At 69.6% G+C, this 56,448-nt stretch carries 54 protein-coding genes (2 of these 54 only partly in view); 30 read left to right on the forward strand and 24 right to left on the reverse strand.

Annotated features, from left to right (window positions below; genetic code table 11):
* The 5 genes from ACFXI3_RS09865 to ACFXI3_RS09885 form a co-directional block, all read right to left on the reverse strand.
* On the reverse strand, positions 1-1,305 hold the 5' portion of the coding sequence (locus ACFXI3_RS09865) for a hydantoinase/oxoprolinase family protein (protein ID WP_378399246.1). Its footprint begins 762 nt before the window's first position; only the first 1,305 of its 2,067 coding nucleotides appear in the window; its start codon is at positions 1,303-1,305; the stop codon falls past the left edge of the window.
* 92 nt (positions 1,306-1,397) lie between these two features.
* Complete coding sequence (locus ACFXI3_RS09870) at positions 1,398-2,477, reverse strand: LuxR C-terminal-related transcriptional regulator (RefSeq protein WP_378399247.1); 1,080 nt, start codon at positions 2,475-2,477, stop codon at positions 1,398-1,400.
* 180 nt (positions 2,478-2,657) lie between these two features.
* Positions 2,658-3,818: an acyl-CoA dehydrogenase family protein gene (locus tag ACFXI3_RS09875; protein WP_378399248.1), complete on the reverse strand. Its 1,161-nt coding sequence runs from the start codon at positions 3,816-3,818 to the stop codon at positions 2,658-2,660.
* Positions 3,815-5,764 (reverse strand): AMP-binding protein, encoded by a 1,950-nt coding sequence (locus ACFXI3_RS09880; protein ID WP_378399249.1) that lies wholly within the window; start codon positions 5,762-5,764, stop codon positions 3,815-3,817. Before ACFXI3_RS09880 ends, ACFXI3_RS09875 begins: the two co-directional genes overlap by 4 nt.
* Positions 5,765-5,790: 26 nt before the next feature.
* Entirely contained in the window at positions 5,791-6,264 is a 474-nt protein-coding gene (locus tag ACFXI3_RS09885) for a MaoC family dehydratase (protein WP_093574833.1), read from the reverse strand.
* A 202-nt stretch (positions 6,265-6,466) separates the two neighbouring features.
* Here ACFXI3_RS09885 and ACFXI3_RS09890 point away from each other — a divergent pair, with 202 nt between their 5' ends.
* A complete protein-coding gene (locus tag ACFXI3_RS09890; RefSeq protein WP_344273644.1) occupies positions 6,467-7,453 on the forward strand; it encodes an AraC family transcriptional regulator in 987 nt (328 codons plus the stop codon).
* 17 nt (positions 7,454-7,470) lie between these two features.
* Here ACFXI3_RS09890 and ACFXI3_RS09895 read toward each other — a convergent pair whose 3' ends face one another.
* Both ACFXI3_RS09895 and ACFXI3_RS09900 read right to left on the reverse strand, forming a co-directional pair.
* Positions 7,471-8,631 (reverse strand): CaiB/BaiF CoA transferase family protein, encoded by a 1,161-nt coding sequence (locus tag ACFXI3_RS09895; protein WP_378399250.1) that lies wholly within the window; start codon positions 8,629-8,631, stop codon positions 7,471-7,473.
* A 96-nt stretch (positions 8,632-8,727) separates the two neighbouring features.
* The gene (locus ACFXI3_RS09900; protein WP_378399251.1) at positions 8,728-9,405 is read right to left on the reverse strand and encodes a GntR family transcriptional regulator; all 678 of its coding nucleotides are present in this window, start codon (positions 9,403-9,405) and stop codon (positions 8,728-8,730) included.
* A gap of 244 nt (positions 9,406-9,649) precedes the next feature.
* Here ACFXI3_RS09900 and ACFXI3_RS09905 point away from each other — a divergent pair, with 244 nt between their 5' ends.
* From ACFXI3_RS09905 to ACFXI3_RS09960, 12 genes are all read left to right on the forward strand, one after another.
* Positions 9,650-10,819 carry an acyl-CoA dehydrogenase family protein gene (locus tag ACFXI3_RS09905; RefSeq protein ID WP_378399252.1) on the forward strand — a complete coding sequence of 390 codons (1,170 nt, stop codon included), beginning with the start codon at positions 9,650-9,652 and terminating at the stop codon, positions 10,817-10,819.
* A complete protein-coding gene (locus ACFXI3_RS09910; protein WP_378399253.1) occupies positions 10,816-11,643 on the forward strand; it encodes an HpcH/HpaI aldolase/citrate lyase family protein in 828 nt (275 codons plus the stop codon). Before ACFXI3_RS09905 ends, ACFXI3_RS09910 begins: the two co-directional genes overlap by 4 nt.
* Positions 11,640-12,788 (forward strand): acyl-CoA dehydrogenase family protein, encoded by a 1,149-nt coding sequence (locus tag ACFXI3_RS09915; RefSeq protein WP_378399254.1) that lies wholly within the window; start codon positions 11,640-11,642, stop codon positions 12,786-12,788. The genes ACFXI3_RS09910 and ACFXI3_RS09915 overlap by 4 nt, the downstream gene beginning before the upstream one ends.
* 9 nt (positions 12,789-12,797) lie before the next feature.
* Positions 12,798-13,517 carry a 3-oxoacyl-ACP reductase FabG gene (fabG, locus tag ACFXI3_RS09920; RefSeq protein WP_344273627.1) on the forward strand — a complete coding sequence of 240 codons (720 nt, stop codon included), beginning with the start codon at positions 12,798-12,800 and terminating at the stop codon, positions 13,515-13,517.
* Positions 13,514-14,377, forward strand: coding sequence for a MaoC family dehydratase N-terminal domain-containing protein (locus ACFXI3_RS09925; protein WP_378399255.1), 864 nt, complete (start codon positions 13,514-13,516; stop codon positions 14,375-14,377). The genes fabG and ACFXI3_RS09925 overlap by 4 nt, the downstream gene beginning before the upstream one ends.
* Positions 14,370-15,584: an acetyl-CoA C-acetyltransferase gene (locus ACFXI3_RS09930; RefSeq protein ID WP_378399256.1), complete on the forward strand. Its 1,215-nt coding sequence runs from the start codon at positions 14,370-14,372 to the stop codon at positions 15,582-15,584. Before ACFXI3_RS09925 ends, ACFXI3_RS09930 begins: the two co-directional genes overlap by 8 nt.
* Entirely contained in the window at positions 15,581-16,036 is a 456-nt protein-coding gene (locus ACFXI3_RS09935; protein ID WP_378399257.1) for a MaoC family dehydratase, read from the forward strand. Before ACFXI3_RS09930 ends, ACFXI3_RS09935 begins: the two co-directional genes overlap by 4 nt.
* Positions 16,033-17,721 carry a CoA-transferase gene (locus ACFXI3_RS09940; RefSeq protein WP_378399258.1) on the forward strand — a complete coding sequence of 563 codons (1,689 nt, stop codon included), beginning with the start codon at positions 16,033-16,035 and terminating at the stop codon, positions 17,719-17,721. Before ACFXI3_RS09935 ends, ACFXI3_RS09940 begins: the two co-directional genes overlap by 4 nt.
* Positions 17,718-18,530 (forward strand): enoyl-CoA hydratase/isomerase family protein, encoded by an 813-nt coding sequence (locus ACFXI3_RS09945; protein WP_344273614.1) that lies wholly within the window; start codon positions 17,718-17,720, stop codon positions 18,528-18,530. The genes ACFXI3_RS09940 and ACFXI3_RS09945 overlap by 4 nt, the downstream gene beginning before the upstream one ends.
* Entirely contained in the window at positions 18,527-19,678 is a 1,152-nt protein-coding gene (locus ACFXI3_RS09950; protein WP_378399259.1) for a CoA transferase, read from the forward strand. The genes ACFXI3_RS09945 and ACFXI3_RS09950 overlap by 4 nt, the downstream gene beginning before the upstream one ends.
* Positions 19,679-19,739: 61 nt before the next feature.
* Entirely contained in the window at positions 19,740-20,570 is an 831-nt protein-coding gene (locus ACFXI3_RS09955; RefSeq protein ID WP_378399299.1) for an acyl-CoA thioesterase domain-containing protein, read from the forward strand.
* 79 nt (positions 20,571-20,649) lie between these two features.
* Positions 20,650-21,345, forward strand: coding sequence for a GntR family transcriptional regulator (locus ACFXI3_RS09960; RefSeq protein ID WP_378399260.1), 696 nt, complete (start codon positions 20,650-20,652; stop codon positions 21,343-21,345).
* A 446-nt stretch (positions 21,346-21,791) separates the two neighbouring features.
* Here ACFXI3_RS09960 and ACFXI3_RS09965 read toward each other — a convergent pair whose 3' ends face one another.
* Positions 21,792-22,685 carry an HpcH/HpaI aldolase/citrate lyase family protein gene (locus ACFXI3_RS09965; RefSeq protein WP_378399261.1) on the reverse strand — a complete coding sequence of 298 codons (894 nt, stop codon included), beginning with the start codon at positions 22,683-22,685 and terminating at the stop codon, positions 21,792-21,794.
* Between the two features lie 20 nt (positions 22,686-22,705).
* Positions 22,706-23,875: a CaiB/BaiF CoA-transferase family protein gene (locus tag ACFXI3_RS09970; RefSeq protein WP_354741180.1), complete on the reverse strand. Its 1,170-nt coding sequence runs from the start codon at positions 23,873-23,875 to the stop codon at positions 22,706-22,708.
* A gap of 158 nt (positions 23,876-24,033) precedes the next feature.
* On the opposite strand from ACFXI3_RS09970, the gene ACFXI3_RS09975 reads away from it, so the two are divergent.
* The 9 genes from ACFXI3_RS09975 (at position 24,034) to ACFXI3_RS10015 (ending at position 33,732) form a co-directional block, all read left to right on the forward strand.
* Positions 24,034-25,497, forward strand: coding sequence for an aldehyde dehydrogenase (locus ACFXI3_RS09975; RefSeq protein ID WP_378399262.1), 1,464 nt, complete (start codon positions 24,034-24,036; stop codon positions 25,495-25,497).
* Between the two features lie 17 nt (positions 25,498-25,514).
* Positions 25,515-26,909, forward strand: coding sequence for an MmgE/PrpD family protein (locus ACFXI3_RS09980; RefSeq protein WP_378399263.1), 1,395 nt, complete (start codon positions 25,515-25,517; stop codon positions 26,907-26,909).
* Between the two features lie 196 nt (positions 26,910-27,105).
* Positions 27,106-27,780 carry a nitroreductase gene (locus ACFXI3_RS09985; protein WP_378399264.1) on the forward strand — a complete coding sequence of 225 codons (675 nt, stop codon included), beginning with the start codon at positions 27,106-27,108 and terminating at the stop codon, positions 27,778-27,780.
* Between the two features lie 55 nt (positions 27,781-27,835).
* Positions 27,836-28,648 (forward strand): IclR family transcriptional regulator, encoded by an 813-nt coding sequence (locus ACFXI3_RS09990; RefSeq protein WP_378399265.1) that lies wholly within the window; start codon positions 27,836-27,838, stop codon positions 28,646-28,648.
* Between the two features lie 109 nt (positions 28,649-28,757).
* Entirely contained in the window at positions 28,758-29,597 is an 840-nt protein-coding gene (locus ACFXI3_RS09995; RefSeq protein WP_378399266.1) for a mycofactocin-coupled SDR family oxidoreductase, read from the forward strand.
* Positions 29,594-30,979 carry an MmgE/PrpD family protein gene (locus ACFXI3_RS10000; RefSeq protein ID WP_378399267.1) on the forward strand — a complete coding sequence of 462 codons (1,386 nt, stop codon included), beginning with the start codon at positions 29,594-29,596 and terminating at the stop codon, positions 30,977-30,979. Before ACFXI3_RS09995 ends, ACFXI3_RS10000 begins: the two co-directional genes overlap by 4 nt.
* Positions 30,980-30,986: 7 nt before the next feature.
* Entirely contained in the window at positions 30,987-31,718 is a 732-nt protein-coding gene (locus ACFXI3_RS10005) for an SDR family NAD(P)-dependent oxidoreductase (RefSeq protein ID WP_378399268.1), read from the forward strand.
* Positions 31,719-31,843: 125 nt separating this feature from the next.
* On the forward strand, positions 31,844-32,776 hold the full coding sequence (locus ACFXI3_RS10010; RefSeq protein WP_378399269.1) for an alpha/beta hydrolase: 933 nt from the start codon (positions 31,844-31,846) through the stop codon (positions 32,774-32,776).
* Positions 32,777-32,850: 74 nt separating this feature from the next.
* Complete coding sequence (locus tag ACFXI3_RS10015) at positions 32,851-33,732, forward strand: helix-turn-helix domain-containing protein (RefSeq protein WP_378399270.1); 882 nt, start codon at positions 32,851-32,853, stop codon at positions 33,730-33,732.
* On the opposite strand, the gene ACFXI3_RS10020 is transcribed toward ACFXI3_RS10015, so the two are convergent.
* The 15 genes from ACFXI3_RS10020 to ACFXI3_RS10090 form a co-directional block, all read right to left on the reverse strand.
* Positions 33,710-34,384 carry a cysteine hydrolase family protein gene (locus ACFXI3_RS10020; RefSeq protein WP_378399300.1) on the reverse strand — a complete coding sequence of 225 codons (675 nt, stop codon included), beginning with the start codon at positions 34,382-34,384 and terminating at the stop codon, positions 33,710-33,712. The genes ACFXI3_RS10015 and ACFXI3_RS10020 overlap by 23 nt on opposite strands.
* Positions 34,385-34,396: 12 nt before the next feature.
* A complete protein-coding gene (locus ACFXI3_RS10025; RefSeq protein WP_378399271.1) occupies positions 34,397-35,188 on the reverse strand; it encodes an SDR family NAD(P)-dependent oxidoreductase in 792 nt (263 codons plus the stop codon).
* Positions 35,188-36,318 (reverse strand): NDMA-dependent alcohol dehydrogenase, encoded by a 1,131-nt coding sequence (locus ACFXI3_RS10030; protein WP_378399272.1) that lies wholly within the window; start codon positions 36,316-36,318, stop codon positions 35,188-35,190. Before ACFXI3_RS10030 ends, ACFXI3_RS10025 begins: the two co-directional genes overlap by 1 nt.
* On the reverse strand, positions 36,315-37,181 hold the full coding sequence (locus ACFXI3_RS10035; protein ID WP_378399273.1) for an alpha/beta hydrolase: 867 nt from the start codon (positions 37,179-37,181) through the stop codon (positions 36,315-36,317). Before ACFXI3_RS10035 ends, ACFXI3_RS10030 begins: the two co-directional genes overlap by 4 nt.
* Entirely contained in the window at positions 37,178-38,047 is an 870-nt protein-coding gene (locus tag ACFXI3_RS10040) for an MBL fold metallo-hydrolase (protein ID WP_378399274.1), read from the reverse strand. Before ACFXI3_RS10040 ends, ACFXI3_RS10035 begins: the two co-directional genes overlap by 4 nt.
* A 17-nt stretch (positions 38,048-38,064) precedes the next feature.
* Complete coding sequence (locus ACFXI3_RS10045; protein ID WP_378399275.1) at positions 38,065-39,186, reverse strand: NDMA-dependent alcohol dehydrogenase; 1,122 nt, start codon at positions 39,184-39,186, stop codon at positions 38,065-38,067.
* Between the two features lie 321 nt (positions 39,187-39,507).
* On the reverse strand, positions 39,508-40,440 hold the full coding sequence (locus ACFXI3_RS10050; protein ID WP_378399276.1) for a LysR family transcriptional regulator: 933 nt from the start codon (positions 40,438-40,440) through the stop codon (positions 39,508-39,510).
* Positions 40,441-40,452: 12 nt separating this feature from the next.
* On the reverse strand, positions 40,453-41,805 hold the full coding sequence (locus tag ACFXI3_RS10055; protein WP_378399277.1) for a phenylacetate--CoA ligase family protein: 1,353 nt from the start codon (positions 41,803-41,805) through the stop codon (positions 40,453-40,455).
* A 29-nt stretch (positions 41,806-41,834) separates the two neighbouring features.
* Positions 41,835-42,983, reverse strand: a complete 1,149-nt coding sequence (locus tag ACFXI3_RS10060) for a CaiB/BaiF CoA transferase family protein (protein WP_378399278.1) — start codon at positions 42,981-42,983, stop codon at positions 41,835-41,837.
* Positions 42,973-44,181, reverse strand: coding sequence for a CaiB/BaiF CoA transferase family protein (locus ACFXI3_RS10065; protein ID WP_378399279.1), 1,209 nt, complete (start codon positions 44,179-44,181; stop codon positions 42,973-42,975). Before ACFXI3_RS10065 ends, ACFXI3_RS10060 begins: the two co-directional genes overlap by 11 nt.
* Position 44,182: 1 nt before the next feature.
* Positions 44,183-44,590 carry a Zn-ribbon domain-containing OB-fold protein gene (locus ACFXI3_RS10070; RefSeq protein WP_378399280.1) on the reverse strand — a complete coding sequence of 136 codons (408 nt, stop codon included), beginning with the start codon at positions 44,588-44,590 and terminating at the stop codon, positions 44,183-44,185.
* Positions 44,590-45,816 (reverse strand): thiolase family protein, encoded by a 1,227-nt coding sequence (locus ACFXI3_RS10075; protein WP_378399281.1) that lies wholly within the window; start codon positions 45,814-45,816, stop codon positions 44,590-44,592. Before ACFXI3_RS10075 ends, ACFXI3_RS10070 begins: the two co-directional genes overlap by 1 nt.
* Positions 45,813-46,319 (reverse strand): MaoC/PaaZ C-terminal domain-containing protein, encoded by a 507-nt coding sequence (locus tag ACFXI3_RS10080; protein ID WP_378399282.1) that lies wholly within the window; start codon positions 46,317-46,319, stop codon positions 45,813-45,815. Before ACFXI3_RS10080 ends, ACFXI3_RS10075 begins: the two co-directional genes overlap by 4 nt.
* A gap of 27 nt (positions 46,320-46,346) precedes the next feature.
* Positions 46,347-47,498: an acyl-CoA dehydrogenase family protein gene (locus ACFXI3_RS10085; protein WP_378399283.1), complete on the reverse strand. Its 1,152-nt coding sequence runs from the start codon at positions 47,496-47,498 to the stop codon at positions 46,347-46,349.
* A 32-nt stretch (positions 47,499-47,530) separates the two neighbouring features.
* Positions 47,531-48,736 carry a CaiB/BaiF CoA transferase family protein gene (locus tag ACFXI3_RS10090; RefSeq protein ID WP_378399284.1) on the reverse strand — a complete coding sequence of 402 codons (1,206 nt, stop codon included), beginning with the start codon at positions 48,734-48,736 and terminating at the stop codon, positions 47,531-47,533.
* Between the two features lie 177 nt (positions 48,737-48,913).
* On the opposite strand from ACFXI3_RS10090, the gene ACFXI3_RS10095 reads away from it, so the two are divergent.
* From ACFXI3_RS10095 to ACFXI3_RS10130, 8 genes are all read left to right on the forward strand, one after another.
* Complete coding sequence (locus tag ACFXI3_RS10095) at positions 48,914-50,260, forward strand: MFS transporter (RefSeq protein WP_378399285.1); 1,347 nt, start codon at positions 48,914-48,916, stop codon at positions 50,258-50,260.
* A gap of 189 nt (positions 50,261-50,449) precedes the next feature.
* Positions 50,450-50,572: a hypothetical protein gene (locus ACFXI3_RS10100; RefSeq protein ID WP_378399286.1), complete on the forward strand. Its 123-nt coding sequence runs from the start codon at positions 50,450-50,452 to the stop codon at positions 50,570-50,572.
* A 133-nt stretch (positions 50,573-50,705) separates the two neighbouring features.
* Positions 50,706-51,344 (forward strand): enoyl-CoA hydratase/isomerase family protein, encoded by a 639-nt coding sequence (locus ACFXI3_RS10105; protein WP_378399287.1) that lies wholly within the window; start codon positions 50,706-50,708, stop codon positions 51,342-51,344.
* Between the two features lie 33 nt (positions 51,345-51,377).
* Complete coding sequence (locus tag ACFXI3_RS10110) at positions 51,378-52,007, forward strand: SDR family oxidoreductase (protein ID WP_378399288.1); 630 nt, start codon at positions 51,378-51,380, stop codon at positions 52,005-52,007.
* 77 nt (positions 52,008-52,084) lie between these two features.
* On the forward strand, positions 52,085-52,570 hold the full coding sequence (locus ACFXI3_RS10115) for a MarR family winged helix-turn-helix transcriptional regulator (protein ID WP_378399289.1): 486 nt from the start codon (positions 52,085-52,087) through the stop codon (positions 52,568-52,570).
* A 41-nt stretch (positions 52,571-52,611) separates the two neighbouring features.
* Complete coding sequence (locus ACFXI3_RS10120; RefSeq protein WP_378399290.1) at positions 52,612-54,543, forward strand: FUSC family protein; 1,932 nt, start codon at positions 52,612-52,614, stop codon at positions 54,541-54,543.
* A gap of 53 nt (positions 54,544-54,596) precedes the next feature.
* Positions 54,597-56,060 carry an aldehyde dehydrogenase gene (locus tag ACFXI3_RS10125; protein WP_378399291.1) on the forward strand — a complete coding sequence of 488 codons (1,464 nt, stop codon included), beginning with the start codon at positions 54,597-54,599 and terminating at the stop codon, positions 56,058-56,060.
* Between the two features lie 32 nt (positions 56,061-56,092).
* Positions 56,093-56,448 carry the beginning of a Zn-dependent alcohol dehydrogenase gene (locus ACFXI3_RS10130; protein ID WP_378399292.1) on the forward strand. 739 nt of this gene lie beyond the right edge of the window, so 356 of the gene's 1,095 nt are visible here — the first part of the coding sequence; the start codon lies at positions 56,093-56,095; its stop codon lies off the right edge, out of view.

The following is a 56,448-nucleotide window of genomic DNA, read 5'->3' on the forward strand; positions in this document are numbered from 1 at the left end:
CTTCGCCGCGATGTCCTCGCACGCGATCTGGTAGGCGGCCTCGGCCAGCTCCAGCGCGGAAAGCCCCCACTGCTCGCCGGTCCGGGCCAGCGCGGTGCGGGCGGCCTCGACGTCCAGCGAGATCCGGCCGTTCGCGAACAGATCGGGTTGGAGCACTCCGAGCAGCAGGCAGGCGTCGGTGAGCGTTGCCTCGGTGCCGCCGCGCCCGTAACACGCTGGGCCGGGGTTGGAGCCCGCCGATTTCGGTCCGACCGCGACCTGCCCGAGCGCGTTGGGGCCGATGATGCTGCCCGCGCCCGAGCCGACGCTCTCCACGTCGACCAGTGGCAACGTCAGCGTCAGGCCGGTTTCCAGGGTCCACAGGTCGGTGAGCGGGGTCTGCGCGTCGACGATCGCCGCGACGTCGGTGCTGGTGCCGCCGACGTCCATGGTCAGCAGGTTGCGCTTGCCCGATTCGCGCGCCAGCTGAAGGCTGCCGGTCACGCCGCCGACCGGCCCGGACACGAGCTGGAAGACCGGAGCCTTTCCCGCGTCCTGCACGGTCGCGACGCCGCCGTTCGTCGTCATGATCCAGAGCGTGCCGCCGAACCGCCGCTCCTCCAGCGCGACGGTGAGCCGCTGTAGGTACCCGACCACGGCCGGGCCGACGTACGCGTCCAGCGCGACGGTCGTGGTCCGTTCGTGCTCCTTCGTGACCGGGTACAGGTCCGAGGTCTGCACGTAGGCGTGCGGAATCTCCTCGGCGAGGATCTCCGCCGCGCGCCGCTCGTGGCCGCGTTCCCGGTAGGAATTCATGAAGCACACAGCGACCGCCTGCACACCCTGCGCGGCGAAATCGCGAGCAGCGGCGCGGACGGCGTCCTCGTCCAGCGCCAGCAGCTCCGTGCCGTCGTAGCCGATCCGCTCCGGGATGCCGATCCGGTCGCGCCGGTGCACGATCGGCCGCTCCTGGTGCGGACGCAGCCAGGTCGGGTCGTAGAACCGGTCGCCGAACTCGCGGTGCATCCGGCCGATGTCGAGCAGGTCCCGGTGCCCGCGCGTGGCCAGCAGCCCAGTCTTCGCGCCCGCGCGGCTCAGCAGCGCGTTGATGCCGACGGTGTGCCCGTGCACGATCTCCGCGACCTCGGCCGGCTCGACACCGATCGCGGCGAGCGCCTCGAGGACGCCGTGTTCCTGCTCCTTCGTGGACAGCACCTTGCCGTCCCGGATTTCCCCGGTGGCGCGGTCAAGCCCGATGATGTCGGTGAAGGTCCCGCCGACGTCGATGCCGACCAGCCAGCCTGCCGAGCCTCGTTGCTCAGTCACCTCATGCCTCCACGGGTCGTGGTGTGTGAGGTGATTCTGTGGCCGGTGCGACCGCGGTCACATCGGACAAGGGTGCGAGAGGGAGTGGGACCTTAGGACAGTCCGCCGCCGCGCAGCCAGAGCGCGACCGCCTCCGTGCGGCTGGCGACGCCCAGCTTGCGCAGGATCTGCGTGACGTGGGATTTCGCGGTGCGTTCGGTGATCGCCAGCTCGCGCGCGATGTGCCGGTTGGACCGGCCTGCCGCGAGCAGCTCCATCACCTCGTTTTCCCGTGCGGTCAACGGGATTTGCGGACTCGCCGCGGGTGGCGCGACCAGCGCGGGGAGAGCCGCCGGGCGCGTCATCAGGCCATCGGCGGTGTCGCGCAGGAACGCCAGGCCCTCCAGCATCGTGAGGCGGCCGAGGGAATGGCTCAGCGCCTCGGCCATCAGCGTGAGCAGCGCACGGTCGGTTTCGTCGACGTCGCGGCCTTGGTGGTAGCGATCGCCGTGCAACAACCCGACAACCTGGCCGTGCACCGTCAGCGGAGCGATTCCGTACGAAGTGGACTTCGTGACGCGGATCAGATCGCGGTCCACGCGCCGGCTGTGCTGGGTGTCGAAGATGAGCCGGGTTTCGGCCCGGTCGACCACGTCGGCCTCGATCAACCCGCCGCGCAAGGCGGGCGGCGACGCTTTCCCGACGGCGACGATCTCGTCCGCCCACCGCGGCTCGCGCACGACGCACATCGTGTGCAGCCGCCACACCGAATCCACCACGCGGGAGACCAGGACCCGGTCGAACCCGAGCCGGCAGCCCGCTTCCGGGACCCGGCCGAGGAATTCGTCCACGGACTGCGCGTCCCGGACCGACGCGAGCGACGCGGCCACCTGGCGCAGCAGCACATGCCGGTCAGCGAGCCGCGCTTCCGCCAGTTCGGCCTCGATCGCGCGGATCCGGGCCAGCAACTCGGCCAGCTCACGCCGCCGTGTTCCGGACGCTCCCGCTTCCTCGGCAGTGTGCAGCGTTTCGGCCAGCACCGCGTTCCACAGCCGCCCGAGCACGCTGACCGCCTCGTCGGCCCAAGGACCGTCGAGCCGCGGCACCGGCACGTCGAGCCCCAGCGCGGCCCCGACGTCCACGCACAAGTCCCGGTACCGCGCGGCCTCCGAGACCGTGTTCTCCACGTCCATCGGCCACCTCTGGTACTTCCGAGGCACGGCATCGCCGCCGTGTTATGCACAATATATGCGCAGGAGGGCGAGGGTTCAAACGCCGCCTTCCCAGCGGCCCGGCACAGAGAGCAGCGGGAAACGGCGAGGCCCTCGGCTGAGCGCCGAAGGTACCGCCGTTTCCCGCCACAACACTCTGTCTCAGTACGAGCGCGGCAGCCCGAGCACCTGCTGCGAGATGTAATTCCGCACCATCTCCTGCGAGAACGGCGCATTGCGCAGCAACCGGACCTCGCGCCACAGCCGCTCGACGTGGTACTCCTTCGCATACGCGTAGCCGCCCAGCGTCGAGAACGCGCGGTCGCACGCCTCGAAACCGCCCTCGGCGCCCAGATACTTCGCCGCGGCCGCCTCCGGCCCGCACGGCTTGCCCTCGTCGAACAGCCGCGCGGCGCGCAGCACCATGCCCTCGGCCGCTTCCAGCCGGATCCACGAATCCGCCAGCGGGTGGGCGACCGCCTGGTTCTGCCCGATCGGACGGTCGAACACCACCCGGTTCTTGGCGTACTCCGACGCGATGTCCAGCGCCGCCCGGCCGAGGCCGATGCCTTCCATGCCGACCACGATGCGTTCCGGGTTCAGCCCGTCCAGCAGGTAGTAGAACCCCTTGTCCACCTCGCCGACCAGCCGGTCCTCCGGCACGAACAGGTCGTCGATGAACAGTTCGTTCGTGTCGATCGCCGCGCGGCCCAGCTTCTCGATCTCCCGGACCGTGATCGCGTCGCGGTCCATGTCCGCCAAGAACAGCGACATGCCGTAGAGCGGCTTGTCCTCCCGCCGCGGCGAGGTGCGGGCCAGCAGCAGGATCTTCTGCGCGTTCTGCGCGTTCGTGATGAAGACCTTCTTGCCGTTGACCTTCCAGCCGCCGTCGACCTTGGTCGCCTTGGTCTTGATCCGCGACGTGTCCACCCCGGCGTCCGGCTCGGTCACGCCGAACGCCATGAGCAGCTCGCCCGCCGCCAGCTTCGGCAGGTACTCCCGCTTCATCTCCTCGGAGCCGTACTTCACGACCGGGGCGGGCGGGAACACGTAGAAGTGGATCGCCGAACCACCGGCCATCCCGGCGCCCGACGCCGAGATCTCCCCCATCATCACCGCGGCCTCTTCCAGGCCGAGGCCGATGCCGCCGTACTCCTCCGGGATCATCGCGCCCAGCCAGCCGCCCGCGGCGAACGCCTTCACGAACTCCCACGGGTACTGGTGATTGCGGTCCTTGTCCAGCCAGTAGTCGTGGTCGAACTTCCGGGCCAGCTCCCGCGTCGCCTTCCGGACGATTTCGACGTTGCTTTCCGGGTCGGTCATTGCGCGTTCTCCTCCGCGAGTACCGGGATGTCTTCCAGCGGCGTGGCCGGGTCCAGCGACGACAGGTCGCCGACCGGCGTCCCGACGAACCGCGCCCGGATGGCGCGCCGCATGATCTTGCCGTTCTTGGTCTTGGGCAGCGTCGGCACGACGTACACCTCCGGAGCGAACGACTTCCCCGCGTTTTCGAGCGCGGTCGCCGCCAGGTCGCCGCGGTCGGCCCCCGGTGCGCGCAGCACCGCGAACGCCACCGCCCGCTGGCCGCGCAGTGCGTCCGGGGCGCCGATCACGGCCACCTCGGCGATCCGCTCGTCGCGCAGCAGCGCAGCCTCGATCTCGGCCGGACCGACGCGCCGCCCGGCCAGCTTGAGCGTGTCGTCGGAGCGGCCGTGGATCCGCCATTGGCCGTGCTCGTCCACACTGGACAGGTCGCCGTGCACCCAGATGCCGTCGAACCGCGCCCAGTAGGTCTCGAGGTAGCGCTCGCGGTCTTGCCAGAACGCGTGCGTCATGCCGGGGAAAGTGTTGCGCACCGCCAGTTCGCCGATCGCGCCGACGACCGGCTGCCCGGCGTCGTCGAGCACCACTGCGTCCACACCGGGCAGCGGACCGGTGAACGCCGCCGCTTCGCCCGGCAGGAACGGATAACCGACGATCAGCCCGCCGCCGACCTCGGTGCCGCCGCTGTAGTTGACGATCGGCACCCGGCGCTTGCCGACCTGGTCGAACAGCCACCACCAGGTCGGCTCGTCCCACGCCTCTCCGGTGGAGACGAACGACCGCAGCGTGGCCAGCGCGTGCTCCGGCTTCTCCTGCGCGGCGCGCAACGCACGGGCCGCGGTCGGCGCGATCCCTTGCACGGTAACGCCGTTGCGCTCGACGACGTCCCACATCCGGTCGGGGGCGGGATGCGTCGGCAGGCCTTCGATCATCACGATGGTCGCGCCGAGCTGCAGCGGTCCGGTCATCAGCATCGGGCCGACGAGCCAGCCGAGATCGGTGATCCAGCAGACGACGTCGTCGGCGTGCACGTCGAAGCCGTAGGCGAAATCGACGGCGGTCTTCACCGCGAATCCGCCGTGGGAGTGCACGATCCCCTTCGGCCGGCCGGTCGTGCCCGAGGTGTAGACGACGGTGAGCGGGTCGTTCGCCTCGGTCCACGCGGTTTCCACCGGAGCGGGCGACGGATCCAGTTCGTCGTAATAGACGTCGCGGCCAGGCCGCATCGCCACGTCGGTCCCGAGGTGGCGGACCACGACGACGGTGCGCACGGACGGCGCGTCCGCCAGCGCCGCGTCGGCGACCGGTTTCAGCGGGACTTCCTTGCCCCGCCGGGTGGTCCCGTCCGCGGTGATCAGCGCGACCGCTTCCGAATCCTGCAACCGGGTGGCGAGCGCGTCGGCCGCGTAGCCGCTGAACGTCGGGACCGCGATCGCGCCGAGCATCGCGATCGCGAGGAACGCCACGACCGCTTCGGGCACGACCGGCATGAACAACACGACCCGATCGCCTCGCGCGACGCCGGCGGCGGCCAGGTTCGCGGCGAACCGGCGCACCCGCTCGTCCAGTTCGCCGAAGGTCAGCGTGCGCCGCTGCCCGGAATCGCCCTCGTAGACCACCGCGGTCTTCCCGGCGAGTTCGCCGCGGGCGTGGCGGTGCGCGCACAGTTCGGCGACGTTGAGCCGGCCGCCGGGGAACCAGCGGGGGAACGGTTTGCCCTCCGATTCGTCCAGCACCCGGGCGAACGGTTCGGCGAAGGCGACGTCGAGGTCGTCGACGACGGCGCGCCAGAACCACTCCGGGTCGGCGATCGCCCGCCGGTTCACCTCCGCGACGCCCGCCGCGTCGGCGGACGCTCCCCACTTCCGCACGGCGGCGAGGTACCTGCTGCGGTCCCGCACCTCGCGCGGCGGCGTCCAGGCAGGGCCTGCTGCGTCCTCGGCCATGGCCACTTCCTTTCCCGAACCGCTGCTCAGGCCTGAGCGGCTGCCTGGTCGGCGGACCGCTTGAGCATCAGGCCGGCGCGCAGGGCGTCGCACACGATCTCGTCGCGCTGGTTGATCCCGAGGTGCCGGAACATGACGATGCCGGAATCGCCGCGGCTCTTGGACTCGCGCTTGCTGACGATCTCGGTGCGCACGTGGATGGTGTCGCCGTGGAACACCGGCTTGGGGAAGGTGATCTTCTCGAAACCGAGGTTGCCCAGCGTGGTGCCCTGCGTCGTCTCCGGCACGGTCACCCCGGACACGAGGCCGAGGATGAACAGGCTGTTCACCAGGCGCTGGCCGTAGATGCTGTTCTTGCTGTACTCGGCGTCGAGGTGCAGCGGAGCCAGGTTCAGCGTCATGACGCTGAACAGTGTGTTGTCGGCCTCGGTGACCGTGCGGCGGGTCGGGTGGTCGATGACCATCCCCGGTTCGAACTCCTCGAAGTACAGGCCTGCCATCCGGTGTCCTCTCCCCGCCGCGCTGGTCGCGGCGCCTGTAGTCACGGTTGATGTGCCGCCGGGCCTCGGACCGGTTGCTCGGCCGCGCCCCGCCTTCACTGAATATAAAATATATACTCTGCGAGTTGACCCGTCCAGCCGCGAGTCGAATATCATATATTCTGCGTACTCCCCCGACGGCGCGGGAGACGAGGAGGAGCCCATGTCCGAGGACCAGCAACTCGCCGCGCGGCCCGGCCCGGTCACCTTCCGCACCGCGGACCTCGACACGGCCCGCGAGCAGGTGACGCGGACCTTCGCGAGCCACGAGGTGCACGTGGCCGATCGCGCGGGAATGCGGTTCCGGCTCGATCTCGCGCCGTCCCCGCACCTCACGATCGGGCGGATGGCCTACGGGGCGGACACGACGATCGTCGGCCCGCCGATGCGGTTGTGCTACCACGTGAACCTGCCCGCCACCGGCACCAGCACGGTGGAGCAGCACGGCGTCCGCCGCACCTTCGCCGCGGGCGAGGCGGGCGTCGCTTTCGTGCCGCAGTCCCCGGTGCTGGTGCGGTGGAGCGCGGACTCCTGGCAGTACCACGTCAAGCTGCCCAAGGATCTGCTCGAGGCGCACGCGGCGAAGCTGATCGGGCAGCCGATCCGCGAAGAGATCGACTTCGACCTGACCTTTTCGCTCCGTTCGCCCGCCGCGCAGGCGTTTCTCGCGACCGTGAGCTTCCTGTACGCGGAACTGAACCGGGACGGAGGCCTGGCGACGGTTCCGGCCGCGTGCCACGAGTTCGAATCGGCGCTGATGACCCAGCTGCTGCTGACCCTGCCCAGCAGGCTCAGCGACCGGCTGCACAGCCGCCCCGCGCACACCCGGGGTTCCCGCATCCGCGAGATCGTCGACTACCTCGACCGGCACCCCGAGGAGACCGTCACCACCGCCGACCTGGCCGCCATGGCCTCGATCAGCCCGCGAGCCCTGCAAGCGGGTTTCCGCGAGGAGGTCGGAAAATCGCCGATGGCCTACCTGCGCGCCGTCCGGCTGGACCGAGTGCACCGGGAACTGCTGTCCGGCGGGCCGGACTCAGTCACCGACGTCGCGGCGCGCTGGGGCTTCTTCCATCCCGGACGATTCGCGCACCAGTACCGCGAACGGTTCGGGGTGCTGCCGTCGGCAACCGCTCGCCGGTGCGGCTGACCGACGGCTTCCGGGGCTCAGGCCGACTGTTCGCGAGGCTCGGCGGACGCGGTCCACGCCGTCAGCAGCCGGTCCAGGTCCACCACCCCCGCGTCGGGCGCGGACGGTTCGCGCGGCGGAGTACGGCTAAAGCGCGGGGCGGGCCGCGGGTGGAGCACACCGCCGACGCGCTCGAATACCTGCCGTTCGGCGTTGTGCGGATGGTCGGCCGCTTCGTCGAAAGTGAGCACCGGCGTAACGCAAGCATCGGTGCCCGCGTAGATCCGGGCCCATTCGTCGCGGTCCTTCCCGGCGAGCGCCGCCGCGATGAGCGTGCGGAGCCGGGGCCACCCCGCACGGTCGTCCTGGTCCGGCCAGCCGCTCGGATCGACGCCGAGCCGGGAGACGAACTCGCGGTAGAAATCAGGCTCCAGCGCGCCGACCGCGACGTACCGGCCGTCCGCGCAGCGGTAGGTGTCGTAGAACGGAGCACCGGAGTCGAGGTAGTTCGTGCCGGGTTCGTCGGAGTACCGGCCGGCGGCCCGCAAGCCTTGGAGCTTCGCGGTCAGCAACGCGACGCCGTCGATCATCGCCGCGTCGAGCACCTGGCCCCGGCCCGACGTGCGGGCTTCCAGCAGCGCGCTCACGATGCCGAAGGCCGCGACGAGGCCTCCGCCGGCGTAGTCGCCAAGCAGGTTGATCGGCGGCCGCGGCGCCTCCCCTGCCCGGGCCATCGCGTGCAGCGCACCGGTTTGCGCGACGTAGTTGATGTCGTGGCCGGCCTGCTGCGCGAGCGGACCCGACTGGCCGTATCCGGTGAGCCGCGCGTAGACCAGCGCGGGGTTCCCGGCCAGCAGGACCTCCGGCCCGAGCCCGAGCCGCTCCGCGACGCCCGGGCGATAACCCTCGACGAACACGTCGGCCGCTTCGGCGAGCCGCCGCACCGCGCGAACGCCCTCCGGAGACTTGAGATCGGCCTCGACCGTCCGGACGCCCCGGTTGGCGAGATCGTGGCGGGCGGCCATGCCCTCGGTCTGGCCGAGCGCCCGGCCCCGGCGGCGCGCCGGTCGCGTCACCCGCACGACTTCCGCGCCCAGGTCGGCCAGCAGCATGCTCGCGAACGGCGTCGGGCCCATCCCGGCGAGCACCGCCGCCCGTACTCCGGCCAGCGGTCCGGTCCGGGCCGTCTCGGTGGTCATCGGCGCTCCTCGACAGTCGCAAGAATCACGGCAGAGATAATTAAATATTATATACTCTGGGTCGGCCCAGGCAAGGGCGTCGCCCGTCGCGAGCGGTCAGTTCGCCCAGAACCCTTGCCGCTCCAGCAAAGCCACCGCGCGCTTGCTTCCGTCCGCGAAGTGCTTTTCCACGAGCGTCCGCGCCCGGGCGCCCGAACGGCTGCTCAGCGCGCGCAGGATCCGCCGGTGGTCGTCAGCCGCCTTGTCCGGCCAGTCCGGATGCGCCTCGTAGAACCCGTGCGACACGGTCTTCACCAGGATCGCCAGGATCAAGACCAGCCGGCGCGAGCCCGAGGCGTGGTTGATCCGGCGATGGAACTCGAAGTTCAGCCGTTCCAGCTCCGCCCGATCCGGCTCCTGTTCCATCCGGTCGGCGAGATCTTCCAGCGCCTGAAGGCTTGCCGGCGACAGATTCTTCGCCGCCCGTTCGGCGGCCAGTCCGGACACGAGGCCGAACACGCGGTAGTGGTCGCGGATGTCGTCGCGGGTCAACTGCGCGACGAACGCGCCGCGGCGGGCGATGTGCTCGACCACGCCCTCGTGGTCGAGGGTGATCAACGCTTCGCGGATCGGGAGTTTGCTGATGCCGAGTTCGTCGGCGAGGGCTTCCTGGTCGATCTTCGCCCCTGCGCGCAGTTGGCCGCAGAAGACCCGGCGGCGGATCTCCTGGGCGGCCATCGCCTTGAGGTTCGCCGGGCCGGTGCGGCGCGGCACGGCTTTCGCGGTTTCGGGCATCGCCACGACTCTCTCCGATCCGTGCGTCGGCGGCTGTATCGGATGAAGTATTACACGACCGGGGCAAGCCCAGGCGGGCTCTTCACCGCCTTACCGACGAGGGCGGCCAGGATCGAAAAAGCGCCTTGACCTGGGAAGCAATCCCGGCAAGAGATCGTCTCCGACTCACCCGGCGGTGTGAGCCATTCGATGATTTCTGATAAAGTATTTTCTCAACGGCCGGTTCTGGGTCATAGTGTGGGGCATGGCAGCAGCGGTTACCCCCGAGGACTTCCGGCCGATCCTGGAGCTGGTGCGCGACTTCGTCCGGGCGAAGGTCGTTCCGCGCGAGCAGGAGATCATGGACGGCGACGCCATCCCGGACGATCTGCGGACGCAGGCGGCGGAGATGGGCCTGTTCGGCTACGCGATCCCGCAGGAATGGGGCGGGCTCGGGCTCGACCTGACCCAGGACGTCGAGCTGGCGATGGAGTTCGGTTACACGTCGCTGGCGCTGCGGTCGATGTTCGGCACCAACAACGGCATCGCCGGGCAGGTGCTGGTCGGGTTCGGCACCGACGAGCAGAAGAGCGAGTGGCTGGAGCGGATCGCCTCGGGTGAGGTGGTCGCGTCCTTCGCGCTGACCGAGCCTGGCGCCGGGTCCAATCCGGCCGGGCTGCGCACCAAGGCGGTGCGCGACGGGGACGACTGGGTGATCGACGGGCAGAAACGCTTCATCACCAACGCTCCCCTGGCGGATCTGTTCGTCGTCTTCGCGCGCACCCGGCCCGCGGACGAGTCCGGGCCGGGCATCGCGGTGTTCCTCGTCCCGGCGGACACGCCGGGGCTGGAGGTCGGGCCCAAGGACAAGAAGATGGGCCAGGAAGGCGCCTGGACCGCCGACGTCACCTTCAACGGCGTCCGCGTGCCCGGGTCCGCGCTGGTCGGTGGCAACGAGGACGACGGGTACCGCGCCGCGATGACGTCGCTGGCTCGCGGCCGGGTCCACATCGCAGCGCTGGCAGTGGGTTCCGCACAGCGTGCGCTGGACGAGTCCGTCGCCTACGCGGCTTCGGCGACCCAGGGCGGTCAGGCGATCGGCGATTTCCAGCTGGTGCAAGCGATGCTGGCCGATCAGCAGACCGGGGTGATGGCGGGGCGCGCGCTGGTGCGCGAGACCGCGGCGCGGTACGTGTCCGGTGAGGACCGGCGGATCGGACCCTCGGCCGCGAAGCTGTACTGCACGGAGATGGCGGGCAAGGTCGCCGATCTCGCGGTGCAGATCCACGGCGGCACCGGCTACATGCGCGACGTGCCGGTCGAGCGGATCTACCGCGACATCCGGCTGCTGCGGCTTTACGAAGGCACCAGCGAAATCCAGCGCCTGATCATCGGCGGCGGCCTCGTCCGCCAAGCCAAGAAGGCGCAGAAATGACCAGCCGCGCGGCGACACGGGCACGGGAAGCGACCACCCTCCTGTTCGTGCCGGGCGACCGCCCCGAGCGCTTCGGCAAGGCCGTGGCCTCGGGGGCGAGTCTGGTCGTGCTCGATCTGGAGGACGCCGTCCCGCCGGACCGCAAGGAGTACGCGCGGGAACAAGTCGTCGCGTGGCTCGAGGAGAACCCCGAGTGCGCGGTGCGGGTCAACGCCGCCGGCACCGCCTGGCACGACGAAGACCTCGCCGTGCTCAGGCGGCGCCGGTGCACCGTGATGCTGCCGAAAGCCGAACCGGCCACGACGCGTGCCGCGGGCGAACAGCTCGGGGTCCTGCCGGTGGTGATCGCGCTGGTCGAAACCGCGCGCGGGGTGCTGGACGCGCGGGAGACCGCGACCGTCCCGAACGTGCAGCGCCTCGCGTTCGGCAGCTTCGACCTCGCCGCGGAACTCGGCGCCGATCCGGCCGACCGGGACGCGTTCGTCGCCGCACGGGGCGCGCTCGTCCTCGCCTCCGCCGCAGCGGGGCTGCCGGGGCCGATCGACGGCGTCACCGCGGACCTGGACAACGAGCTGCATCTCACTGACGAAGTCCACTACGCACGGCGGCTCGGGTTCGCCGGAAAGCTGTGCGTGCACCCGAAACAAGTCCCCGTCGCCGCCGCGGCGCTGCGGCCGACCCGCGAGGAAATCCGCTGGGCACAGTCGATCCTCGACGCCGGTGCGGACGGCACGGTCGCGGTGAACGGGCAGATGGTCGACAAGCCGGTGCTGGAACGCGCCCAGCGCGTCCTCCGGCAGGCACGAGAAGGGAACGGGCGATGACGCTCACCGACGACGAACAGCAGATGGTCGCCCTGGTCGCGGAATTCGTGGACGAACGGGTCCGGCCCCGCGTCCGCGAATTCGAGGCCGACGACATCTACCCGGCCGAGTTCATCGACGAGATGAAGAAACTCGGCTTCTTCGGCCTGCTCGTCCCGGCCGAGTACGGCGGGGTCGACGTCAGCACCGCCTGCTTCGCCCGCGTCACCGAGGAACTCGCGCGCGGCTGGATGAGCCTGGCGGGCGCGATCGGCGGGCACTCCGTCATCACTTATCTCATCAAAACCTTCGGCACCCCGGAGCAGCGCGAGAAGTACCTGCCCGCGATGGCCGAGGGACGTATCCGGGCGACGATGGCGCTGACCGAGCCCGGCGGCGGCAGCGACCTGCAGGCCATGCGCACCCAGGCTGTGCCGGGCGACGACGGCTACACGATCACCGGGTCGAAGACCTGGATCTCCAACGCCGCGCACTCCGGCCTGATCGGGCTGCTGTGCATCACCGACCGCGACGCCTCCCCCGCCCATCGCGGCATGAGCGTTCTCCTGGTGGAACCCGGCGACGGGCTCACCATCTCGAAGAAGCTGCCCAAACTCGGCTACCGCGGCGTCGAAGCCTGCGAACTCGTCTTCGACGGCCAGAAAGTGCCTGCCGAGGCGGTTCTCGGCGGCGAGCCGAACCAGGGCTGGTCGCACATGATGCGCGGGCTGGAAGTCGGCCGGATCCAGGTCGCCTCCCGTGCGCTGGGCGTCGGGCAGGCCGCGTTGAACGACGCCGTCCGCTATGCCCAGGAACGTGAATCGTTCGGCAAGCCGATCTGGAAACACCAGTCCGTGGGCAACCTTCTCGCCGACATGGCCACGAAGATGCGCGCGGCCCGGCTGCTCACCTTGGACGCTGCGGAGAAGCTCGACGCGGGCGAACGCGCGGACATGGAGGCCGGGATGGCCAAGCTGTTCGCCTCGGAAACCGCGATGCAGGTCGCGCTCGACGCCATCCGCGTCCACGGCGGCTACGGATACTCCCGCGAATACGACGTCGAACGCTACTTCCGCGACGCCCCGTTGATGATTGTCGGCGAGGGAACCAACGAAATCCAGCGCAACGTCATCGCCGCCCAACTCGTCGCCCGCAACAAGATCTGAGGAATCGCCATGACTCTGCTCACCGGCCGGACCGCCGTGATCACCGGCGGCGCGCAAGGCATCGGACTCGCCATCGCCCAGCTGTTCGTCGCCCAGGGCGCCCGCGTGGTGCTCGGCGACATCGACGGCGACGCGGCCGCGAAAGCCGCCGAGAGCTTGGACGGTGTCGGCGTCGCCTGCGACGTCACCAAAGCGTCCGATGTGGACGCTTTGCTCGCCGCGGCCCCGTCTCCGGTGGACGTGTTCGTCAACAACGCGGGCATCACCCGCGACGCGACCATGCGCACCATGACCGAGGACGACTTCGACCAGGTCATTTCCGTGCACCTCAAGGGAACCTGGAACGGCACCCGCAAAGCCGCCGCGCTCATGCGCGAACGCAAGAGCGGCGCGATCGTCAACCTGTCCTCGCTCTCGGGCAAGGTCGGCATGGTCGGGCAGACCAACTACTCCGCCGCCAAAGCCGGGATCGTCGGGCTGACCAAGGCCGCGGCCAAAGAAATGGCGCACCACGGCGTCCGGGTCAACGCGATCCAACCGGGCCTGATCCGCACCGCGATGACCGAGGCCATGCCGCAGAAAGCCTGGGACCAGAAAATGGCCGAGATCCCGATGCACCGCGCGGGCGAAGTCAGCGAAATCGCCTCGGTGGCCCTGTTCCTCGCCTCCGACCTGTCCTCCTACATGACCGGCACCGTGCTCGAAGTGACCGGCGGGCGATTCATGTGACCGGCTGGGAACCGCACGCCGTCACCACCGCGGAGCTGGTGGACCCGGCCCCGGTCGAGGCGCTGGCCGCACTGTTCGACAACGGGCTGCCTGCCCCGCAGCCGGGCGAGGACCTGCCGCCGTTGTGGCACTGGGTCGCACTCCCCCGCTGGCCGGTCTCCTCCGAACTCGGCCCCGACGGACACCCCGCCCGCGGCACGTTCCTTCCGCCGATCGACCTGCCGCGGCGGATGTTCGCCGGCGGCGAGGTGACCGTGCACCGGGCCCCGAAGATCGGCGAGACGGTCACCCGTTGGTCCATTGTGGACTCGGTGACGGAGAAATCCGGCCGTTCCGGACAGCTGGTGATCGTCGTGGTGCGGACCGTGCTGTCCGGTGTGGACGGTTCGCCGCTCGTCGAGGAACGGCAGGACCTCATCTACCGCGAAGCAGGCACGACCACCTCCGACGCAGCCCCGGCGCCAACCGACCTCGCCGGTGCCCCGTTCCGCCGCAGCGAAGACGGCTGGGACTTCACCACCGACCCCACCCTGCTGATGCGCTTCTCCGCCGCCACCGCGAACGCCCACCGCATCCACTACGACTGGCCCTACGCGACCCGGACCGAGGGCTATCCCGGCCTGGTCGTGCACGGGCCGTTGATGTCGCTCGCACTGGCCGAGGTGCTGCGCCTGGACTCCCCCGACGCGCGAGTGACCCGGCTGGCGCACCGCAACCTGGCACCGCTGTTCTGCGGCCAGCCCGCGCACCTGCGCACCGAACCGCGTCCCGGCGGCGCGACCGTGACTCTCGTCGGTCCTGCGGGACCGTGCACCAGCCTCGAAGCCGACTACCCCGAGGAAGGCACTCCCCATGCGTGACGCCGTCATCTGCGAACCTGTCCGCACCCCGATCGGCCGCTTCGGCGGTGCGCTCAAGAGCGTGCCCGCCGCCGACCTCGGCACTATCGCGCTCAAAGGCCTCCTGGAGCGCACCGGCCTGCCCGCCGACGCGATCGACGACGTCATCCTCGGCCACTGCTACCCCAGCGCCGAAGCCCCGGCGATCGGCCGGGTAGTCGCGCTCGACGCCGGGCTGCCGGTCACCGTGCCCGGCATGCAGGTCGACCGCCGCTGCGGATCCGGGCTGCAGTCGGTGCTGCTGGCCGCGCTCCAGGTGCAGGCGGGCGCGAGCGACCTGATCGTCGCCGGCGGCGCGGAAAGCATGTCCAACACCGTCTTCTACGCCAACGATCTCCGCTGGGGTGCCACCGGAGCAGGCGTCCACCTCCACGACTCCCTCACCCGCGGCCGCCAAACCCCCGGCGGCAAGCACTACCCCGTCCCCGGCGGCATGCTCGAAACCGCCGAAAACCTGCGACGCCAGTACAGCATCAGTCGCGAAGAACAAGACCGGCTCGCCGCCGAATCACACCGCCGGGCCGTCGCCGCACAGCAATCCGGAGTCTTCGCCGAGGAGATCATCCCGGTGCCGGTCGAGACCCGCAAAGGCACCACCGTCGTCGACACCGACGAACACCCCCGGCCCGACACCACCGTCGAGACCCTTGCGAAGCTGCGACCGGTGCTAGGCAAACAAGATCCCGAAGCGACGGTCACCGCAGGCAACGCCAGCGGCCAGAACGACGCCGCCGCCGTCTGCATCGTCACCACCCGCGAACGCGCCGACCAACTCGGCCTCCGCCCCCTCGTCCGGCTCGTGTCCCACGGCGTCGCCGGGGTCGAGCCGAAGGTGATGGGCATCGGACCGGTGCCCGCCTCCGCGCTCGCACTCGAACGCGCCGGGCTCAAGATCTCCGACATCGACCTCATCGAACTCAACGAAGCCTTCGCCGCACAAGCGCTGGCCTGCACCCGCGAATGGGGCTTCGGCGACAAGGATTTCGACCGGCTCAACGTCCACGGCTCCGGCATCTCCCTCGGCCACCCCGTCGGAGCCACCGGCACCCGCATCCTCGCCACCATGGCCCGCGAAATGCAGCGCCGCGAAGCCCGATACGGACTCGAAACCATGTGCATCGGCGGTGGGCAAGGCCTCGCCGCGGTCTTCGAGCGGGTGACCGCATGACCCGCGTATTCAGCTCAGCCGACGAAGTCCGGGCCGCGATCGGCGAGGAAATCGGGCCGACCGACTGGTTCGCCGTCGACCAGGCGCGGATCGACGCCTTCGCCGAAGCCACCGGCGACCGGCAGTGGATCCACACCGATCCCGAGCGGGCCGCGAACGGGCCGTTCGGGTCGACGATCGCGCACGGCTTCCTCACTCTGTCGCTGATCCCGTTCTTCAGCGCGCAACTGGTCCGGCTCGAGTGCGGGTCCGCGCGGATCAACTACGGGCTGGGCAAGGTCCGCTTCCCGGCCCCAGTTCCGGTCGGGTCCCGGCTGCGCGCCCGTGCGACGTTCGCCGAGGCGAAAGACAGCGCCGCCGGGGTCACCGTCACCACGCGGTACACCGTGGAACTCGAAGGCGCGGCGAAGCCGGCGTGTGTCGCCGAAACTTTGGTGGTCGTGGCCGGATGACCGATTTCTGCCGCCTCGACGAAGCCGTCTCCCGCCATGTCCGCGAGGGCGACGCGCTGCACGTCATCCTGGGACACAGCCGCTGGAGCGCGCTCGTGCGCGAGATCGCGCGGCAGCACTGGCACCGGCCGTCGCGGTTCACGCTGATCATGGCCAGCCTGTCCTCGCTCGGCGCGGCGCTGTTCCGCTCCGGGTGCCTGGAGAAGGTCGTGACTGTCTACTCGGGAGACTCGTTTCCCGTGTTCACGCCGAATCCGGTGTTCCAGCAGTCCTATTCGGACGGTTCGGTCGAGGTCGAGAACTGGTCGTTCCTGAGCTACATCCAGGGCTTGCGCGCCGCCGCTACCGGCGTGCCCGCAGTCGTCACGGGCTCGGTCCGCGATTCGTCAATGGCCGAAAACCCCGGCTACGCGGAGGTCGACACGCCGTTCGGCCGCGTCGGCCTGGTCGCGCCGCTCACCCCGGACGTCGCGATCGTGCACGCCGCGGTCGCCGACCGCCAGGGCAATCTGGCGATCGCGCCGCCGATGTTCGAGGGCTCGATCGGCGCGTTCGCCGCGCGTCGCGGAGTGCTGGCGACGGTGGAGAAAGTCGTTGACGATCTGCGTCCGTGGGCTTCGTTCGTCCGCATTCCGGCACACCGGGTGCTGGCCGTGGTCGAGGCTCCGTTCGGCGCCCATCCCGGCGGGGTCTTCCCCGGCACCGAGGGCGCGCGGCTGCCGGTCGACGGCTACGCCGAGGACGTCGAGTTCTGGATCGCGGCGCGGGAAGCGAGCCGTTCGGCGGACTTCGACGACTGGATCCGCGAATGGATCCTCATCGACCACGACACCTACCTGGCGAAACTCGGCGAAGCGCGACTCGCCGACCTGACCCGCACGCTCGGGCAGTCGACTCCGCCGACCGGCCGCGGCGAGCACACCGGGCCAGTGACCCGGCCGGAACGCGCGGCGACCTGGCTCGCCGCACTGGTCCGGTCCCGGATCGCCGAAACCCGCGCCGACGGCGTGCTCGCCGGAGCCGGTCTGGCGAACCTCGCCGCCTGGGTGGCCGTCGAACAAGCGAAAGCCGACGGGCACGAGGTCGCGCTGGCGGCCGAACTCGGGCTCTGGGACTACTCGCCGACGCCCGGCGACCCGTTCATCTTCAGCTTCGCCAACTTCCCGTCGTCCTCGATGCTGCTTGACACCGAACAGGCGCTGGGGAATCTCGTCAACGGCCCCGCGACGCGCTCGATCGCCTGCGTCGGCGCGGCGGAAATCGACCGGCAGGGCAACATCAACACCACCCGGATCGCGGGCGGCCCGTATCTCGTCGGTTCCGGCGGCGGGAACGACGTCGTGACCGGTGCGGACGAGACGTACGTCGTCGGGACGATGAGCCCGCGGCGGTTCATCGAAAACTGCAGCTACGTCACCAGCCCCGGCGCACGGGTCCGGGCCGTGGTCACCGATCTCGGCATCCTGACCCAGCGCGACGGCGAACTCGTGCTCACCGCGATCGCGCCCGGTCCGGAGCCGCTGGCCGAACGCGTCGAGCACGTCCGGTCGCGGTGCGGCTGGGACCTCACCGTCGCCGACGACCTGCGCGAACTGCCCGAGGTGACCGAAGAAGACGTACGACAGCTGCGAAAGTACGACCGCGAGGGCTTGTTCCTCCGCGACGGCAAGAAGGGAGCGGCATGAGCCGCTACGCACGATTCGAGAACCTGCGGATCGACGGACCGGACGAGGACGGCGTCCTCGAACTCGTCCTCGACGCCCCGAACCTCAACGCGGTGAGCGAAGCCGCGCACGCCGATCTAGCCGACGTCTGGCGCGAATTCGACCGCGACCCTTCGGTGAAAGCCGTTCTGCTGCGCGGCGAAGGCAAAGGCTTCTCCGCGGGCGGGTCGTTCGATCTGGTCGAGAAGCTGGCCACCGACTTCGAAGCGCGCTCCCGCACCATGCGGGAGGCGCGGGACCTGGTCTACAACGTGATCGACTGCTCCAAGCCGATTGTCTCGGCGATCCATGGCCCCGCTGTCGGCGCCGGGCTCGTCGCCGGAGTGCTCGCGGACGTCTCCGTGGTCACCGCCAACGCCAAGATCATCGACGGCCACACGCGCCTCGGCGTCGCCGCGGGCGACCACGCCGCGGTGTGCTGGCCGCTGCTGTGCGGGATGGCCAAAGCCAAGTACTACCTGATGACCTGCCGACCGCTCAACGGTGCCGAAGCCGAACGGATCGGCCTGGTGTCGCTGTGCGTGGACGAGGAAGCCGACCTGCTGCCCACCGCCCGAGAGATCGCGCACGAACTCGCGAACGGCGCGCCCACCGCGATCCGCTGGACCAAGCAGAGCCTCAACCTCTGGTACCGCCAGCTCGCCGGTGCCATTTTCGACTCCTCGCTCGCTTTGGAGTTCTACGGCTTCGGCGGGCCCGAGGTGCACGAAGGCCTCGCCTCGCACCGCGAACGCCGCAAGCCGGACTTCTCCCGGGTGCACGACGCATGAACCCCGCTCTGCTGAACGGGTTGCGAGTGGTCGAGCTGTCCGCCTATGTCGCGACGCCGCTGTGCGGGCTGACTCTGGCCCAGCTCGGCGCGGACGTCGTGCGAGTCGAGCCGCTCGGCGGCGCCGCGGATCGCACGCGTTGGCCACTGTCGGACGACGGGACCAGCCTCTACTGGTCCGGGCTCAACAAGGGAAAACGGGCGATCGCCGTCGACCTGGAGTCCGAAGTGGACCGCCGCCGGGTCGCCGACCTGATCGTCGACGGCGGCCCGTGCGTGGTCGTGACCAACACCGAACGACACGCCGACCTCGGCTACGAAGCGCTGAGCGAGCGGCGACCGGACCTCATCCACGTCCTGCTCACCGGCCGAGCCGACGGCGGTGCCGCGGTCGACTACACCGTCCAGGCCGCCACCGGCTTCCCGCTGCTCACCGGCACCGGATCCGAGCCGGTCAACCACGTGGTGCCCGCGTGGGACGTCTGCGCCGGACTGTATCTCGCGGTCGGGCTACTGGCCGCCGAACGGCACCGGCAGGTCACCGGCCGCGGCCGGTCGATCCGGGTCGCGCTGGAAGACGTCGCCCTCGCCACCGCCGGGAACCTCGGCTACCTCGCCGAAGCACAGCTCACCGGCCACGAGCGGACGAAGTCGGGCAACGACGTCTACGGCACCTACGGCCACGATTTCGAGACCGCCGACGGCGTCCGGGTGATGATCGTGCTGCTCACCGAACGGCACTGGGCGAAAATGCTCTCCGCGACCGGATTGTCGGCCGCCTTCGCCGGATTGGCCGAGGCGCTGGGAATCTCGTTCGCCACCGAGTCCGACCGCTACCGGCACCGCGACGTGATCACGCCGCTGCTCGCGAGGTGGTTCGGGCGGACGCCGTACGCCGAAGCGGCGGAAACGCTGACACGGCACCGGATTCTGTGGGAGCGCTACCGCAGTTTCGCCGAACTCGGCCGCGACAGCGGGGCCGCGCTGCGCGAACTGGCGCTGTTCGGAGAGGTCGACCAGCCCGGCGCGGGCCCGCATCAGGCGCCGAAGTCGCCGATCCAAGTGGACGGGGCCCGGCTCGCCCCCCGCCCCGCGCCGGAAGTCGGGCAGCACAACGACGAGGTGCTGCCGACGCCCGCCGAAAGCTGACGACGCTGTCCCGGCCGCCTCCTTCCTCTGACATATAAAATGTTATATTTGGGAGGTGACGATGGCCTTTTTCACCGCGGCGCCAGGCCCGGACGGCGAACTCCTGCACCCGCTGCCGGAAGCACGGGCGAGCTGGAGCGACGGCGCGCAGCTGCGCGGCATGGCGACCAGCGGAGCGCTCGCTCGCGCCGCGGAACGGGCGGCCGGGACGGGAGCGTTCCGCCCGGCCCGCTGGACTGTCGATCTGCTGCGCCCGGCGGCGTTCGCGCCCTCGGCCGTACGGACGGAGGTCGTGCGCCGCGGACGTCGCCTCTGCCTCGTCGAGGCGACGCTCTGGCAAGGGGAAACCCTCGTCGGCAAGGGCTCCGGGCTGTTCCTCGCGGCCGGCTCCCCCGCTGTCGGCAGCGTCTGGGCCCCGGCTGGGCACCCCGCGCCACCGCCGCCGGACGTGGCGCCCGCGACCGAGGAACCGCGCGTGTTCCACAGCGAGGGCGTCGGCTGGACCGGATCGCCCGAACCGCACCAGAACGCCTCGCGCAAGACGCTCTGGGTGTTCCCCCAGGACATCGTGCGCGGCGAGCGGCCCACGCCCTTCCAGCACGCCGCGACCGCCGCGGACCTGGTCAACCTCGTGACCAACTGGGGCGACGCCGGCCTGGAGTTCATCAACGCCGACCTCACGCTCACCCTCGGCCGCGTCCCCGCGAGCGACCTGCAGCTGGGCCTCGCCGCCGACCACCGCGTCGAGCACGACGGCGTCGCGGTCACGACCGCGACCGTGTTCGACCGCGAAGGGCCCCTCGGCACGGTCAGCGGAACCGCGCTGCTCGCCGCCGCGCCGGTGGATCCGCGGCGGGTCGGCGCGCCCGGGAGCCTGCCGGCCGTGCCATAATCTCCTGCCGTCGATATATCATGTTCTTTGCTGAACATCAGATCCTCGAAACCGCTTCGAGGCGTTGGGGAGGTGGCCCGTGGCCGACGAACTGGCCCGGCTGCGCGGCGGCGACCGCCGTCAGCAGCTGCCCGAGGAAGTCGCGACGTACGTCCGCGAGCTGATCATGTCCGGCGACGTCAAGCCGGGCGAATTCCTGCGCACCGAACCCATCGCCGAGGCGGTCGGGGTCAGCAACACGCCCGTGCGCGAAGGGCTGCTCTCGTTGCGCAGCGAGGGTTTCGTGGAACTCGTGCCGCGCCGCGGGTTCGTCGTGGCCCCGGTGTCGCGCCAGGACGTGCGGGACCTGTTCTGGGCGCAGGCCCAGTTCTCCGCCGAACTGGCCGCGCGCGCCGCCAAGAAGATCACGCCGGAGCAGGTCGCGCGCCTCGAAGCGATCAACGAGGATTTCGAGAAGGCCGCCGGAGCCGGGGACCAGGAAGCGATCACCCGGCTCGGCCACGAGTTCCACCGCCAGCTCAACCTGGCCGCCGACTCCCACCGGTTGACGCTGCTGCTCAGCTCCGTGGTCAAGCACCTGCCGAACCGCTTCTACGCGACGATCGAAGGCCACGTCGAGCACACTCTCGCCGACCACGCCGAACTGCTGCAGGCCTTGCGCGGCCGCCACGCCCGCAAGGCGCGCACGATCGCCGAACGGCACATCCTCGACGGAGCCGACAACGTCGTCCGGATGCTCGAGGAGCGCGGTCTCTGGTCGGAAGAGAGGGAATAGTCCACACCGGACAGCGGCTGAGCGGCCCGCCGATCGCCGCTGACAGAACGAAACCGGCTGGGTCACCTCGATCGAGGTGACCCAGCCGGTGCTTTTCGGCAATGCCAGGATCTTGAGCCGCGTGGTCTCAGTCTCGCTGACCGTCCACAAGAGACGCCACAGCCGCCGAAATGCCCGATTGCTCCCCGCCTGACCATGTCTTGCGGTCCGTGAGGGCCACCCTGAAGGAATCAGATTCCCTCAGGGTTCCCCTCACGGACCGCACACCGCGCATCCCAGGCCAGGCGACACCATCGACCTGGGCAGACGCGGCGCGAACGCACCCGCAGCGCCGCCTTAAGCTCCTGGCATTGGTGCTTTCCGGGCATTCGCCGCACTAGTCTCCGCCCGCGCGACAATCCTCGAACCGGCCGAGGCGGACCGCCCCGGAAACAGCCGGGAACAGATCAAGCGTTCGCCGCGATCGCGTCCGCCTGCGCGACGATCCCCTCCGCGGTCTTCACATGCGCGATGTCGACGTGCTGGCCCTCGAAGTCCACCGCCGCGCTGCCCGCCGCCTCCGCCGCGCGGAACGCCTCGATCAGCCGCCGGGAGTGATCGACCGCCTCCGGTGCCGGCGTGAACACCTCGTTGGCGATCGCCACGTGCGACGGGTGGATGCACACCATGCCGCGGTAGCCCAGCTGCTTGTTGTCCGCGCAGAACTGGCGCGCGCCGTCGAGATCGCGGATGTCCTGCCACACCCCGGCCACCGGGTGGTGCAGTCCGGCCGCGCGGGCGGCGAGCACGAGCCTGCTGCGCAGGTACAGCGTCTCCAGTCCGGCCGGGGTGAACTCGAAGCCCAGCTCGCGGCCGACGTCGGCGCTCGGGCCGGTCGCGCCGAGCAGGCTGGACACCCGAGTCGTCGCGGCGGCGATCTCCTCGCAGTGCGCCATCGACACCGCGGTCTCGAAGCTCACGATCAGCCCGACGCTGCCCGCTTCAAGTCCCTCGCGCGCCTCGATGTGCGACACGACCGCGTCGATGCGGATCAGTTCCTCGGCGTCGAACACTTTCGGCAGGAACAGTCCGGCCAGGCCGGGCCGGATGACCGCTTCGAGGTCCGCGCCCTGGATGCCGCTGACTGACGCGTTGGGCCGCACCCACACGTCGGGACGCACGCCCTGCGCGTGCAGCCGGTCGATCGTCTCCGCGACGACCGGGCGCGCGCTCTCCTTTTCCGCGACCGGGACCGAGTCTTCGAGGTCGAGGATCAGCGCGTCGGCACCGGACGCGAGACCCTTGTCCGCCCAGGAAGCCTTGTGGCCGGGGACGAAGAGCATGGAACGGTACGGCTTCATCGAAGTTCTCCAGTAATCGTTCAGGATTCGTACAGGACGCCGGTCGCGAACAGCTTTTCGACGTCTTCGGCCGCCAGCACCTCGCTCGCGACCGCACGGGAGTCAGCGCCCACCGTCGCCGCGACCGAAGACCGGTCCGGGCGCACGCCGTCGAACGTCCACGGCGGACGGAGCAGCGCGAGACCGTCTGGCTGATGGTCGGCGATGTCCAGGTGCCGCACCTGAGGGTGGTCGAGGTAGCCGGTCATGGACAGCACCGGCGCGAACGGCACGTCGTGTTCGGTGAGCACGCGCTCCCAATATTCCTTGGGTTTGCGCGCGAACTCCGCCTCGACGATCGGCACCAGCTCGAAGTAGTTCGCCTCGCGCGGGCGGTACTCGGCGAAGCGCGGGTCCTCGAGCAGATCGGTGCGCTCCAGCGCGCGGCACAGCGCCTGCCAGAACTTCTGCGACGACGACAGGTGCACCGCGAGGTACTCGCCCGTGGAGGTCGGCACGCAGAAGTTCTGCGCCTGCGGGTGCCTGCTGGTGCGGCTGGGATCGCGGCCGAGTTCGAAGGCCTGCGTGATGCCGTCGGCGGTGAGCACGCTGACCGCCTCCATGATCGAGGTCTCCATCCGCTGCGGCTGCCCGGTCTTCAGCTTGCCGACCAGCGCGGCGAGAACGCCCGCCGCCGTCGTCAGCCCGGTCACCAGGTCCGCGCTCAGCCCGCCCGCGAGCTGCGGCCGCCCGTCGTCGCTGAAGAGCGAGTACAGCCCGCCGAACGCGTGCCCGATCGTGTCGTAGGCGGGCCGGTCGGCCAGCGGGCCGGTGGAGCCGAACCCGGTGACCGAGCCGTAGACGACGTCCGGGCGCAGTTCCCGGCACTCGTCGGGACCGAGCCCCATGGCGGCGAGCTTGCCGGGGCGGAGATTCTCGAGCACCACGTCGAAGCGCGGCACCAGCGCCTTGATCAGGTCGATCCCCTCGGCGGTCTTGAGGTCGACCGAAAGGCTGCGCTTGCCGGCGTTGTACTGGCGGAAGTACGGGCTTTCGTTGTTCATCCGGCGCCGGAAGTCCTCGCCGACGACCGGCTTCTCCACCTTCACCACCTCGGCGCCGAGGCCGCACAGCATCGAGGTCCCGAACGGGAGCGAGATGTAGCCCCCGATCTCCAGGATCCGGATGCCGTCGAGTGGCTTGTGCTGCATGTCGCCCGCCTTCGGTGAGGGTGCACTGCGATAATATTTTATATTATCTGGCCCGTCACGAGTCAAGGCGCCCGCGTTCGCCGCTGCCTCTAGTTTAGATATTTTATATTCTGTATGCTGACCTCGGTCTCCCTCGGACGAGCAAGGAGCGTGCCCCGATGCCCGCACAGCCCCAGCTGTGGCAAGGCCACTACGACAAGCTTTTCCTCGGCGGGCGGTGGACGGCCCCGGCGTCCGGCCGGCGCTTCGACGTGGTTTCCCCCTCCACGGAGGAAGTCCTCGCCCGGGTGGCCGAGGGCGTCGAATCGGACATGGACGCGGCAGTCGCCGCCGCGCGCCATGCGTTCGACCACGGCCCGTGGCCTCGCCTGCCGCTCGAAGAGCGGATCGCCGTGCTGCGCAAGCTCAGCGCCGCTCTGGCCGAGCGCGAAACCGACATCGCGCAACTGGTCAGCGCCGAGATGGGCTGCCCGATCACGCTGTCGACGAAGATGCAGGCGATCGGCCCGCGGCTGCTGCTCGACGCGTTCCTCGATCTCGCGCCGGGCTATCAGTGGCAAGACACCCGCCGGTCCGCGACCGGGCACGCGCTCGTCACCCGGGAACCGGTCGGGGTGGTCGCCGCGATCGTGCCGTGGAACGCGCCGTTGCTGATCACCATGATCAAGCTCGCGCCCGCGCTGCTGGCCGGCTGCACCATGGTGCTCAAGCCCTCGCCGGAAACCCCGCTCGACGCGTACCTCCTCGGCCATCTGCTGGAAGAAATCGGGCTGCCCGAAGGAGTGGTCAACATCGTCCCGGCGGGGCGGGAAGTCAGCGAATATCTCGTCCGGCATCGCGGCGTGGACAAGGTGTCGTTCACCGGCTCCACCGCGGCCGGGCGGCGGATCGGCGCGTTGTGCGGCCAGGACCTGCGCCGCTGCACGCTCGAACTGGGCGGCAAGTCCGCGGCGGTACTGCTCGACGACGCCGACCTGGACGCCGCGATCGCCGCCGTCCGCGCCGTGTCGCTGCGCAACACCGGCCAGGTGTGCAGCAACAAGACCCGCATCGTGGTCTCCCGCTCGCGCCGCGACGAACTCCACGACCGGCTGGTGGACCTGATCGGGTCGATGCCGGTCGGCGATCCGTTCGACCCGGCGACCGAGATCGGCCCGCTCGCCAGCGCGGCGCAGCGCACCCGGGTCGAGGGCTATCTCGCCGACGGCAAAGCGTCCGGCGCGTCGCTGCTGATCGGCGGCGGACGGCCGGACGGGCTGGAGCGCGGCTGGTACGTCTCCCCCACCGTGTTCGCCGACGTCGAACCGGGCGCGAAGATCGCCCAGGAGGAGATCTTCGGCCCGGTCCTGACCGTGCACGCCTTCGACACCGAGGACGAGGCGGTCGCCATCGCCAACAACTCGGACTACGGCCTCAACGGTTCGGTGTTCTCCGCCGACCCGGAGCACGCGTTGGCGGTCGCCCGGCGGATCCGCACCGGCACCGTCGAGGTCAACGGCAACCCGGTCGGCTTCACCGCGCCGATCGGCGGATTCAAGAACAGCGGCATCGGCCGCGAAGCGGGCCCCGAGGGCTTCGACGCCTACGTCGAGCTCAAGTCCTACGGCCTCCCCCTCTCCTGATCGGAAAGGCAACCACTGTGGGTACCTTCTCTCCCGTCGAAGAAGCCGCGGCGCGGCTCGTCACCGACCTGACCTTCGACGCGATCCCGGCCGAAGCCGTCGCCGGGACCCGCCGGCTGCTGCAGGACCAGCTCGCCCTCCAGGTGGGCAGCGCGGCGCTGCCGTGGAGCCAAGCCGTGCTCGAAGCGACCAGGGCGGCACACGTCCCCGGAAACGCGCACGTCGTCGCGACCGGCGACGCGATGAGCGCGGCCGACGCGGCGTTCCTCAACGCCACCTTCGGCCACGGCTTCGAGTACGACGACGCGCACCGGTCCAGTTCCGCGCATCCGGGCAGCTGCGTGATCTCCGCGGCGCTGGCCGTCGGCGAAGAACTCGGCTCCGACCTGCGCGACGTGCTCACCGCCATCGTCGCGGGATACGAGGTCTACACCCGGATCGGCAAGCTGGCGAATCCCGATCTCCTCGTGCGCGGGTTCCACCCGCACGGCCTGCTGTCGACCTTCGGCGCCGCCGCGGTGGTCGCCAAACTGCGCGGATTCGACCTGGAGACCACCGGGCACGCGCTCTCGATCGCGCTCAGCCACGCCTCCGGCACCACCGAGTACACCTCCGGCGGCGGTTCGATCAAACGCGTGCACTCGGGCATCGGGACCCGCGGCGGCATCCGCGCGGCCGAACTCGCCGGAGCCGGGATCACCGGCCCGACCACCTTCCTGACCGGCTCGAAGGGCTTCTTCCGCACCTTCGCCGCGGTGGAGGTCGGCGACGAGGCCGCGGCCGCCTTCGGGCTCGGCGAGACCTTCGAGATCTCCCGCGTCTGGCTCAAGCCCTACTGCTGCTGCGGGATCAACCACGCCTACATCGACGGCGCGCGGCAGCTGACCGGAGACGCGGACCGGATCGAGTCGGTGCTGCTGGGCATCCAGACCGGCGGGGACGTGGTGATCGGCAACCAGAACCGCAACGCGTACGCGCCGAAGATCATCGAACACCTCCAGTACAGCCTCCCGTTCCAGTTCGCGCTGTCGGCGCTGGGGCGCGGAAACGGGTTCTCGACGCATCAGGCTTACCTGGCCGGGAAACTGGACCTCGGCGAAGACAGCGACGTCGCCGCGCTGGCCCGGAAGGTGAAAATCGAGGTGCGGCCGGACCTGGACGAGCAGTACCCCGGACGCTGGGTCGCGGACCTCACGGTGACCTATCAGGACGGCACGAGCGAGCAGGTGTTCGTGGACAACCCCGCCGGGACAGCGGAAAACCCGATGTCGCAGGCGGATCTGGACGCGAAGTTCCACGACGTGCTGTCCTCGGCGCTGAGCGAGGACCAGCGGGCCGCACTGCTGCACGCGATCAAGGACGGCGATCTCGACCAGCCGGCCGCCGAGTTCGCCAAGCTGCTGCGGGCCTGAATCGGCGAAAAGGCGCCAGCGAGTCTCAGGCTCGCTGGCACCTTTTCGCTTCCCTGCGCCAGAATTCGATGATCTTCTTGCCACCGGTCTGCCGGTCGAACGCGACCTACGCCTCCACCACGCCGTCCAGCCGATGAGCCGGGTCCACCAGAGCCGAGCTGGCAATATTTTTTATATTATTGCTAGACTGGCAAGCATGACCCCTGACGAGGCACTCGAAAATCTGCTGGTCACAAGGTGGAGCTGTCGCGCCTACCAGGACCGGCAGGTGCCCCGGCCGGTCGTCGAGCGGCTGCTGTCGCTCGCGCAGCGGACGGCGTCGTGGTGCAACACCCAGCCCTGGCAGGTGATCGTCACCAGCGGCGCGGCGACCGAACGGTTCCGGAAAGCGATGACCGAGTGGGCACGGGAGAACCCGGCCGAGTTCGACTTCGCCCCGCCCGCCGAATACCGCGGCGTGTACCGCGACCGGCGCCGCGCCAGCGGCTGGCAACTGTACGAAGCCGTCGGCATCGAACGCGGCGACCGGGAAGCATCCGCCCGGCAAGCGTTCGAGAACTTCCGATTCTTCGGCGCCCCGCACGTCGCCATCGTCACCACCGACGCCGTGCACGACCTCTACGGCGCCGTCGATAGCGGCCTGTACGTCGGAACCTTCCTGCTGGCGGCGCAAAGCCTCGGGCTGGGCGCGATCCCGCAGGCCGCACTCGCCGGGCACGCCACGCTGATCCGGCAGCACTTCGACATCCCGGAAGACCGGAAGATCCTGCTCGGCATCTCGTTCGGCTATCCCGACGAGGACCATCCGACGAACAGCTACCGCACCGCCCGTGCGCCGCTGGAGGAAGTGGTGACCTGGGCCGACGAATGACACCGGCCGCCGTACTTCAGGAGAATGCCCCCAGGCGCGGAAAGAGGCGGGGCGGATGTCGCCGCGCGGCGAGTCGATGATCGAGCGGGTCGTGCGCGTGCTCGAGGCGGTGAAAGACACGGGCAGCGCGCGCACCGCGTCCGAGATCGCCCGGTGCACCGGGATTCCGGTGCCTTCCGCGCACCGCATCGTGGCGGAACTGACCCGGCTGGGAATCCTCGAACGCGACGCCGGCCGCCGGATCCGGATTGGAGTGCGGCTGTGGGAGATCGCGGCCCGCTCGGCCGGGCTGCCGACCCTGCGCGAGAGCGCTCTCCCCTACCTGGAGGATCTGCGCGCCGTCGTCCAGGCGCCGACGCTGCTTTCGGTACTGGACCACAACGACGTGCTCAACGTCGACACCCTGTCCGCACGCCAGGCCGGGGCCACCAATGTCACCCAGCCCGGCGTCCGGCTGCCCGCGCTGTCCTCGTCGCCCGGCATCGTGCTCGTCGCGTTCGCCCCGCCGGGCGTGCGCGACGAGATCCTCTCCTCCGCCAAGATCGTCCGCTTCACCGAGCACAGCGTCGTCGACCGCTCCGAGGTGGCCCGGATCGTGCACGAGGCCCGCCGGGTCGGGCACGTCGTCGCGCGCCGCTGGATCTCCCTCGACTCCACCGGCATCGCCGTCCCGATCCTCGCCGACGACCGCACCGCGCTCGCCGCCCTGTCCGTCACCGTCCCGTTCGCCGCCGACGCGGCCGCCGAACTGCTGCCCGCGCTGCACACCACTGCCCGCGGCATCTCCCGCGCGTACCGGCTCCACTCGCCCGACCCGCGGATCGCTTTGCTCCTGCGCCAGATCCAGCGTGCCATCGAACCCGGTTGAGATTCATCGCACCGGGTGTTTCTCGACAGCCGAGAAACACCCTTCCCGCACCGGCCGAACCGGACGAATCTCGGGGCCGGACAACGGAGTCGAGAACGGAGCTGAGCGCATGCCAGGAAAACTCGCAGGCAAGGTCGCGTTCGTCACCGGAGCGGCACGCGGGCAAGGCCGCGCCGAAGCGCTGCGGTTGGCGCGGGACGGCGCGGACATCATCGCCGTCGACATCGCCGCACCGGTGGAGACCAACGTGGCGCCGCCAGCGACGCCCGCGGACCTCGAAGAAACCGCGCGTGGGGTGAAAAGTCTGGGACGCTCGGTGGTCACCGCGCAGGTCGACGTGCGCGACTACGCCGCGCTGAAGGCCGCGCTCGACGACGGGGTGCGCCAGCTCGGACGCCTCGACGTGGTGGTCGCGAACGCCGGGATCTGGTCGTACGGGCTGAGCGAAGAGATCTCCGACCTCGAATGGCAGACCACTCAGGACGTGGTCCTCAAAGGCGTGTGGCACACCGCGAAAGCGGCGATCCCGATCCTCAAGAACCAGGGCTCGGGAGGGTCGATGATCTTCACCAGCTCGACCATGGCGATCAAGGGAATGCAGAACCTTTCGCCGTACGTCGCGGCCAAACACGGCGTGGTCGGCCTAATGAAGACGCAAGCACTGGAGCTGGCCCCGTTCGGGATCCGGGTCAACTGCGTGGCGCCGACATCGGTCAACACGAAACTGATCCACAACGACGAAACGTACGCGCTGTTCGCACCGGACCTCCCGGAAGCGGAACGCACCGCCGACCGGGTCAAGGACCGGTTCGCGACTATCCCGGTGATGGACGTGCCATGGGTCGAGCCCGAGGACGTCGCGAACGCGGTGGCCTTCCTCGCTTCCGACGAAGCGCGTTACGTGACCGGGCTCGAACTGAAGATCGACGCGGGGCAGACGCTGAAATGACCGAGGACCCGATGCGCGCGCTGTGCCGGTTCGCAGCGCGGACGGCCTGCGCCGACCTTCCCGAAGACGTCGTCCGGCACGCGAAACACACCCTGCTCGACTGCATGGCGGTCCTGATCGGCGGGTCCGGAATGGACGGCATCCCGGCCATCGCGGACCTGGTGCGGGACAAGGGCGGCAAACCGGAAACGCCCCTGCCGTTCTACGGCGGACGTGTGCCCGCCGCCGAAGCCGCGCTGGCCATCGGCCCGATGCCGAGGGCGATGGACTGCGGCGATCTGCACGAGGAAGCCGGGCACGTCAGCGAGTACATCGTCGCGAGCCTGCTCGCCGCCACCGGGCTGCGGTCGGCCGTCACGGGCGCGGAGTTCTTGACCGCACTGGTGATCGGCCAGGAAACGTTGATCCGCATCGGATCGGCGTACCGGGTGATCAGCAAAGCGGTGAAGGACAACGACTGCGGCGGGCACTACATCTTCGGAGCTGTCGCCGCGGTCGGCAGTCTGCTCGGATTCTCCCAGGAGGAGCTGGAGAACGCCCAGGGCATCGCCCGCACGATGACTCAGCCGCACACTATGGGCATCTACGCACCGGCGACGCTGATGGTGCGTGTGCACCACGGGCTGGTGTGCCAATCCGCGATCACCGCGTGCCTGCTCGCTCGCCGCGGCATCACCGGGCCCCGGCAGGAAGTGCTGACCGGACCCAACGGTTTTCTGCGCACCGTACGCTGGGAAACCGATCCGGACGCGATCGCCCGCGGCCTCGGAAAGGACTGGACGGCGACTCAGATCACCACCAAGGGTTACAGCGCCTGCTATTTCTCGCACTCTTCGATCGACGGCATCATCGAGCAGATGCGCGCGCACGAGTTCGCCGCCGCCGACATCGCGAGCGTCCACATCGCAGTCTCGACCTCGGGCTGGCGGGCAGTGTGCGAGCCGACCGAAAAGAAGTGGGATCCGCAAACCGTCCCGGAATGCCAGTTCAGCCTTCCCTACGCCGTGGCCACTGCCGCCTTCGACCGACGGGTGTTCGTGCAGTCCTATTCGGACGAAGCGCGGCGGCGTCCGGAGGTGCGGGAGCTGATGACCCGGATCTCCGCCGTCGAGGATCCGTCCGTTTCCGACTGGGGCGCCCGGCTGACCACGACCCTGCGCGACGGGCGGGTGATCGCCACCGAACACGTCTACGTGAAGGGGCATCCGAAGAACCCCTTCAGCGAACAGGACTTCATCGCCAAGTTCCGGAGGTGCCTGCCGTTCTCGGTGCTGCCGCTCGAGGATTCGACGGCTGACCGGATGATCCAGGACGTTCTGGCGCTGGAAAAGGTCGACGACGTGACGGCGGCCTTGCTGCTGCCCCTGACACCGGAAGACTGACGGACTCATGACAGAAGAATTCGCGGGCAAAGTCGCCGTGATCACCGGAGCCGGCCGGGGCATGGGCGCGGAAATCTCGGCCCGGCTCGCCCAAGCGGGAGCATCCGTCTTCGCGGTCGACCTCGAACCGGCTTCCGAACCCGCGGCGGGCATCGTCCCGGTCCAGTGCGACGTCGCCGACCCCGGTGCCGTGCGCGCCTCGGCCGCCTCCGTCCTCGCGGACGCCGGACAGATCGATCTGCTCGTCAACGGCGCGGGATTGGTCAGCGTCACCCGGCCGGTCGAAACCATCACCGACGACGACTGGACACGGCTGATGGGGGTGAACGTCAACGGCGCGTTCCACTGGATGCGCGAGACACTGCCCGGAATGAAGGCACGGCGATCCGGCAAGATCGTCAACGTCTCCTCGCGAGCCGGGCGTACCCTCGCCAACTTCGCCGGCGCGCACTATTCCGCGTCCAAAGCCGCGTTGCTCGGCCTCACCCGCCAAGTCGCGCTAGAAGCCGCACCGGACAACGTGCACGTCAACGCGATCGCACCCGGGCTGGTGGAAACCCCGATGCTGAGCGGTTCCGTCGACGAGCGGAAACGGGAAGCAGCCCGTGCGGCCACCCCGCTGCGGCGCATCGGCACGACCTCCGACATCGCCGAACTGGTGCTGTTCCTGCTTTCCCCGAAGTCCGACTACATCACCGGGGCCACGGTGGACATCAACGGCGGCGATCTGATCCTGTAGCTCTGCCTCGGCGGCAGGCCGGCCGGCGGGCGCGCAAGGGGTGCTCTCAGCCCCTCCCTCACCGCCGCCGAGGTTCGTAGCGTGGGAAACACCGAAGGGAACCGACCAAGGAAGCGAGAAAGACTGTGCCGGGCAAAATCGAGCAGGTCAGTGTGAAAGCGCTCTACTGGGACATCGCGGCGGACGTGTACTTCCCGCCGGAGTTCGACGAAACCAAGAAGTACCCCGTCGTCATCACCGCGCATCCGATCGGCAGCTGCAAGGAGCAGACCTCCGGCAACGTCTACGGAACCGCGCTCGCCGACGCGGGTTTCGTCGCCGTCGCCTTCGACGCGAGCTTCCAGGGCGCCAGCGGCGGCGAACCGCGGTTCATCGAAGACCCGACGCTGCGCGTGCAGGACTTCAGCCACGTCATCGACTACCTGGTCACTCAGTCCTATGTGGACGAGGACCGGATCGGTGTGCTGGGGATCTGCGGCGCGGGCGGCTACTCGGTGAACGCGACCATGACCGAACGCCGGATCAAGGCGCTCGGCACCGTCGCCGGCGCGAACTACGGACGGCTGATGCACGAGTCGTTCACGAACTACGACCCGATCGCCGCGCTGGAGGCGATGGCCGCGCAGCGCACCGCCGAAGCCCGCGGCGCGGAACTGCGCGTGGACGACCTGCTGCCGCCGTCGCCGGAGAAGGCCCAGGAACTCGGCCTGACCGAGATCGACGTGTACGAGGCCACCGAGTACTACCGCAGCGACCGCGGCCGCAAGCCGCACGGGCTCAACCGGGCACTGTTCTCCCACCAGGCGACCGCGGTCGGCTGGGACGCGTTCAACCGCGCCGAGGTGCTGCTGACCCAGCCGCTGATGGTCGTCGTCGGCGACAAGCCGGGGGCGTTCGGGTCCTACCGGGACGGCCTGGAGATCGTCCGCCGCGCCCGGTCGGAGAAGAAGGAACTCGTCGTCGCCGAGGGCTGGTCGCACTACGACCTCTACGACAAGCCCGAACCGGTGAAGATCGCGCTCGAGCGGCTCGTGCCGTTCTACCGCGAGAACCTCTGACCCGCCGCCGGGGCGGGGGGGGGGGGTCTGTCGTCCCCTCCCCCGGACCGGCCGGACCGCCTACCGTGTGGAGGGTGAGCGTGGCGACGGATCTCAAGGAGTTCCTGGTCTCCCGCCGGGCGAAAGTGACGCCTGACCAGGTCGGGCTGCCCTCGTCCGGACGCCGCCGGGTGCCCGGGCTCCGGCGCGAGGAGGTCGCGACGCTGGCCGGGGTCAGCCCGGACTACTACGTCCAGATCGAACGCGGCCGCGCCGGCGACATCTCCGACGAGGTGCTCTCCGCGATCTCCCGGGCACTGCTGCTGAACGACGTCGAGACGGCGCACCTGTTCGGCCTCGCCCGCGCCCGGCCCCGCACCGGCGCCCGGCGCGCCCCCGACCGCGTCCCCGACGGCGTGCGCACGATGCTCGACAGCGTGCCCGACCTGCCCATGCTGGTGCAGAACGGCCGCCTCGACCTGGTCGCCGCCAACGACCTCGGCCGCGCGCTGTACTCCGACGTCTACGACCGTTCCCCCGGCACGCCCAACCTCGCCCGGTACGTGTTCTTCGACGACCGCTCAGCCGAGTTCTTCCCGGACTGGGGCCTGATCGCCGACTACGCGGTCTGCCTGCTGCGCGCCGAAGCCGGACGCGCGCCCTACCACCGGAAGCTCACCGAACTGATCGGCGAGCTGGCCACCCGCAGCGACGAGTTCAAGACCCGCTGGGCCCGCCACGACGTCCGGACCCACGACCGCGGCGAGAAGCAGTTCCGCCATCCGGTGGTCGGCGACCTGACCCTGCACTACGAAGGGCTCGCCATCCCGGGCACCGACGGGCTCAGCCTCTACAGCTACCTCGCCCCGCCCGGCGACCACACCGCCCGCGACGCCCTCCTTCTGCTCGCCAGCTGGGCCAAGACCCACGCGGAACCCGCCGCGGACCCGTCCGTCAGCCCGCCTCGAACGCCCTGACCGCCTCGGCCGCGGTGACCGGCCGCGCCAGGTACCCGCTGATCAGCCGCACCGCCGCGGCCTGGTCCCCGGCGGTCGAGGCGGCCGTGCAGTCGGTCAGCAGGTACTGCTGATAGCCCAGGTCGAACCCGGCCGCAGCGGTGAGCAGGACGCACCGGTCGGTCACCACGCCGGCGTAGAGCACCGTCCGCACGCCAAGGTTCCGCAGCACCTGGTCGAGATCTGAGCTGCCGAACGCACCCGAGCCGGACTTCGTGACCAGCAGGTCGCCCGGCGCGTGAAGGCCGTCGAGAGGTTCCGCGGCCCAGTTTCCTTCCCACGCCTCCGCCGCCCGCACATACGCCCGCAACGCCGGGACGATGTCCGCGCAGTCGGCCGCCCGGCTGGCCAGTCTCGAATGGACGATCGCCGCGCCCGCGTCCCGGGCCGCGGCCAGCACCCGCGACAGTGCCGGGACCACGACGTTCTCGCACCGTGCTGTCTTGTAGTCCCCGGAGGCCACCCGTGCGCTGAACCCGTCACGGTGCGCCTGCCAGTTGATCAGGTCGACCAGCACCACCGCCGTCGTGCGCGGGGCGAAATCGGCCCACGGATCGTCCGGATCGAACGTCCGCGAGTTGTACCAGCGCCCGCTCAGCGCGTCCGGCAGCATCACGGGACCTCCTCAGTGGACGGTGAGGCCGCCGGTCGGGCTGGCGACCAGGCCAGTGAGGTACCGGGACTCTTCGGAAGCCAGAAACGCGACGACGTCGCCAATGTCGTCGGGAGCCGCGACGCCGAGCGGGCTGCGTTCGATGATCCTCTCGTACTGCCTGCGGTGCCGGTCGCTCACCGCGCCTTCCGATTCGAACGCGGCAGTCCATGACGGAGAGTCGCGGACCACCGTGACGCAGACGCAGTTCACCCGGATCCGGTCGCGCGCAAGCTCTTTCGACAGCACCTTGCTCGCCATGATCAAGCCGCCGGAGAAGGTGGCGATGGCGGTCTGGCCGGGCGTCGGGACCCGGCCGCCCTCCGACGTCACGAAGACGACGCTGCCGCCGCCCCGCTCCCGCAGGTACGGCAGCGCCGCCTGCACGACATTGAGTTTCGCTGCGACAGCCGCACCGATGAACGCGGTGACGCGTTCCAGATCGATGTCCGCGAACGGCCCGCGCACCGCGGTGGTGCGGGCTTCGTCGTCGTTGCCGCCCGCGCTGGGCACGACGATGTCGATGCCGCCGAACCGCTCGGCCGTTTCGGCGGCCACCGCGGCCATGTCCTTGGCGGACCGGACATCGCCTGCCGCGAAACGGCCTTTGCCGTCCAACTCGGCCAGCACGGCCTCGGCTTTGCGTTCATCCCGGCCGTTCAGCACGACCGTCGCCCCGGCGGCGGCCAGCCGACGCGCCACGCCGCGGCCGATCCCGCCGGTGCCACCGGTGATCAGGGCGACTTTTCCGTCCAACGTGGTCATCAGGATCCTCCGTGCCGGTTCGCGAAACTCACCACTCCGCGCACGTTCCGCCCGTCGTGCAGGTCCGCGTACGCTTCATTGACCTGTTCGAGGTCGTAGGTCCGGGTGATCAGCTCCTCCAGTTTCAGCGAGCCGTTCCGGTACAGGTCCAGCATGAGCGGGATCTCCCGGGCCGGGCCGCCCATTCCGTAGAGCGCGCCCTGGATCCGCTTTTCCGACATGGTGAATTCGAGCAGCGGCACCGGAATCCCGGTGAGATCGTGCTTCGCCGCGCTGGTCACCACGAGCGTGCCGCCCTTGCGGATCGCCGCGTACGCCTGCGCGAGGTGCTCGGCGGCGAGCACGCCGACGCACACGATCGCCGAGTCCGCGCCCTGGCCGTTCGTCAGCGAACGGGCTCGTTCGGTCGCCTCGCCGATTTCCGCGAACGCCTCCGTGGCCCCGAGTTTCAGCGCCAATTCCCGTTTCATGGCAACCGGATCGACCGCGAGGACGTGCTCGGCCCCGACGTAGCGCGCACCCTGTACCGCGTTCATTCCGATACCGCCGGTGCCCATCACGATCACCACGTCGCCAGCGGCGATCCCGGCCGCGCGCACCGCGGATCCCCAGCCGGTCGGGACCGCGCAGCCGACGATCGCGGCGACCTCGAACGGGATGTCGCGGCGGATCGGCGTCGCGGACACCTCGGGGACGACGGTCCATTCGGAGAACGTGGAGATGCACGCGTTCTGTGCCACGCCGCGACCGTCGGCGTGCATCCGGAACGTGCCGTCGAGCTGGGTGCCGACGGTGATCAGCGCCCCGTTGTCGCAGAGGTTCTGCCGCCCGGCCACGCACATCCGGCAGTGCCCGCAGGCCGGGATGAACGACGTGACGATGTGGTCGCCCACCGCGACCCGGGTGACGCCTGGCCCAACTTCGCGAACGATGCCCGCGCCCTCGTGCCCGCCGCAGGCCGGATAGGAGTGGAAGGGGATGTCTCCCTGGGCGAAGTGGTCGTCGGAGTGGCACAGACCGGACGCCATCATCTGCACGAGGACTTCGCCCGCCTTCGGCGGATCCAGGTCGACCTCGCGCACGTCCCACGTGCCCGGCGCTTCCCACAGCAGTGCGGCGGTTGTCTTCATGAAGCACCTCCGGGGTAGCAGGCACGCAGGAAGCTCCGGTACGCGTCAGCCATTCCAGTGCTGTGCGATTCGCCCGAGATCAGCTCGGTGCTTACTCGCAGGCCCGGCAGCGGGCGCTCGGTCACCACGTCGAGGAAGCGCAGGAATTCGATGGCCAGGTGCCGGTAGAACTTGCTGGGGCCGAGCATTTCGTACGCGTTGACGGTCAGGTGCAGGAACGTTTCCCGGGGCAGCCGGTGCAGGTTTTCGTAGCGTTCGTAGATACGGCTGTCCGGCACGACCACTCCGGGGCTGCTGGCACCGAACCGGGTAAAGGGGGCGGAACCCGAAGTCAAGGCGAACAGGGTGAACAGGCCACCGTAGGAGTAGCCGAACAGCCCGACGTCGTCGGCACGGAACCGGTAGCGGGACTCGATTTCCGGATGCAGTTCAGTCTCCAGGAACGCGAGGAAGTTGTCCGCGCGAGCGTTCTTCTGCTGCGCGAAGAAGTCGTCGCACACCGATTCCGGCACCGCGCCCGAGTCGACACCGAGCCGACCTCGGATGTGCGCGCGCATGAAGTCCGGCACGCCCTCGCCCGGGGGAACCAGGTCGCGGTTGCGCAAGACCAGCTGATTCGGCGCATCCTCCGTGACATAGCCGACGTTCACCTGGACATACGGCTCGACCGGGCGCGCCTGTTGCCGGTCGGCGAGCGCGCCGTGCAGGCCTTCGGTGAGCGGCGCGATGATGTTGCCGTCCGTGGCGTACACCAGCGGCCAGTCCCCGCCGCGTTCGTAACCGCGCGGCAAGAAGACGCTCGCCGCGAACCGGGCGCCGACCGCGGCGGAGTCGATCTCGAAGTACTCGGCGGGCATCGTCACGAGACACCCTGGGCGTTCAGCGCGGTCCACGTACGGTGCGTTCGGCCCCGCAGCACCCGGCCGAACGCCGAGCCGGTGAGATGGCATTGCGCGGCGACCGCGTCGGGGTCGCCCTCCAGTTCGCCCATGATCCGGTCGCGGGTGCGGACGCCCAGTTCGGCGTCCACCTCGAAGACGAGGGAGACCTCGTTGTCGGTGAGCTGCACCGGGCAGTGCAACACGTCGCCGAGGATCATCGCGCGCTGGTGTCCCGACGACACCACCAGCGAGCAGTGGCCCGGGGTGTGGCCGGGCGTCGCGACGACCGAGACGCCCGGCGCGATGACGCTGCCGTCCGAAACCGCATCGATCCGGCCTTCGAGCGGAGCCAGCGCGCCACCCGGGCCGACGGCCGCCATCGGGTGGTCGCCAAGGGACTGCCAGTACTCGACTTCGCCCTCGCCGACGAGGTGGCGTGCGTTGCCGAAGGTGAGCGCGTCGTTCTGCGCGGTCCAGCCGACGTGGTCGATGTGCAGGTGCGTGTAGAAAACCGTGTCGATGTCTTCGGGAGCCAACCCCTCCTCGCGGAGGCTGGTGAGCAGCCGCCCGGACCGGAACACGCCGTCCGCGGCGGGGAAGTCGACGGTGTGGTCGCCGAACCCGAGGTCGACGAGGATCTTGCGATCGCCCGTGCGGATCAGGAAGGTGCCGAGGGACAGCAGGAGCTTGCCGTCGGCGTCGAAGAGTTCCCGGTGCGCGTTCCACAGCTCCGGGGTGCCGGCCGGGAACAGCGCGGTCTCCGAGACGCTGGCCTCTCCGTCGGGCAGGTAGGTGATGCTGATGTCGCCAACGGCGATCGTTTCCCGGGGCGAAACCTGTGCGGACATCGTTGTCCTTTCGTTCGTCAGGCGGAGTGGACGATGACGCCGCGGAGGTTCCGGCCCGCTTTCAGGTCGTCGAAACCGGCGGCGACGTCGTCGAGGGCGTAGCGGGTGGTGATCAGTTCTTCGAGCTTCAGCGCGCCCTGGCGGTACATCTCCAGCTGGGCCGGGATGTCCGCGGTGGGCGAACTCGCGCCGAACAGCGAACCTTGCAGGCGCTTTTGGTAGAGGACGAGCTCGTGCAGGTTGAAATCGCCGTCGCGGACGAAGCTCTCGCCCAGCCCGACCGCGACGCACGTGCCGGCCTTGCGGACCGCTTCGAGCCCCTGGCCGAGGTGCCTCCCGGTCACGACGCCGACGGTGACGATCGCCGAATCGGCGCCCTGTCCGTTGGTCATCGACCGGGCCAGTTCGGTGGCCTCGGCCATGTCCGCGACCGCGTGGGTCGCGCCGAGCTTCAGCGCGGATTCCCTTTTGAACGCAACGGGATCAACCGCGATCACGGCGGCGGCGCCGGCGTGCGCGGCGCCCTGGACGGCGTTGATCCCGATGCCGCCGATGCCCATCACGATCACGACGTGCCCGGGCCGGACAGCAGCGGAGTTGACCGCCGCTCCCCATCCGGTGCCGACGCCGCAGCCGGTCAGGCACGCGACCTCGAGCGGGATGTCCGGATCAATCTTGATCACCGACGCGGTGGAGACGGTGGTGTGCTCGCAGTAGGTCGACAGCCCGGCCATCTGGCCGACCGGCTGCCCGTCGAGCGAGAGCCGGAACGACGCCGGGTCCTCCGGCCGGGCGCCGGTGCCGAGCGAGGCGCCGAGGTCGCAGAGGTTCTGCAGGCCGCGGGCGCAGAACCGGCACCGGCCGCAGACCGGGAGGAACGAGAACACGACGTGGTCGCCTTCGGCGAAACCCGGGGTGCCGGGCCCGACCGCTTCGACGATTCCGGCCCCTTCGTGCCCGCCGGCGAACGGGAGGATCGGCGGAGTCTGGTCGCCGGTGGCGAAGTGGTCGTCGGAGTGGCACAGGCCGCTCGCGACCATCCGCACCCGCAGCTCGCCCTGTCGCGGGTCCTCGACCTCCAGCTCCGCGACCTCGTACCTGCCCGGCGTTTCCCGCAGCACCGCTCCGCGGGTCAGCACCCGACCACCGCACCCCGATGTGCGTTCATCGTTTCGGCCTCCTGTTTCCGGCAGCACAAAACAGCACTCGCGAGTGCCGTGAAATGCGAAGTCAACGGATTTCTTGCTGCGGTTTCGATGCTAGGCAGGCCACCCGGCGGGAATCAATTCGGAATCTCCGAAGCGGCAATTCGGCGAACGGAAACCCGTCCCGTTGGCGGCCCAGCCGACAGCCGGGCGCCAAGGTGCGTGAGGGGAACCCTGAGGGAATCAGATTCCCTCAGGGTTCCCCTCACGTACAACAGGAACCAGCCAGGGGCGCCGCGACTGGAAGGCGGGCTGTCACGAGACCGGAGGTTCGTCCGCGGGCCGGTCCACCAGCTGCTCGATCAGCGCCCGGCACGCCGGCCCCGGACGGCGGCCAGCGGCGGTCGCGAGGTGGATTTTCCGCTCCGCCCACGGTTCGGCGAGTTCGACCACCGCGACCCGGTCGAGGAACTCCCGCGGCACCATGCACTCCGGCTGCGCCGCGACCCCAAGCCCGGCCTGGACCAGGCTCAGCGCGACCTCGCCGCTGCGCACGGTGAACGCCGGTTCGAACTCCTCGCCCAGCCGGCGCGCCGCGGCCCGGAACGCGCCCGCCATCGGGCCCACCGCGATCAGGGGCTCCGGCAGCAGCTCCGCGAACGTCACGCTCAGCCGGTCGGCGAACCGGTGCCCGCGCGGCAGCGCCACCACGATCCGGTCTCGGCGGTACGGCGTGACGTCCACGCCGGTCAGGTCAAGTTCGTGCGCCGCGGCGAACACGCCGAGATCCGCTTCGCCGCGCGCGACCTCCTGCACGATTTCCCGGTTTTCGATTTCGTGGACGATCAACCGGACCTGCGGGTATTGCCGATAGAATTCACCGAGTTCCCGGGCGAGAAACGGCGCGAAGATCGACCTCGCCGAAGCGATGGTCAGATCTCCCTGCATTCCCTCGGTGAACGCCGCGATTTCCGACCGGATGTCCTCGAGACTGCCGAAGATCTTCCGCACGTGCCGCGCCAGCACCGCGCCCGCGGGCGTCGGCACCACGCCGCGCGGGCCGCGGTCCAGCAGTTCGATGCCGGCGATGGCCTCGAGATCGTGGATCCGTTTCGTCGCCGTCGACGCCGAGACGTTCTCCCGGATCGCGGCCAGCCCGATCTGCTTCTCCTCGACCGCGGACAGGAACAGCCGCAGGGTCAGGAGGTCGACCTGCCGGATCAGGTGCAGCCTGTTGAACGCGCTCACGCTCTACCTCTATCACGCGGTCTGCGCGGGCACCCGTTCGACGAGAGCGACTTTCACGTGGTCAGGGCGCTTCAAAGAGCCGTCCGGGACCAGCGTGACGGCGGTTTTCACGTTCAGCGCGGACCGGATCCGGCTTTCCAGCGACGTCCGGAGTTCAGCCTGTTTCTCCGCGGGCAACCCGGTCGCGTGTTCGACCACGAGCGGCAGCGGCTTCTGCGTGGAATGCCCCTCGAAGTCCGCGCGGATCCGCATCTCTCCGGTGGTGACCGGGGCCAGCTCCGCCACCAGTTGCTTGATCGCCGACGGGAACACGTTGATCCCCCGCACGATCAGCATGTCATCAGTCCGGCCGATGCAGCGCACTGTGTATCCGGTCCTCCCGCACGCGCAGTCTGTGCCGGTCACGATCACGTGGTCGCGGGTGCGGAACCGCACCAGCGGCGACGCCTGCCTGCGCAGCGCGGTGTACACCAGTTCGCCCTGCGCGCCCTCGACCGGAGCGATCTGCTCGCCGGTGTCGGGGTTGATCAACTCGGCGACCATCAGGTCCGGCGACAGGAAGTGCATGCCGTTCGCAGCCTCGCATTCGCCCCAGTAGGTACAGGCGATGTCGGTGCCGCCGAGCATCTCCCGCGAGGTCGCGCCCCACAGCGATTCCAGCTTCTCGCGCACCGCGGGCAGCCCGCCGCCGGGTTCGCCGCCGACGCTGATCGCGCGAACGCCCAGATCACGAGCGTCCATGCCCACGATCGCCGGTGCTTGTTCGGCGAGGTAGGCGAGGAAGTACGGGGTGCCGATCAGCGCGTTGGGCCGCTGGTCGGCCTGCACGCGCAGCAGGCGTTCGGCTCCGGCCTCGGCTCCGATGGGGATGTCGACGATGCCCATGTGCTGCAGAATCTGCACCACCGGCAATCCGCCGACGAACCCCTTGCTCATCCCGAACGCGTGCAGCAACCGGTCGCCCGGCCGGAACCCGTTCGCATACAGCGCCCGGGCGCCCAGCTCGCACCACGTTTCGATGTCGCCGCGGGTCAGCCCGACATACGACGGGCTGCCCGTGGTCCCCGAGGAGGCCTGGATCTGCACGATCTCGTCCGGGCTCGCCGCCGCGTGCGCCCCCAGCGGCGGTGCCGCGGCCAGGCTCTCGCGCAGCTCCTGCTTCTCCGTGAACGGCAACCCGGCGAGATCCTCGACGGTCCGCACCTTCGCCAGGTCGATTCCCGCGAATTTTTCCTGATAGAACACGCTGCGCGCAGCCACATACGCCAACTGCTCCCGCAACCGGTCTTCCTGTACCGCCCGAGCCTCGCTCGCAGGCGCGGACTCGATCGCGCTCCACTGCTTTTCCGAATACGGCGCAGCCATGACACTTTCCACTTCTGTCCGGGGACGGGTCAGGCCCGGGTCGGCAGCACCGAGCCGAGCAGGTCGTTGTCCGCGCCGATCGGGCGGACCGCGGGCAGCGGCGGCGGGCGCCTGCCGTCGAAGGACAACGGCAGCCCGACGACGCCGATCTCGCCCTCGTCGGCCGCGCCGATGATGCCGAGTTCCCGGGTCTGCTCGTGGCCGACCAGCTCCGGGGTCGTCTGCACCGGCGCGCACGGGATCCCGGCCGCCTGCAGCCGGTCCTGCCACTGCGCGCGCGTGCCGCTCGCGATCCGCTCGCCGATCAGCCGGTCGATTTCGGCACGGTTCTCCAGCCTGGCGGCGTTCGTGGCGAACCGCGGGTCGTCCGCCCATTCCGGGTGCCCGAGCGCCGCGGACAGCCGGGCGAACAGCGGGTCGTTGGCGCAGCTGATGATCAGCGCACCGTCCGAAGCCGCGAACGCGCGGTGCGGCACGATGAACGCTACGCCGGACCCGTGCCTGCTGCCGGGGTAGCCGTCGGCGGCGTAGCCGGCGATGCCGACGGAGTTCCACGCGATCGCCGTCTCCAGCAGCGACGCGTCCACCGCGGCCCCGGTGTGTTTGACGTGCCGCCGGTTGAGCGCCGCGAGGATGCCGATCACCGCCCACATGCCGGTCCCGAAGTCCACAATGGACACCCCGGCGCGCACCGGCCCTCCGTCGTGTTCCCCGGTGATGTCCATGATCCCGGAGAACGCCTGCATCAGCGGGTCGTAGCCGGGCAGTTCGCGCAGCGGCCCGGCCTTGCCGAACGCACCGATCTCGCAGTGCACCAGCTCCGGCTTCGTCACGCGCAGATTGTCCGCGTCGAGGCCGTACTTCGCCGCGTTGCCGGGCCGGAGGTTGTGCAGGAAGACATCGGCTCGCTCAGCGATGAGCCGATGCAGCGTGGCGAGCTGCTCGCGGTCCTTGATGTCGAGACTGAGGTAGCGACGGCCGCGGTTGAGCGCGTGGAACGCGGCCCCGTCGCCCTTCCACTCGCTCGGCCCCCAGCCGCGCGCGGAGTCGCCGGTCGGCCGCTCCACCTTCCACACCTCGGCGCCCAGCTCGGCCAGGATCTTGCCCGCGAACGGCGCGGACGCGCTGTCGCTCAGCTCCACCACGACGATCCCGCTCAGGGGAAGCTCACGCGTCATCGCGCACTCCGATCCCGGCAGCGCCCGAGGCGGCCAGCGCACCGATCTCGTCCTCGCCGAACCCGAACTCCCCCAGCAGCTCCGCCGAATGCTCGCCCAGCCGAGGCGCGGGGTACCGCAGCTCGGGAGCGCTTTCGCTCCACTGCTGCGGAATGCCGATGGTGCGCAGCCGTCCCTCCGAGGGATGGTCCTGCTCGGCGAAGAACCCGATGTCGCTCATGTGCGGATCGCTCAGCAGCGTCTCCGGCGTGTTCATCCGGATGACCGGGATGTCCGCCTCGGTGAGCACCTTCAGCCACTCGTCGGTGGACCGGGTGGCGAAGACCTCGGCCAGGAACGCGTACAGCTCGCCGATGTTCTCCGTCCGGCCGTGGATGTCGGCGAACCGCGGGTCCTCCGCCAGGTCCGACCGCCCGACCGCGGCGAAGAACCGCTGCCAGTGCCGGGTGGTGTAGATGTTGACGCCCAGGTAGCCGTCGAGAGTCCGGTACGGGCGGCGGTCCGCGTTCAGCATCCGCGCGTAGCCCCAGTCCCCGATCGGCGGCACGAAGGTGTGCCCGTAGAGGTGGTCTCCCATCGCGAAATGGGCGAACGTCTCGAACATCGGCACCTGCACCTCCTGCCCGTGCCCGGTGCGTTCCCGGTAGTACAACGCGGCGGTGACCGCCGACGAGGTCGCCATGCCGACCACCCGGTCCGCGATCGCCGTCGCGACGTACGCGGGTTCGCCCTGTCCGCGGCTCTGCACCACCGGCATGCCCACCGCCGCCTGGATCAGGTCGTCGTAAGCCGGTTTCGCCGCGTAGGGGCCGTTCTGGCCGAACCCGAAGCAGCCGCAGTACACCAGCCGCGGATTGATCTCGCGAGCGTCCGCATAGGACAGTCCGAGCCGTTCCATCGCCGCCGGGCGCAGGCTGTGCAGCAGGACGTCGGCCGAGCGCATCATGCGGACGAGCGCGGCGCGGCCGTCCGGATGCTTCAGATCGAGCACGAGGCTGCGCTTGTTCCGGTTCAGGTGCAGGAAAATCGCGGCCATCCCGGGATTTCGCCGCGGGCCGACGCCGCGGGTGGTGTCGCCTTCCGGGGACTCCACCTTCGCGACGTCGGCGCCGAGATCCGCGAGCAACAGGGACGCGTACGGCCCCATGAAGTTCGAGGTCAAGTCCAGGATCCGCACACCGTCGAGCGGGCCTGCCATGTCATTCCTCCGTTGCCGGGGCGAACACCGGGAGCGTCTGCTCCCCGCGCCGCACGAAGCGGACCTCGACCGGCATGCCGATCTCGATCGCGTCCGGTTCCGCTTCGATCTGGGTGAACAGCTGGTAACCCTCCGCCAGTTCGACGAACCCGACCGTGTAAGGCACGATCGCCGCCCACACCGGCGTCGGACCGCGCGTGATCGTGCTGTAGGACCACACCGTGCCGCGCCCCCGAGACTCTTCCCAGTCCAGCGAGCGGGCGGAGCAGTGCGGACAGTACGAATGCGCGGGCCACACGACCTCGCTGCACGAACCGCAGCGCTGGTAAGTGAGCCGTTCCTCGTCGAGCGCCGACCAGTACGGTTCGGCATCCGGCAGCCGGTACGGCTGCGGCCAGTCCTCGCTCATCACGGCCTCCCAGCGTCGTTGCCGGACAACACCATCACACCCGCCGCGGCGAGCATTCCGCCCGCGCCCTGCACCAGCACCGTGCGCGGTTTCCGATTCGGCGCCAGCCCCAGCGCGGTCCCCCGCAACTGCCGGACCGCCTCGACCAGACTGTCCATATTGCACGAGATCCCCGGCTGCCCGAAGGAAAGCCAGCCGCCGTTGGTGTCGGTCGGCAGGTCGCCGTCCACCCCGGTGCGGCCCTCGCGGTACACGTCGATGCCGTGACCCTTCTTCGCGAAACCCAGGTCCTCCATGATGATCGGGCCCATGTGCGCGAAGTTGACCGACAGCTGCAGCATGTCCACATCGGACGGAGTCAGCCCGGACCGGGTGAATGCCTGGCGGGCGGCCTCCACGGTCGCAGTGTGTGTCAGGTTCGGGAACTCGCCCAGCCCGGCGAACCGGCCCGACCGCATGTTCATCCGGTCGGTGAGGTACTCGTGCGTGGTCGCCGAACCGTAGCCGCGCACCCAGACCGGGTCGCGCGCTTCCTTCGCGCGCTCCGGGGAGGTGACTACGAGCGCGCCGCCGGTGCCGCCTCCCCACGTGGAGCACATCCACCGGCGCAGCGGCGTGGCGACGTACGGCGAAGACAGCACCTTCTCACGGTCTATCTCGCCGTGCTTGCGCTTCGCCGCGTGCGGATGCTGCGCGCCCCACCGCTGGTTGGCGATCGCGACGTCGGCGAGGTCTTCCTCGGTCAGCCCGTATTCGTGGAAGTACCGGCACGCGGCCTGCCCGTACAGCGACGGAATGGTCGGGCCGTACGGCACTTCGTATTGCGGGTCCGAATCGGCCTCCGAACCCATCGCCACCGCGTCCACGAACAACTCGGTCGCGTCGCTCTGCACGCACAGCACATACTCCGCCGCGCCGGCCGCGATCATCTGCGACGCCACCGCGATGGTCGACGTCAGCCCGGCTCCGTGCAGCGTGATCTCGCTGTTGAGCGTCACCGGCATCTGCAGATGGGAGATGAAGATGTTGCTCCACTGGGACCGCTTGTCCGCCCACGGCGAGCGCCCGGTGAACACCGCGTCCACCTGGTGCTTGCCGATCCCGGCGTCGGCCAGCGCGGCCATCGTCGCCTCGGTGGCCAGCTGCAGCGGGTCTTTCCGGTCGGCCTTCGACGCGTACGCGTCGCCCATCCCGACGATCGCGGCGACCGGTTCGCCGGCGCTCACTTCTTCTCCGGCTGCTTCTCCGTCGGCAGGGACGCCGCGAGCAGCGCTTCGAGGTCCTCGCGGCGGCGCAGCATCAGCAGGCTCCACTCGCTGCGCTGCACCACGTAGCCGTCCTGGTTGAGCGCCTTCATCAGGAACGTGGTGACGCCGTACTTCTCGTCCTTTTCCTTCTTCGTGGTGACCTCGGCGGTCACGTAGATCGTGTCGTCGATCGCGACCGGCTTGAGGTAGCGCAGGTTGTCGATCCCGTAGTTCGCCTGGATCGACGGGCCGAACTGGATCAGCCCGGTCATGATCGAGTACGTCAGCGACCCCTGCACCAGCCGCTTGCCGAACCGGGTCTGCTCCGCGTAGTGCTTGTTGGAGTGGATCTCGATCCAGTTGCCGGTCAGCGCGCAGTAGTTGACGACGTCGGCCTCGGTGATCGTCCGCCCGCCGGTGCGGAAGACCTGGCCGACCTCCAGCTCGTCGTAAGGCATGTCGATGCGGTTGTTGATCCCCATTGATCTTCTCTCCTCGGGAAAAGCGGTTCAGGCGGGCAGGCGCATCGACTTCGCGATGATCGTGCGCTGGATCTGGGAGGTGCCGCCGCCGATCGTCGACTGGATGCTTTCGCGCAGGTAGCGCTCCATGTCGCCCTCGGGCAGGTTCGCGTAGCCGCCCAGGATCTGCATGCCGTCGAGCGCGCACTGCTTCAGGGTCTCCGAGCCGTACAGCTTCGCCATCGACGTCTCGCGCGCGGCCGGCAGGTTCTCGGCCTTCATCTGCGCGGCGCGGTAGCAGAGCAGGCGAGCGGCGTCGACGCGCGTCTGGTTCTCCGCCAGCATGTGCTTGAGCACCTGGAAATCGCGGATCGGCTTGCCGAACTGGGTGCGCTGGTGGGCGTAGCGGTTGGCGTTGCTGACCGCCTCCTGCGCGTTGCCGGTGTAGGCCGCGGCGACCGCGCAGCGTTCCAGCTCCAGGTGCTCGGTGATGATCTTCCAGCCCTGGCCGACCTCGCCGAGCAGCGCGTCCGCGGGCACCCGGACCTCGTCGAGGAAGATCTCGGTGGTGCCGGTGGCGTGCCGGGACAGCGTGGGCAGCTTGCGGATGTCCAGGCCCGGGGTGTCGTTCGGGATCAGCAGCACGGACAGGCCGTTGTGCTTGTCGTTCTTGTCGGTGCGGACCAGCATCGCGATGACGGTGTCCTTCGCCGCCGCACCGCTGCACCACAGCTTCGAGCCGCTGACGATCCAGTCGCCGTTCTCGTCCTGCCGCGCGTGAGTCTTGGTGTTGGCCGCGTCCGAACCGGCGTCCGGCTCGGAGATCGAGACGGAGAACCGGATCTCGCCGTCGATGAACGGCTTGACGTAGCGGGCTTTCTGCTCCGCGGTGCCGTACTTGATGATGTTCATCGCGGTGAACGTGGGCACCAGCACCGAGCAGGCGAAGTCGAAGCCGAACTTGCCGAGCCCCTCGGCCATCAGGGAGTAGTCGAAGATGTCCCCGCCGGAGCCGCCCTCGGACTCCGGGATCAGGATCCCGAGCCAGCCCTGCTTCGCGATCTTGTCATAGGCCTCGTACGGGTACTGCCGTTCGAAGTCGCAGTTCCGGACATACTCGACGGTGATTTCGTTGTCCATGAAGTCGTTGACCGTCTTCAGCCATTCGGCCTGCGATTCATTGAGGAAATTCGCGCACATTTTCTCGTACTCCCATCGCGGTTTCCATCAGGTTAATGCGGCCGGACCGGAAAGCCAATTGACGGTTCTCGAAGACGGGATTCGGGATTTCCGAACCCGGTGCGCAAGGCCGCGGCCTCCGCAGCGGAAAAGCCCCAGTCGGCCAGCGCCTCCTCTGCGTGCTCCCCCGGCGCGGCAGGCGGCCGCTGGATCGCCCCGGGCGTGCGGCTGAACCGCGGCGCGGGTGCGGGCTGCACGACGCCGTCGACCTCGACGAACGTGCCCCGGGCCCGCAGATGCGGATGGTGCGGAGCCTCCGCCATCGACAGCACCGGCGCGAGGCACACGTCCTGCCCTTCGGCGAGCGCGCACCACTCGTCACGCGTCTTCGTCCGGAACACCTCGGCGAAGCGCTTTTTCATTTCCGGCCAGCGCTGCCGGTCGTGCTGCCCGGGCAGTTCGTCCTCTGAGAGCCCGAGCATCCGCAGGGTGTTGCGCCAGAAACGGGTCTCGTTCGCGGCGAGGCTGATCCAGCCGCCGTCCTCGGTCTCGTAGACCTGGTACCAGGGCGCGCCGGAATCGAGCCGGTTCGTGCCGCGCTCGTCGGTCCAGTAGCCCGCCGCCCGGAAGCCGTAGAAGGCAGTCATCAGCGACGCAGAACCGTCCACCATGGCGGCGTCCACCACCTGCCCCTTGCCTGAACTGCGACTTTCCAGCAGCGCGGACACCACGCCGAGAGCCAAGTACAGCGACCCGCCGCCGAAGTCGCCGGTCAGGTTCAGCGGGATGACGGGCGGTCCTCCCGCCTCGCCGATCGAGTGCACGACGCCGGTCAGGGACACGTAGTTGACGTCGTGACCCGCGGCTGTGGCGAGCGGACCGTCCTGGCCCCAGCCGGTCATCCGGCCGTACACCAGTGCCGGGTTCGCGGCCAGGCACTCGTCCGGCCCGAGCCCCAGCTTCTCCGCGACGCCGGGACGGAACCCCTCCACCAGCGCGTCCGCCCGCTCGGCCATCCGCAGCACGGCGGCGACCGCGGCCGGGGTCTTGAGGTCCAGCGGCACGCCGCGGCGGCCGCGATTCATCAGCTCGAAGCGCGGTTCGACCGGCGCGCCGCCGTCGTAGCCGGGCGGGCGTTCGATCCGCAAGACCTCGGCGCCGAGATCGGCCAGCAGCATGCAGGCGAACGGCGTCGGCCCGACCCCGCCGAGCTCGACGATCCGTACCCCGGCCAGCGGTCCGGAATGCGTGTCCTCCATCCTCGCGACGCTACGCGCGCGCGGGGCGGAAACCTATTTCGCAAACCCGAAGCCGCACTTCGGGAACTCCGAATTGATTACCCCGAACGGCCTGCTTACGCTACGGCGACCCCGCTCGGGGTCCGATTTCGATCACATTTCCCGGTCCGCCGCACCCCATTCGGAGAGGGGCGTTCAATGACGACGCCGAAATCCCCGCCCGCACCGGAACCCGCCGCCCGCGCCCGATCCGGCCGCCGCGCCGTCGTGGCGAGCATGGTCGGCACCACCGTCGAGTACTACGACTTCCTGGTCTACGGGGTCGCCGCCTCGCTGGTCTTCGGAAAACTGTTCTTCCCGCAGGTCGACCCGGCAGCCGGGGTCCTGCTGTCGCTGTCGACGTTCGCGATCGCCTTCGTGATGCGCCCGATCGGCGCCGCGATCTTCGGCAACCTCGGCGACCGCGTCGGCCGCAAACGAGTGCTGTTCCTGACCATGATGCTGATGGGCGTGGGCACCTTCGCGATCGGCCTGCTGCCGACCTACCACACGATCGGCATCGCCGCGCCGATCCTGCTCGTCCTCTGCCGCTTGATCCAAGGCCTCGCCCTCGGCGGCGAACAAGCCGGCGGCTTCGTGATGAGCGTGGAAAGCTCCGGCGACAAACGCCGCGGCCTGGCCGGCGCGTTCGTCAACTCCGGCGCCGGCTGGGGCTTGCTGCTCGCGAACCTGCTGTTCCTGGTGCTGAACGAACTCCCCGGCGACGCCTTCCTCACCTGGGGCTGGCGCATCCCGTTCCTGCTGAGCGCGGTCCTGGTGCTCGTCGGCCTGTACATCCGGGTCAAGCTCGACGAAAGCCCCGAGTTCGTCCGCGTGGAAAACGCCCAGGCGGTGAAACGAGTCCCGCTCGCGGACGCGATCAAGCGCGGCTGGCGTCCGATGATCCTGGTGATGCTGTGCTGTCTCGGCACGCACGTCAATTTCTATGTGGTGACGGTGTATTCGCTGACCTACGGCACTTCGGTGCTGCACCAGCCGAAGACCACGCTGCTGTCGATGCTGCTCATCGTGACCGCGATGTACATGGTCAGCACGCCGCTGTTCGGGTTGCTGGCCGACCGGTTCGGCCGCAAGCAGGTGTTCGTGGTGTCGGCGATCGCCCTGGTGCTGACCCCGTTCGCGTTCTACCCGCTGCTGGGCAGCGGCAGCTATTTGCCGATGGTGGCCGGTTTCGTGCTGCTGTTCATGGCCGTAAGCGCGAACTCCGCCGCCGAGCCGACGTTCTTCGCGCTCGCCTTCCCGCCTTCGATCCGCTACAGCGCGCTGGCGGTGTCCTACGGCCTGGGCGCGGTGCTGGGCGGCTCGTTCGCACCGTTGATCTCGGCGGCGTTGTTCAAGTCGAGCGGCAGTTGGACGACAGTGGCGATCTACAACGGCGGGGCGGCACTGATTTCCGTTGTCGCCGGGTTGCTGCTGCGGGAACTTCCCCGGCTGAGCACGAAAACGTCAACCGCACAGGCAGGCTCCGCCGCTCAGGCTGTCTGACCGGCGTACGCGGTGCCTGGCTGCCCGAGGAACCGGACAGCCAGGCACCCGGGACTGGCCCAGATCGCCGTCGCAGGCAATCAAGGCTGGCGGAAAGCTGAAACCCGGACACCGAACTTTCGCTATCTCGAATCACCGCTTTCGGAATTTCGCATTGCTCGCGAAGAAACAGCTGTTTAGGTTGCTCGCATGTCTCCCAGCAGAAATCCCGCCACCGGCCCGACGCACTCCGCGCCCGCCCGTCCGCAGTCCGTCCTCTGCGGCAGCATGGCTCGCGCCGGGCTCGGCGGCAGCGCGGCAAGGGTCTCCTAATGGTCGCCGTCACGCGCGCCAGCGCGGTCGGAGTGCTGGAGCTGAACCGGCCGGGCAAGTTCAATGCCCTGCGCAGCACCGATTTCGCCGAGACGGCCGCCGGGCTGGACGAGTTCGAGCGGCCGGGATCCGGGTGCGGGCCGTTCTGCTGTGCGCGAGCGGCGACCACTTCTGCACCGGCGGGGATCTCGCCGAAGCCAAGACGATGCTCGGCGATTCCCCCGCGCTGGAACAATTCCTGCGGCTCGTGCACGCCACGCTGGCGCGGCTGGCGGACAGCCCGCTCCCGGTCGTGGCCGCCTGCCAAGGTTTGGTCCTGGCCGGCGGACTGGAGCTGATCCTCTGCTGCGACGTGGTCTTCGCCGCCGACAACGCCCGCTTCGGCGACCAGCACGTGCAATACGGGCTGGTCCCGGCGTGGGGCGCGACCCAGCGACTCCCCCGCGTCGTCGGGCCGAACCGCGCACTGGACCTGATGTATTCCGGACGCCGGATCGACGCCCGGACCGCGGCGCAGTGGGGTCTGGCCAGCTACGTAGTGCCCGCCGCCGAACTGGCCGCAGCGGCGCGCGGATACTGCGAAACACTCGCCACGCGCAGCAGGCCCGCTCTGACCGCGATGAAAAGCCTCTGCCGCACAGCCGTGGACGAACCGCTCGGAAGCGGGCTGCGGCTTGAACGCGAAGCCGTCGTGCGGGCGATGGCCGGGCCCGACCCGGCCGAGGGCATCGCTGCTTTCGAGGCCCGGCGGGCGCCCCGGTTCGCTGGTTGACCCGTCGATGCCCGCACCAGGAAGGGAATCCTCATGACCAACGTTCTCGTGCTCGGCGCGTCCGGGCAGATCGCCTCGTGGGCGATCGGCATGCTGGCGGAGCAGGGTGCCGCGCTCACGCTGTTCGCCCGCGACAAGAGCCGCATCGATAACGTCCCCGATGGAGCGACGGTGATCGAGGGTGACGCGAGAGACCGCGCAGCACTCGCGAAAGCGGTGCGCGGGCAGGACATCGTCTACGCGAACCTCGCCGGTGCCATCGACGAGCAGGCGCGGGCCATCGTCGCGGTCATGGAAGCCGAGGGCGTCGACCGCCTCGTCTTCGTGACCGCGCTGGGCATCTACCACGAAGTCCCCGGCGCGTTCGGCCGTTGGAACCGCGCCACAATCGGCGCCTCCACACTGGACACCTACGCGGCGGCATCCGACACGATCGAAGCCTCGTCGCTGGATTACACGGTGCTGCGCCCAGCCTGGCTCTCCGACGCCGACGAGGTCTCCTACGAGGTCACCCGGCGCGACGAACCGTTCAAGGGCACCACAGTGTCGCGCAAGAGCGTCGCAGCGCTCGTCGCCGACATCGCGGCCCATCCGGAGAAGCACGTTCGCGAGAACCTCGGCGTCGACAAGCCGGGCACCGACGGCGACCGGCCGGTCTGGTAGCGGCCTCGGCGGCCCCCGGCGCGGCCCAGCGCGGCACAGCGCGGCAAAGTAGTTAGGCACCTGATAGTATGGCGGCTATGGATGCGATGCTCGGACCGAGGCAAGGGCTGCTGCTGCGTCGTCTCGACGGCAGCGGGCAAGCGGAGTTCGCGATGGGCCTGCTGGCGACAGCGCGCCGGATCGACGACGCCTACAACGAACTGCTCGTCCGGCACGACCTGTCGGGCGGCCGTTTCGCCGCTCTTCTCGCGGTGGGCGAGGCGCCGGGGATCACGCCCGCACGGCTGTCCGAGGAATTGGAAGTCAAGCGGGCGACCGTCACCGGCCTGATCGACGGGCTCGTCAAGCGCGGGTTCGTCGTCCGCGGCAGCGACGAGGCCGACCGCCGAGTGCAGACCTTGACGATCACACCGGACGGCGAACAGCGCGTAAAGGACGTCCTCCCGCTCGTCGAGCAATGGCTGCGCGGCCTGACGTCCGGCATCGAGGGCACCGGCCGCAAGACCGCCTGGCGGCTGCTGTCGCGCATCCACGACAACCTCGGCGCGAGCACGGGCGATTGACCCCGCCGCGCTCTCGGCTTTCAAGCAAAGGTGTTTCGAACATGGACTGGGTTGCTTTCCGGGACGCCGCCCGGCGCGGCATGCGGCCGGGCAAACCGCTCCAGGACCCGCTCAAGCTGACGCGGGTCGCGGTCGGCATGCTGATCGCGACGGTCGTCGGATATCTCCTGCACGACCCGGAGCAGCAGCTGCTGGTCGTCGTGGGCGCGTTCCTGGGCACGATCGCCGCGGTCATGCCGCACAACCGGTCCCGCATCGCCGCGACGCTCGCGACCAGCGTCGCGCAGATCGCCGCCGCCGGGCTCGGGGTGCTGGTTTCCGGGAACTGGGCGCTGATCCTGACGGCTGTCTTCGTGCTCTTCCTGGTTTCCGGGCTCCTGCGCGCCGTCGCGATCGGAATCAGCATGCGCCTGACGGTCGTCACCATCGTCTTCTTGGCGTTCGCCGAGATCTCGGCGGAGCTGACGGCGAGCACGGGCCAGGTCGTCGCGTTCTTCGCCGTGGGGTTCGCGATCATGAACCTCGCACAGCTGCTTCCCCCATACGAGTCCCAGCACTCGGCGCAGCGCGGTGCCGTCGCGGGCTTCTACCGGGCGATCGCGTCCGGCGGAGCCGGGGACTCCGCTCTCCTGGCCGCCGACCGAAGCCTGGCATTGCTGCGCTGGAGCAGCCACCGCGAGCTCGACCGGCTCACGCAGCTCGTGGTACGCGGCGAGGAAATCGGGCAATTGATGCGCGCGCTCGGCAATCGCGCGGACGACGAATCGGCCCGTTGGCAGGAGGCCTCGGCTCGCCGGCTGGTCGCCATCGCTTCAACGGTTTCGCGCACACGTGCCGGCGGCTCCCCTCTCGCGGTCGCGTGGCCGGGCGAGCCGAGCAGCGAACTCCAGCGCGCCGTGGCGCGTGCGGTGGACGCCGCGACTCGGCTCGCCGCGGGCGAGCAGGTTGCCCCCGCTTCCGACGAGCGGCACACGCCGAGTTCCTTCGAACTGATCGCGGACGAGCTGCGCTGGGGCTCTCCGATCCTGCACCACGCGCTTCGCCTGGCGGTCGTCTGCGTCGTCGCGCAGGTGGCCGGCATGGCGGTGGGCTCCTGGCTGGGATCGGCGGCTTTCCTTGCCGGGCACGGTTTCTGGGTGGTCGTCGCGGCGGCGCTGATCGTGTTCCCGGACTACGGCTCCACCTTCGCGCGCGGCATCGGACGTTCCCTCGGCACCGTCGCGGGCGCGGTCGCCGGCGTGGCGCTGTCCTTCTTGCCCTACGTCCCGGCTCTGCACGCCGTCGTGCTGCTTCTGCTGTTCTGCGGTTACCTGGCGTTCCGCAGCTGTGGTCAGCCGTACACGATGTTCTGGGTGGTCGCCTGGATCGGCTCGCTGACTCCCGGCCCGCTCGGCGCGACCACTCGCGGCCTCGACACGATCATCGGCTGCCTGCTCGCGTTCGCCGCCTATCTCCTCGCTCCCACGTGGCACCGGCGCCTGCTCACCGAGCGGCTCGCCGAGTGGGCGGAGGCGACCGCGCGGCAGATCGACGCACTGGTGCTCCTCTGGGCGGCGGACGACGAAACGCACCGGCTCGCAGCCGGTCACGCCGTGGTGCGCACCCGCCTGACTGCGCTGGAGTTCACCGCGGCGGCCCGCGGTGCCCGTCTCGAACCTCGCGACCAGCACGGCCGCTGGGAAAACGACGCCCTCGACCCGGCCATCGACGCGGTGACGAGCGTACGGCGACAGATCGCGGCCCTCTCCGCGCTCGCTCCCGCCTGGAACGCCGAGGAACGCACAGCAGTCACGTCCCGCGTCGAGGCTGCCTCGCGCGACCTCGACGCGATCGCGCAGGCCCCGGTGAGCGCCGCGCAGCCAGGCGACGCGGAAGGAACGACCTCCGAGGACACCACCGCGGCGCTCGGACGGCTGCGCGACGCCGTCACCGCCCTGGGGACGCTCGCCGCGGCACAGACCCCGGCGCGCTGACCTGACGAGCGACTTCGACCAGACATCTGAAGACCGGAAAGGAAACGGACATCATGTGGCAAGGCCGCTACGACAGCCTGTTCATCGGCGGCGAATGGGTCGCCCCGTCCACGGGCGAGAAGCTGACCGTGCTCTCCCCCTACACCGAAAAGCCCATCGCGACGGTGCCCATGGGCGTCGAAGCCGACATCGACCGGGCCGTCGCGGCAGCACGCGAAGCCTTCGACAAGGGCCCGTGGCCGCGGATGTCGCTGGCCGAGCGTTCGGACGTCATGCGCAGGCTCAGCGCCGAGATGCAGGCGAACGAAGCGACGATGGCCGAGCTCGTGTCCGCGGAGATGGGCACGCCGATCCAGCATTCGGTGCCCATCCAGGCCCGGCGTCCCCGGCTGATCGTCGACCAAATGACGGAACTCGCCCAGAGTTACCCGTTCGAGGAAATCCGCGAGGCCCCGTCCGGCCGTGCCCTCGTGCACCGCCGTCCCGCCGGAGTGCTCGGCGCGATCGTTCCGTGGAACGCACCCCATCTGATCACCGTCATGAAGCTCGCCCCGGCGCTGCTGGCCGGATGCACCGCGGTGGTCAAGTCCGCTCCCGACGCACCCTTGAACCAGTACCTCTTCGCGGAGATGGCCCGGAAGGCAGGTCTGCCCGCGGGCGTGCTGAACATCGTGTCCGGGGACCGGCCCGCCAGCGAGCACCTGGTTTCCCATCCGGGGGTCGACACGATCTCCTTCACCGGATCGACCGGCGTGGGCAAGAGCATCGCCGCGGCATGCGCCGGGCTGCTGCGCCCCGTCACCCTCGAGCTCGGCGGCAAGTCCGCCTCCGTGCTGCTCGACGACGTCGACGTGGAGTCGACCGTCGACACCGTGCTGCACGCGGCGCTGCGCAGCAACGGCGAGGTCTGCACCGCCAAAACGAGGATCGTGCTTCCCCGAAGCGTCTCCGGCCGATTCGTCGACGCACTGGCGGCGAAGATCAGCGCGCTCAAGATCGGCGATCCGCTCGACCCGGAGGTCTACTTCGGCCCCCTCGTGAGCGCGGCGCACCGTGAACGCGTCGAGGGCATGATCGCCGCAGCAGTGCGCGAAGGAGCCGTTCCGATCGTCGGCGGCGGCCGTCCGAAGGGGCTGGACACCGGCTGGTTCGTGGAGCCGACCGTCTTCACCGGCGTCACTCCGTCGATGCACATCGCGCAGGAGGAGGTCTTCGGTCCGGTGGTCTCGGTGCTCGAGTACGACACCGAGGAAGAGGCGCTGGCGATCGCCAACGACTCCCGCTACGGCCTCAGCGGCGCGGTGTTCTCCGCCGATCCGATGCGCGCCGCGAAGTTCGCTGCCCGCATGGAGACCGGCATGACCGAGGTCAACGGATGCCCGGCCGGGCTCGCCGCGCCGTTCGGCGGGGTGAAGGACAGCGGGCTCGGTTACGAACTGGGTCTCGAAGGGTTCGACGAGTTCGTCGAGATCAACAGCATCGGCATTCCCGCGGATCTCGACTGGCCCATTCGCTGAGCACACCCGATCGAAGAGACAGGAGACATCCGATGAGAGCGGCCGTCATGGTCGAGGTGGGCAAGCCCCTCGAGATCCGCGAGATCGAGCTCGACGAGCCGATGCCGCGCGAGGTCGTGGTCAAGGTCAAGGCCAGCGGGCTGTGCCACAGCGACCTCCACACGATGAACACGGACTTCGGGTGGCCGCTGCCGCTGGTCCTCGGCCACGAAGTCGCCGGCGTCGTGGAATCGACCGGCGCGGACGTCACCGGAGTGAAGGCGGGCGATCACGTCGTCGCCAACCTGATCTCGAGCTGCGGCGCCTGCGCCGACTGCGTGCTCGGCGTCCCGACGAACTGCGCCAACCCCGGCGCGATCCGGCGCGGACCGAACGAGCGGCCGCGGTA

The organism is Amycolatopsis sp. NPDC059235 (assembly GCF_042754125.1).
GTDB lineage: Bacteria > Actinomycetota > Actinomycetes > Mycobacteriales > Pseudonocardiaceae > Amycolatopsis > Amycolatopsis albidoflava.

Coding starts and splice junctions, on each gene's coding strand:
- ACFXI3_RS09975 (WP_378399262.1), top strand. CDS start 24,034: ATGCCCGCACAGCCCCAGCTGTGGCAAGGCCACTACGACAAGCTTTTC.
- ACFXI3_RS09890 (WP_344273644.1), top strand. CDS start 6,467: ATGTCCGAGGACCAGCAACTCGCCGCGCGGCCCGGCCCGGTCACCTTC.
- ACFXI3_RS10070 (WP_378399280.1), bottom strand. CDS start 44,590: ATGAGCGAGGACTGGCCGCAGCCGTACCGGCTGCCGGATGCCGAACCG.
- ACFXI3_RS10110 (WP_378399288.1), top strand. CDS start 51,378: ATGACCAACGTTCTCGTGCTCGGCGCGTCCGGGCAGATCGCCTCGTGG.
- ACFXI3_RS10120 (WP_378399290.1), top strand. CDS start 52,612: ATGGACTGGGTTGCTTTCCGGGACGCCGCCCGGCGCGGCATGCGGCCG.
- ACFXI3_RS10125 (WP_378399291.1), top strand. CDS start 54,597: ATGTGGCAAGGCCGCTACGACAGCCTGTTCATCGGCGGCGAATGGGTC.
- ACFXI3_RS09885 (WP_093574833.1), bottom strand. CDS start 6,264: ATGGCAGGCCTGTACTTCGAGGAGTTCGAACCGGGGATGGTCATCGAC.
- ACFXI3_RS10090 (WP_378399284.1), bottom strand. CDS start 48,736: ATGGAGGACACGCATTCCGGACCGCTGGCCGGGGTACGGATCGTCGAG.
- ACFXI3_RS09915 (WP_378399254.1), top strand. CDS start 11,640: ATGACGCTCACCGACGACGAACAGCAGATGGTCGCCCTGGTCGCGGAA.
- ACFXI3_RS09965 (WP_378399261.1), bottom strand. CDS start 22,685: ATGAAGCCGTACCGTTCCATGCTCTTCGTCCCCGGCCACAAGGCTTCC.
- ACFXI3_RS09930 (WP_378399256.1), top strand. CDS start 14,370: ATGCGTGACGCCGTCATCTGCGAACCTGTCCGCACCCCGATCGGCCGC.
- ACFXI3_RS09955 (WP_378399299.1), top strand. CDS start 19,740: ATGGCCTTTTTCACCGCGGCGCCAGGCCCGGACGGCGAACTCCTGCAC.
- ACFXI3_RS10000 (WP_378399267.1), top strand. CDS start 29,594: ATGACCGAGGACCCGATGCGCGCGCTGTGCCGGTTCGCAGCGCGGACG.
- ACFXI3_RS09905 (WP_378399252.1), top strand. CDS start 9,650: ATGGCAGCAGCGGTTACCCCCGAGGACTTCCGGCCGATCCTGGAGCTG.
- ACFXI3_RS09935 (WP_378399257.1), top strand. CDS start 15,581: ATGACCCGCGTATTCAGCTCAGCCGACGAAGTCCGGGCCGCGATCGGC.
- ACFXI3_RS09995 (WP_378399266.1), top strand. CDS start 28,758: ATGCCAGGAAAACTCGCAGGCAAGGTCGCGTTCGTCACCGGAGCGGCA.
- ACFXI3_RS10040 (WP_378399274.1), bottom strand. CDS start 38,047: ATGTCCGCACAGGTTTCGCCCCGGGAAACGATCGCCGTTGGCGACATC.
- ACFXI3_RS10080 (WP_378399282.1), bottom strand. CDS start 46,319: ATGGGGATCAACAACCGCATCGACATGCCTTACGACGAGCTGGAGGTC.
- ACFXI3_RS10115 (WP_378399289.1), top strand. CDS start 52,085: ATGGATGCGATGCTCGGACCGAGGCAAGGGCTGCTGCTGCGTCGTCTC.
- ACFXI3_RS09985 (WP_378399264.1), top strand. CDS start 27,106: ATGACCCCTGACGAGGCACTCGAAAATCTGCTGGTCACAAGGTGGAGC.
- ACFXI3_RS09990 (WP_378399265.1), top strand. CDS start 27,836: ATGTCGCCGCGCGGCGAGTCGATGATCGAGCGGGTCGTGCGCGTGCTC.
- ACFXI3_RS10095 (WP_378399285.1), top strand. CDS start 48,914: ATGACGACGCCGAAATCCCCGCCCGCACCGGAACCCGCCGCCCGCGCC.
- ACFXI3_RS09950 (WP_378399259.1), top strand. CDS start 18,527: ATGAACCCCGCTCTGCTGAACGGGTTGCGAGTGGTCGAGCTGTCCGCC.
- ACFXI3_RS10060 (WP_378399278.1), bottom strand. CDS start 42,983: ATGACGCGTGAGCTTCCCCTGAGCGGGATCGTCGTGGTGGAGCTGAGC.
- ACFXI3_RS10085 (WP_378399283.1), bottom strand. CDS start 47,498: ATGTGCGCGAATTTCCTCAATGAATCGCAGGCCGAATGGCTGAAGACG.
- ACFXI3_RS09940 (WP_378399258.1), top strand. CDS start 16,033: ATGACCGATTTCTGCCGCCTCGACGAAGCCGTCTCCCGCCATGTCCGC.
- ACFXI3_RS09895 (WP_378399250.1), bottom strand. CDS start 8,631: ATGACCACCGAGACGGCCCGGACCGGACCGCTGGCCGGAGTACGGGCG.
- ACFXI3_RS10025 (WP_378399271.1), bottom strand. CDS start 35,188: ATGACCACGTTGGACGGAAAAGTCGCCCTGATCACCGGTGGCACCGGC.
- ACFXI3_RS09870 (WP_378399247.1), bottom strand. CDS start 2,477: ATGGACGTGGAGAACACGGTCTCGGAGGCCGCGCGGTACCGGGACTTG.
- fabG (WP_344273627.1), top strand. CDS start 12,798: ATGACTCTGCTCACCGGCCGGACCGCCGTGATCACCGGCGGCGCGCAA.
- ACFXI3_RS09945 (WP_344273614.1), top strand. CDS start 17,718: ATGAGCCGCTACGCACGATTCGAGAACCTGCGGATCGACGGACCGGAC.
- ACFXI3_RS10030 (WP_378399272.1), bottom strand. CDS start 36,318: ATGAAGACAACCGCCGCACTGCTGTGGGAAGCGCCGGGCACGTGGGAC.
- ACFXI3_RS09970 (WP_354741180.1), bottom strand. CDS start 23,875: ATGCAGCACAAGCCACTCGACGGCATCCGGATCCTGGAGATCGGGGGC.
- ACFXI3_RS09910 (WP_378399253.1), top strand. CDS start 10,816: ATGACCAGCCGCGCGGCGACACGGGCACGGGAAGCGACCACCCTCCTG.
- ACFXI3_RS10020 (WP_378399300.1), bottom strand. CDS start 34,384: ATGCTGCCGGACGCGCTGAGCGGGCGCTGGTACAACTCGCGGACGTTC.
- ACFXI3_RS09880 (WP_378399249.1), bottom strand. CDS start 5,764: ATGGCCGAGGACGCAGCAGGCCCTGCCTGGACGCCGCCGCGCGAGGTG.
- ACFXI3_RS10100 (WP_378399286.1), top strand. CDS start 50,450: ATGTCTCCCAGCAGAAATCCCGCCACCGGCCCGACGCACTCCGCGCCC.
- ACFXI3_RS10055 (WP_378399277.1), bottom strand. CDS start 41,805: ATGGCTGCGCCGTATTCGGAAAAGCAGTGGAGCGCGATCGAGTCCGCG.
- ACFXI3_RS10005 (WP_378399268.1), top strand. CDS start 30,987: ATGACAGAAGAATTCGCGGGCAAAGTCGCCGTGATCACCGGAGCCGGC.
- ACFXI3_RS10065 (WP_378399279.1), bottom strand. CDS start 44,181: ATGGCAGGCCCGCTCGACGGTGTGCGGATCCTGGACTTGACCTCGAAC.
- ACFXI3_RS09875 (WP_378399248.1), bottom strand. CDS start 3,818: ATGACCGACCCGGAAAGCAACGTCGAAATCGTCCGGAAGGCGACGCGG.
- ACFXI3_RS09900 (WP_378399251.1), bottom strand. CDS start 9,405: ATGCCCGAAACCGCGAAAGCCGTGCCGCGCCGCACCGGCCCGGCGAAC.